Raw genomic sequence first — 55,338 nt, 5'->3', positions numbered from 1 at the left:
TGGCGGCGACGCAGGTTGACGGCACCACCGCCGACAACATCCTCGTCGGCTCCGGCCCCGGCGCCGAGAGCCTGGTGCGGGTCTACGGCACCACCCTGCCGGCGCCCGGTACCGCCCCGACCGTCTTCGCGAGCTTCAGCCCCTACCCGGGCACGGCTTCCGGCGTCAGCCTCGCCACCGGCTTCGTGGACTTCTCCACGGGCCGCAACAGCATCGTCACGGCTCCGGGGCCGGGTGTGCAGACAGAGGTCAAGGTCTTTGCCTTCCCGCTCCTCAGGCCGATCGCCGGCAGCGCGGCGGCGGGCCATGCCGCCACGCACGCCGCCGGCATCGACACGCCGGACGTCACCGCCCGCTTCCTGCCGTTCGGGCCCGCCTACAAGGACGGGGCCTCGCTCGCGACCGGGTGGCTCGCGGGCACGCTCGGGGGCGCGAAGCGCATCGTCGTCGGGCAACGCGCCGGGGACGGCACCGTCAAGGTGTTCTCCAGCGGCTCGGCGCTGGACGGGGGCCCGAGCATGTACCTGCACGGCCCGAACGAGCACGGACACGGCGCCCGCTTCCGCGAGATCGCCAGCTTCCGTCCTTTCGGCAGCGCCGGCGGCGTCCACGTCGCGACGACGAGCACGACCCTCGGAGCCCACCTGCTGGTGGGCGGCGCCGGCGGTCCGGGGACCGGCGCCCGCGTCCTCAAGTTCGATTTCACCCGCTCCGGCACCGAGGCCGGCAGGCTGGAGGCGCAGCCCCTCGGCGAGGCCGTCTCCCTCGTCGGAGCGCCCGCCACCGTCCTCGCCGGCGACTGATGGCGGGGCGTCATCGGGCGGGGCGGCCGATCAGCCGCGCATCAAGCGGGATCAGGCGCGGAGGCGGGAGATGTTCAGCCGCACGGCCGTGCGAACGAGCGCCCCGAAGGCCTCCTCGTCGATCCGCGCGCCTTCCGGAATGTCGATGGCGCGCCGGGTGTTGCCCTCGAGGCTGGCATTGAAGAGCCGCGCCGGGTCGTCGAGCGAGGCCCCTCTGGCGAAGGTCAGCTTCACGACCGTTCTGTAGGTCTCGCCGGTGCAGATGATTCCGGCATGGGACCATGTCGGAACGCCGCGCCACTTCCACTCCTCGACCACCTCGGGATCGGCCTGTCTGATCAGGCCGCGAAGGCGGGCGAGCACCTCGCCTCGCCAGTCGCGGAGCTCGACGAGCCGCTCGTCGATCAACCGGGACGGGGATTTCCCGTCCCGAGAGCCGCCCTCGTCCATGACATGCCTCAGGTTGAGCCAAGGTGGACCACGCGGCGTTCAGGTCGTCCGCCCGCGGGGCAGTCACCGGATGCCCGCGCGCCAGGCCCTGTCGACCGGCGTGCCCGGCTCGGTGCGGCGCTCGCCCGCGGGACGACAGGATGGTCGGATCAGACGTCGAGGTTGGCGACGCTCAGCGCGTTCTCCTGGATGAATTCGCGGCGGGGCTCCACCACGTCGCCCATCAGCTTCACGAAGAGGTCGTCCGCATCGGTCGTGTCCTTGACCTTGACCTGCAGGAGCGAGCGCACGTCCCGGTCGAGGGTGGTCTCCCAGAGCTGCTGGGCGGTCATCTCGCCGAGGCCCTTGTAGCGCTGGAGCTGCAGGCCCTTGCGGCCGAAGGCCATCACGGCCTCGAACAGGCCGACGGGGCCGTGCAGCACCGTCTCGTCGCCCTTGCGGGCGAGCGTGACGGACTCGCCGTAGATCTCCCGCAGGGCATCGGCCCGGTCGGCGAGGCGGCGTGCCTCCTGGGAGGCGATGAGCGAGGCATCGAGGGCCGAGACCTGCCGCACGCCGCGCAGGGTCCGGCTGAGGACGTAGCCGCCCTCCCGCGCCTCGCCCTCCCAGCCCTGCTCGATCTCGTCCGCGATCGTGTCGAGGCGCTTGGCCGTCATGGCGGCCAGGACCTCGGCCTCGCCGGGGTTCTCGGCCGCTTCCGGCCGCAGGGCGCCCGCGATCACGGCCTGCTCGACCACGGAGCGGTCGTAGCGGGTGTGCAGCCCGTGCAGGATGCCGCGGAAGACCCGGGCCTCGTCGACCAGCACCTTGAGCTGGTCCCCGGCGAATTCCGTGCCGGAGGCGAGCCGCAGGCTGGCGCCCTCGATGCCCTGGTCGATCAGGTAATCCTCGAGCGCCCGCTCGTCCTTGAGGTAGAGCTGCCTGCGGCCGCGCTCGGCCTTGTAGAGCGGCGGCTGGGCGATGTAGAGGTGCCCGCGCTCGATCAGCTCCGGCATCTGCCGGAAGAAGAAAGTCAGGAGCAGGGTGCGGATGTGCGAGCCGTCCACGTCCGCATCCGTCATGATGATGATGCGGTGGTAGCGCAGCTTTTCCGGGTTGAAGCCCTCGCGGTCCGTCGAGGAGCGCCCGATGCCGGCACCCAGCGCCGTGATCAGCGTCCCGATCTCCGCCGAGGACAGCATCCGGTCGGGTCGCACGCGCTCGACGTTGAGGATCTTCCCGCGCAGCGGCAGGACCGCCTGGAAGGTGCGGTCGCGGCCCTGCTTGGCCGAGCCGCCGGCGGAATCACCCTCCACCAGCAGGATCTCGCACTTCGTCGGATCGCGCTCCTGGCAATCGGCGAGCTTGCCGGGCAGCGAGGCGATGTCGAGGGCGCCCTTGCGGGTCACGGTCTCGCGGGCCTTGCGGGCCGCCTCGCGGGCCGAGGCGGCGAGCACCACCTTGGCGATGACCGCCCTCGCCTGCGCCGGGTTCTCCTCGAGCCAGTTCGAGAGGCCCTCGTTGAGGACGTTCTCGACGGCGGGGCGCACCTCGGAGGAGACCAGCTTGTCCTTCGTCTGCGAGGAGAATTTCGGGTCCGGCACCTGCACGGAGATCACCGCCGTCAGGCCCTCGCGGCAATCCTCGCCCGTGAGCGTGACCTTCTCGCGCTTGGCGATGCCGGAGGCTTCCGAATAGCCAGTGATCTGGCGCGTCAGGGCGGCGCGGAAGCCCGCCATGTGGGTGCCGCCGTCGCGCTGCGGGATGTTGTTGGTGAAGGGCAGCACGGTCTCGTTGAACGAGTCGTTCCACCAGAACGCCACCTCGACCCGGATGCCCTCCCGCTCGGCCCGCACCATCAGGGGCTTGGTCATGCCCTCGATCGGCTTGCGGGAGCGGTCGAGGTAGCGCACGAAGGCCTCGATGCCGCCCTCGTAGTAGAGCTCCTCGCGCTTGTGCTCGGCGTGGCGCGCGTCGGTGAGCACGATGCGCACGCCGGAGTTCAGGAAGGCAAGCTCGCGCAGGCGCTTCTCCAGCGTGGCGAAGTCGAACTCGATCATCGTGAAGGTGCCGGTCGAGGGCAGGAAGCTGACCTCGGTGCCGCGCCGGCCGTTGCCGGGGCCCAGCACGCGCAGGGGCGCCACGGCATCGCCGTGGCGGAACTCCATCACGTGCTCCTTGTCGTGGCGCCAGATGCGCAGGCGCAGCCACTGCGACAGGGCGTTGACGACGGAGACGCCGACCCCGTGCAGGCCGCCGGACACCTTGTAGGAGTTCTGGTCGAACTTACCGCCCGCGTGCAGCTGGGTCATGATGACCTCGGCCGCCGAGACGCCCTCCTCCTTGTGGATGTCGACCGGGATGCCGCGGCCGTTGTCGGAGACGGTGCAGGAGCCGTCGGCATTGAGGGTCACGGTGACGAGGTCCGCGTGACCCGCGAGCGCCTCGTCGATGGCGTTGTCCACCACCTCGTAGACCATGTGATGCAGGCCGGAGCCGTCGTCGGTGTCACCGATATACATGCCCGGCCGCTTGCGCACGGCGTCGAGCCCCTTAAGCACCCGGATCGATTCCGCGCCGTAGGCATCGGCGTGTTCAGTCTGCGGATTGTCGGCCATGAAGTTCCTCGGGCAGGCGGGTGTTCGCTTGAGCTGTTCGGGCCCGTCTCACGGGCCCCTGCGCCTGCGATTCGTTCGGTACGCCTGATATAGGGGTTCCGCCTTGAAATTACATCGTTTCCGGCGCTGTCGGAGCCGGCCCGGATCCCTCGTTCTGGAGCCTTCGCCTTAACGTCCCGTTAGGGGCGTCGGCCCGCGCGCCGCCCTCCGGCAGCGCGGGGGGCGGGATGCTCAATCCTGCAGGAACGGGTTCGTCAGGCGCTCCTCGCCGAGCGTGCTCGTCGGCCCGTGGCCGGGGATGAAGGCGATGTCGTCGCCGAGCGGCAGCACCTTCTCCTTGATGGCCCGGATCAGCTGGTCGTGGTTGCCGCCCGGCAGGTCGGTGCGGCCGACCGAGCCCTTGAACACCACGTCGCCCACGAGGGCGAAGCGGGCGTCGCGGCTGATGAACACCACGCTGCCCGGGGAATGGCCGGGGGCGTGCAGGATGTCGAAGGCGAGTTCACCGACGGTGACGGCGTCGCCCTCGTCGAGCCAGCGATCGGGCGTCACCGCGCGGGCCCCGGGCAGGCCGTAGCCGGCCCCGGTCTCGGGCAGGGAATCGAGGAGGAAGCGGTCGGCCTGGTGCGGCCCCTCGATCGGCACGGCGAGGCGCTCGCGCAGCTCGGCCGCGCCGCCCGCATGGTCGATATGGCCGTGGGTCAGCAGGATCTTCTCGATGGTGATGCCCTGCTCGCGAATCGCCGCCTCGATCCGATCGAGGTCGCCGCCGGGATCGACCACGGCGCCGACCTTGCTGGCCTCGTCCCAGATCAGGGTGCAGTTCTGCTGGAAGGGTGTGACCGGAATGATTCCGGCGCGGGGCGTGCCTGGCATCGGGGCTCTTTTCGGGCTCGGAGGCGCCCTGCCGGGCGCGGATCGGCCCTTCTAACGCGGGTTGCGGGCGCGTGCGAATCGCCCGGCTCACGTTCTCGCCCGAGTCCCGGCCCGGGTCCTGGCCCGCTCCCGTCCGCGGTCAGGTCGGGCTCCGCCGCAGCAGCGCGTCGAGGCCCCCGACCCGGTACCAATGGTAGCCGTAGCCCTCGAGGCAGATCGTGTGGCGCCCCTCCTCCGTCGCCTCGCTGCGGCTGCCCGTGACGAGGTCGATCAGGAGGTGGCCCTCCGGCGCGGCAATGCCGGTCCGGAGCGACACCTCGATCGGGCGCGCCGCGAGGTTGTGCACGCACAGGACCGCGTTGTTGCGCCAGTCGTAGCGCAGGGCCAGGACGGCGTTCTCCCCCGTGTCGATCGCGGTGATCTCGCCCCAGCCGATCTCCGGCGCTTCCTTGCGCAGGCGGATGATGCTCTGCATCCAGGTCAGCAGGGAATCCCGGTCGTGGCGCTGCTCGGCGACGTTGACGTGCGGGAAGCCGTAGGGCCCCTCGGCGATCACCGGCATCACCGGCCGCTCCGCCTTGGAGAAGCCGCCATTCACCTCGCCCGTCCACTGCATCGGCGTGCGGGCGCAGTCCCGTTCCTTCAGGCTCAGGTCGTCGCCCATGCCGATCTCGTCGCCGTAGCGCAGGACCGGCGTGCCCGGCAGGGTGAACATCAGCGAATAGGCGAGCCGGATCCGGCGCGGGTCCCCCTGCAGCATCGGGGCGAGGCGGCGGCGGATGCCCCTGTCGTAGAGTTGCATGTCCGCTTCGGGCCCGAATGCCGCGAACACCGCCCGCCGCTGCGCCTCGGTCAGGCGGCCGAGATCGAGCTCGTCGTGATTGCGCAGGAAGGTCGCCCACTGGGCGGTGGCCGGACGAGCCCAGGTCTTGCCGATCGCCTTGACCAGGGGGCGCCCGTCGCCCGCCGCCAGCGCGTAGAACGTCGCTTGGTTGACCTGGAAGTTGAACATCATGTGCATGCGGTCGCCGTCGTCCCCGAAATAGTCGAGGTCCTGGCGCGGCAGGATGTTGGCCTCGGCCAGGATGATGGCGTCGCCCTTGCGCCATTGCAGGAACTCGCGGAAGCCGCGCAGCAGGTCGAATTGTTCCACCGGCTCGCCCTTCACGTCGGCGCCCTTCCGGGCGATCACGAACGGCACCGCATCCATGCGGAAGCCCGAGACCCCGAGCTCGATCCAGAAGCCCATGATCTTCAGGATCTCGGCGATCACCGCCGGGTTGGCAGTGTTGAGGTCCGGCTGGAAATCGAAGAAGCGGTGGAAGTAATAGGCCTTGGCCTTGGCATCGTGGGTCCAGGTCGTCTTCTGCACGCCGGGGAACACCATCCCCTCGTCGGCATTGGCGGGTTTTTCCCGCGACCAGACGTACCAGTCCCGGTAGGGCGAGTCCGGGTCCGCCCGCGCCGAGCGGAACCAGCGGTGCTGGTCCGAGGTGTGATTCACCACGAGGTCGATGATCACCCGCAGGCCCCGCTGCTTGGCCGCGTGCGTGAAGGCGACGAAATCCCCGAGGCTGCCGTAATCCGGGTCGACTCCGTAGTAATCCGAGATGTCGTAGCCGCCGTCCTTCTTCGGCGAGGGCTGGAACGGCATCAGCCAGATCGCCGTGACCCCGAGGCCCTGCAGGTAGTCGAGACGCCGCTCGAGCCCGGCGAAGTCGCCGATCCCGTCGCCGTCCGAATCCATGAAGGTGCGCACCGACAGGCAGTAGATGACGGCGTTCTTGTACCAGAGGTCGGTGATCATCGGCTTCCCTGCGCGCTCCTCCGCCGGAATGGCTGCGCTTCCTAACGCGCAGGTTGCAAAACCGTCGCCTTTTCAGGCTCGGCCGGGCAGGGATCCGACTTTTTACGGGGTTCAGGCTTGCCTGGACCCGGTCCCGGCCGGAGACAGGATTGGTTTGCCCGTGCGGGGCGGCCGACCTCCGGCCGCGGCTGCCCGTCGGCGTCCGTCGCAGCCTGTTCGTCAGCCGGCGGGCCGAGGCTGAGCCGCCGGCCGCTCCGGCCGCCAGCACCTTAAAACAGCCGCGTTGTGCACCCCATTTGAGGGCACGGCCGTGATCCTCCCGGCCGCCTCGCGTTCCCGCGTCCCGCCCGGTGCCTCAAGCCGCTCGATGAACACCATCCTGATCAAGCTGTTCGCGACCGCCCTGACCCTCAGTCAGGTGACGACACGGCCGGACGCGGTGAAGACGCAGTTCGATCCCGTCGCCGACGCGCCCCTGGTCCTGCAGATCCTGCGCGACGGCTGCGCCCATATGCGCAAGGCTTTCGACATCGAGGACATCAACCTCGACGAGCTGATCTCGACCGCCATGGAGGATCCCAGCACGATGGCGGGGCCGTCCGCCCCCAAGCTCCTGCACGGGCTCGACATCGGCGAGCTGAACACGAGCTACCGGCAGTTCTGCAAGGGCGAGAATCCGAAGGATTCCCCCTTCGACGCCGCCGAGGTGATCGCCTTCTACAACAAGGCCGCGGCCGACCTGCCCGCCGCGGAGGCCCTGAAGGACCCGAAGCTCCCGGGCGCGAGCCTGATCCTCGACGGGGCCGGCAAGCCCTATTCGGAGACCTTCGAAGCCAACGGGCGCCGCCTCGTGGTGCCGATCGCCGAGGTGCCGCCCCTCGTCCAGAAGGCCTTCATCGCGGCCGAGGACAAGCGCTTCGAGAGCCATCACGGCATCGACGAGCGCGGCGTCATCCGAGCCTTCATCGGCAACCTCGCCTCGCCGGGGCGCCCGCAAGGCGGCTCCACCATCACCCAGCAGGTGGTCAAGAACCTCTCGGTCGGCGACGACGTCACCTACGAGCGCAAGATCCGGGAGATGATCGTGGCGGCGCGCCTCGAGCGCATCCTGACGAAGCCGCAGATCCTCGGCCTCTACCTCAACGGCATCTATCTCGGGCGCGGCGCCTACGGCATCGAGATGGCGGCCCGCAGCTATTTCGGGAAGTCCGTGGGGCAGCTCAGCCTGACCGAGGCGGCGCTTCTGGCGGGCATGCCCAAGGGCCCGAACTTCTACAGCCCCGACAAGTACCCCGACCGGGCCCGCGAGCGGCGCGCCTACGTGCTGGCGCGCCTCAAGGAGGAGGGCGCCATCACCGACGAGCAGATGGCGCAGGCGGTCAAGGCCGATCTCGGGCTCAAGCCGATCGAGACGGCGCGCCGGGATTCCGGGTTCTACATGGTCGATTTCCTCGCCCGCGAGGCCCGCACCTTCGGGGGGATCGAGTCCCTGACGAGCGCGTCCTACACGGTGCGCTCCACCGTCAATGCGGGGCTGCAGCGGGCGGTCGAGACCGCGCTTCAGGACGGGCTCGCCACCTACGAGCGCGGGACCGGGCGCCAGAGCTTCACCGGGCCCGAGTTCAACCTTGCCGACGGCGTGCGCAAGCTCGCGGCCGCGGCTCCCGCCCCCGAGGCCGCCCCGCAATCGGCCCCGACCATCACGGGGGTCGAGGCGAAGGCCGAGCCGCGGCCGGAGGCGAAGGGTCCGAAGGGCAAGGCGGCGCGAGGCGCCCCGAATCCGTCCGCTCCCGGGCCCGCCACCCCGAAGCCCGTCTGGCTCCGGGCGCTCGAGAGCGCGCGGCCGGTCCTCTACGACGTGCACTGGCCGCTGGCGGTGGTGCTCGAGGGCGGGCGCGGGCCCCTGAAGGTCGGACTCGCCGACGGGCGGATCGCCAGCCTCGATCCCGGCATCGCCCGGGGCAGGCTGCAGGCCTACGACGTCGTGCGGGTGAAGCTGCGCGAGGGCAAGGGCACGCCCCGCGCCGAGATCCGGGTGCGTCCGAGCGTGCAGGGGGCGGCCCTGGTGCTGGAGAACCGCACCGGGCGCATCCTCGCGATGGCGGGGGGATTCTCCTACCCGGTGAGTCAGCTGAACCGCGTCACCCAGGCGGTGCGTCAGCCCGGCTCGACCCTGAAGCCCCTCACCTATCTCGCCGCCCTCAATGCGGGGCTGCAGCCGAACACGCTCGTGATGGATTCGGCCATCACCCTGCCGCCCATCGGCGGCGTCGGCGATTCGTGGTCGCCCAAGAACTACGAGGGCGGCGGTTCCGGTGCCACGACCCTGCGCCGCGGCCTTGAATTCTCGAAGAATCTCGTCACCGCGCGCCTGCTGCAGGGCGGCATCGCCGACAAGGCGCCCGCGAGCCTCGGCCGCGTCTGCGACATCGCCCTCGAGGCCCAGATCTACGCCGAGTGCGAGCGCTACTACCCGTTCGTGCTCGGCGCGCAGCCCGTGCGCATGCTCGACCTCGCCGGCTTCTACGCCGCGGTGGCCAACGAGGGCGCGCGCCCGACGCCCTACGCCCTGGAGGCGATCGAGCGGGACGGGAAGCCCGTCTACGCCCGCGCCGCCCGCGAGCCGGCGCGGATCGCCTCTGCCGACCGGGTCGCCTTCTACCAGCTCAAGACCATGCTGCAGGGTGTGACGAGCCACGGCACCGCCGCGGCGCTCGCGCGCTTCGCCCCCTACATCGCGGGCAAGACCGGAACCTCGGAGAACGAGAACGACGCGTGGTTCGCGGGCTTCACCAACGAGATCACCATCGTGATCTGGGTCGGCTACGACAACGCGGACGGCACGCGGCGCACCCTCGGGCGCGGCCAGACCGGCGGCCACGTCTCCGTGCCGATCGCCGGACAGATCCTGCAGGCGGCCTGGGCCAACGGCATCGGCAAGACGCCGCTCGCCCCGCCTTCGCAGGAGGCCCGGCGCTTCCTGATCGACCTGCCGATCGATGCCCGCAGCGGCGAGCGCGTCGCGGGCGGCGGCTTCCTGGAGCATTTCCGCACGCAGGGGGACGGCCGCATGGCCGACACCCAGTTCCGCCTCGTGCCCCGCGAGACCCTCTACGCCATGCGGCCCGACGCCGGGGACGGCGATGCGGGCCTCGGCGCCGAGCAGGGCGCCGACGTGGCGGGCGACGTCTACGGCAACCGCGTGCCCGAGCCCGACCTCCTCGATCCCTTCGGCGAGCGGCGGCCGCAGGGGCAGCGCAGCCGCCGGGCCCAGGGCGACCTCGACGGCTACCAGCCGTGGCCGGGCCAGACCAGCCGCTCGCCCTTCGGCGACGACGAGTGGCCGCGGCCCCGCCGGCGCGACCCGGACTACCTGTTCGGCGACGATCCGCGCTACTGAGCCGCCGTCTCCCTTTCCCTTGCCCATCACTCCTGAGGCTCGAGACGTGCAAACGCAGCTTTCGGCGACCCTGGCCCTTGCGCTCGCGGCGGGCGTCCTGTCCGCGGCCCCGGTCCGCGCCCAGGCGCCGGCGCCCGGCATGGCGCAGCAGGCCGGGCCGGGCTCGGAGCGCATCCGCGAGGTCGCCTCCGTCGAGGGCGTGGATCCCGCGACCCTGAAGCCCGGCACGGTGCTGTTCACCGATCATCGCGACCAGCCGGCCGTGCCCGAGAACGGCCTCGTGCCCTATCTCGACTGGAGCCGCACCCGGCCGGGGGAGGCCGCCGCCCTCGCGCCCTATCCGGGCTACAAGGAGCCCGACTACACGGTCACGGTGAACGGCGTCGCGAAGGCCCGGCACGAGACCCTCAAGGTCTACGTCGCGGAGGGACGCTTCGTGGTGGCGCGGCCGCCGGAGGCGATCGACCTCTCGGCATTCGCCAATCTCGGCTTCGTCCAGGCGATGGATCCGGCGATCAAGCACAAGGCGCTGGCGCCCGCCGAGGCCACGCCGACCAAGGACCCGCAGGCAGCCTTCGCCAGGCGCCCCGACCGGCCCTGGTGCGGGCCGGCCGGCACCGTCTGCATCGAGTCGCGCTACGACCTCGAGGGCAAGCTGCCGCTCGGAGTGAAGCTCGCCAACAAGCTCGAGGAGGGGGGAGCCAAGAAGATCGCCGAGTTCGTCTCGTTCCAGAGCGAGATGCGCACGCTCGCGCCCGCCGAGGCGGCGGCGCTCTCCGGCCTCACCAGGATCGACACCACGGTGACGGGCGGGCTGGAGCAGACGATCTTCTGGGTCAACCAGATCCTGCGCTTCGGCAAGTTCCTGGCGGTGTTCCAGCCGATGCCGGGCGACCCGACCAAGACCGTGGTGACGACCTACATGGCGCTCGCCATCAAGGCCGACGTCCTCGACCGCAAGGCCGAATACGCCCGGGTGCCGGTCCTCAAGAACCTCCTGCCCGCGCAGGTTCTGATGGGCAATTCGAGCTTCAACACCGGCACCTCGATCAGCGCCGGCCTGCCGACCTATGCCCGCAACCGGATCATCGCCTTCGCGGACGCGCTGGCCAAGCGCTGAGGCGCTGGGTCGGGCGCGAGGCTTCGGGACGGCGTCGGCCTTTATGGCGCGTGGCCGGCCCCCTCCCCCGCTCAGTAGCCCCGGTTGGCGATCGAGGGCAGCGAGGGCTGCGTGTAGAGGCGGTTCACGTCGCGGCGGGTCTGGGTGCCGTTGGTGTCGTTCGAGCGGCGGTAATTGTCGGTGTTGAAGGTCTCGGACAGGCCGCTGCGGCTGTCGGGGCCATCGACGCTGCTGCAGGCGGCGAGCCCGCCGGACAGGGCCGAGGCGAGGAGAACGAGACGGAGGGGCTTGAGGCGCATCGCGGGCTTCCACTGTTCGGGTCGTTGCCACGGTGGTGGTGTCCCGGCCCGCACGCCGTCAAGCGCATGGTTCACGGTGGGTGGACCTTTCCGGACAGGGTGATGTCGGGCGGCCACGAAAAACACACCAATCCGCGTCGAAAGGGCCACGCAAACCCGGCAATCGTGTGGAGGAGCCGGCTCGAACGCTGGCGAATCCCCAAGCTTTTGGCGAAGACTGGCCCCGATGAGCAATGTCCTGCCCTTCCGCCAGCGCCAACCCGCTGCGCAACTCGCGCGCTGCGAGGTGGTCGCCGTCGCGGGTGATCTCCTCGACTTGCTGGAGCAGCTGGAGGATCTCAGCTCGCGCGCCGCCGCGATGGGGCGCCCTGCCCTCGAGGTCGAGCGCACGGTCCAGAACCTCCTCGACGCGGTGAGCGCCGTGGAGCGCGCCCTCGACTGCATCGGTGAGGGTGACGAGGCCGCGCCGAGCGGCAGTTCGAGCTAGGACGCTTTAATCTCCTGATTGTATCGGAACTGTCTCGATTAACCCTCCGTTGAAGGTGAGACGTCGCGCCGCAGGCGCGCGGATCCTTCCGGAGGGACCGATGCCAGCGACCTTGACCCGCCACGTGCCGCGCCGCGCCCTCGTGGTGCTGGCCTCGACCTGCCTGCTCGTCGGGACCGTCGCGAGCGTTCACGCGCAGGACGGAGGCGGGCTCGGCGGCCTGTTCCAGCAACTCTTCGGCGGTGGCCAGGCCGCGCAGCAGGCGCAGCAACCCGCCGAGGTGCAGATGCCCTCGCCCGAGCGCTATTACGGCCGGCGCCACGACCGGCGGTCCGAGGGCGCGCGGCTCCGGCCCAAGATCCGCTACGCCGCCCTGCCGAAGCCCGAGCCCCTGAAGGTGAGGATCACCGACCGGCAGACGCCCCTCGACATGAAGGCCGGCCCTGCGGCTGCTCTCATGCGGGACGAGACCCTGCGGCCGGGCGACATCGTGGTGCTCAAGGACGGGGCCCGGGTCTTCACCGGCAATCCCGACAAGCGCCACGCGATGCACGAGTTCGAGGCCGTCGACACGTCGTCCCGCGTCGACAAGAAGACGCGCCGCCTGCTCGCGGCCATGATCGCGCCGGTCGGCGCCCTCCCGGCCGACGAGGCGCGCAAAGTTCTGGCGCGCCTGCGCAAGGCCCCGCGTGACGCCGTTCCGGCGGCGCAACAGGCCGAGGTCGCCTCCATGCGGGTGATCAATCCCTGGAACGCCCGGCCCTGAACGAAGCGGGCAGCGCGACGCATCTGAACCGAGAGGGGCCGGACCGCGGCGCGGTCCGGCCCCTCTCGGTTTGTCTCACCATGCGGATGCCCGTCAGGCCGCCGCGACTCCGGTGAGGCTCGCCCAGACGGTGCCGAAATGGCAGGCCGTGGCCACCAGCACGAAGGCGTGCCAGATCGCATTCTGGAACGGCAGGTTGCGCCAGACGTGGAATATCACGCCGATCGAGTAGAGCAGGCCGCCGATGGCGAGCAGCCACAAGGCGGTGGGCTGCAGCACCGCGATCACGGATTCGTACGCGAAGAGGCCACTCCAGCCGAGCATCAGGTAGAGGGCGATCGAGAGGCGGTCGAAGCGGCCGGGCAGCAGGAGCTTCACGGCGATGCCGATGCCGGCGACGATCCAGATGAAGGCAAGGAGCGCGTAGGCCTTGGCGCCGGTGCCCACCAGCGCGACCAGGGGCGTGTAGGTGCCGGCGATCATCAGGTAGATCAGAGCGTGGTCGGCGCGACGCAGGAGCCACTTGCGAGGACTGACGGGATAAAGATTGTAGGTCGCCGAGACTGCAAGCATCGAGACCAGGGCCGCCGCGTAGACGATCACCGAGGCTCGAACACCCCATCCGATCTGGGTTGCGGCAGCTGTCGCAACCAGAGCGACAGATGCCGCAAGTCCGAACGCCACTCCGATACAATGAACCACACCGTCGGCGAACATCTCGCGCCGCGAGTAATTCCAAGTCAGGCCCGCCGGTCTTCCATCCTCCGCAAGGAACATCACTGCCTCCTGCATTCTGCGGAAGCTAAGCACGAACCCTCCAAGTCGTTCCCGCGGGTAACTACCGTGTGATCCTAATTCCCACAGAAATCACCCGAAATGGTGAAGATTTGTGCATTGCGAGACACTTCGCCGCGAAGCAAAGGCGCCTCAAGCACGCCGAACCGACATTGCTTCGTAGCCGAACGCCGTCTCCGGAACCCCCGTCCGGGCTTTCGCAACGACCGTGCCGCGGCTCAGCCGGGCCTGCACCACCGCCATGGTCAGCACTGCCATGGCGAAGACCTGATGGGCGAGCGCGGCCCAGAGCGGAACCGCGAGCAGGAGCGCGGTGATCCCTAAGGCCGCCTGCGCCAGGGTGAGGCCGGCGATGCCGACGGCGCGCCGGGCCGAGCCGGTGCCGGGCCGGCTCGTCGCGGCATCGAGGGCATGCAGGATCGCGACGACGACGAGCAGATAGGCCGTCATCCGGTGGTTGAACTGCACCAGGGTGACGTTGTCGACGAAGTTCTCGATCCAGGGGCTGACCACGAACAGGCCCTCGACCGGCGGGATCAGGTCGCCGTTCATGGTCGGCCAGGTGTTGTAGACGAGGCCCGCATGCGACCCGGCCACGAGGCCGCCGAGGAAGATCTGCACGAGGACGAGGGCCGGCAGGGCGTAGGCGCCCGCCCGCAGGCGCGCCGGGGCCGGGGTGATTGCCTCGTTCCGCTCGCCGGCGGCCAGCCAGACGAGGCCAGCCAGGATCAGGCTTGCGGTGGTGAGGTGGAGTGCGAGCTTGATCGGGGCCACCGCGGTCATGCCGGGCTGCAGGCCCGACGCGACCATGATCCAGCCGATGGCGCCCTGCAGGCCGCCGAGGATGCCGAGCCCGAGCAGTCCCAGTCCGAGGCGGCGGCTAAGATATCCGCGCCACCAGAACCAGGCCAGAGGCAGGAAGAAGGCCAGCCCGACGATGCGCCCGAGCAGGCGGTGGCCCCATTCCCAGCCGTAGAGAACCTTGAAGTCGGACAGGCCCATGCCCTGGTTGAGGATCCGGTATTGTGGCGTGTCCTTGTACTTCTCGAATTCCGCCGTCCAGGCCTCGGCGGAGAGAGGCGGCACCGCGCCGGTCACGGGCCGCCACTCGGTGATGGACAGGCCGGATCCCGTCAGGCGGGTCGCGCCGCCCACCGCCACCATCGCGACCACGAGGGCGGCCAGCAGATAGAGCCAGCTGCGGACAGCCCGGCTGCGGTTCGGTCCGTGGGCTCCGGTGGCGGTTGGCATCATGGCGGGGTCTCGTCTGTCGGTCGGCCGACGGGTCCGCCGCCGGGCGGCGGACCATCGCCGCAGGGTCCGGTGTCGGGTGGAACTCAGGATCGCGTGAGCGTGAGTTAGGCAAAGGCGACCCGGGGAGCAACGCCCGGCGGTGCCGCACCCGGGCCTGGCGGCGACCGGCGGCGGGCCGTCGCGCGGTCTGCGACCCCGTGGGGACGTTGCCTTCGGGGGCGCGGGCGATTAGCCCTGGCGCGCTCGGGGGATCACCGGATCGCACGGTCCGCCGAGGCCTGTTCACCCCAACGCCCGGCCGCGTCGTCCAAGGGCCGGGCCGCCGCGCCCGCGACCGGCGCGGACCATCCGACGAGGGACCCGATGCGCCGCCGCACCCGCAGCCTGATCGGCACGATCGGCATCCTGGCCTTCGTGATCCTCTACGCGCCGCTCGCCATGGCGATCGCCGACAGCCGGATCTCTCAGGCGCCGGCCTTGATCCAGACCGTGCTGTACTGCCTGCTCGGGATCGCCTGGATCTTCCCCCTGATGCCGGTGATCCGGTGGATGGAGCGGCCCGACCGGTGAGTTTCGGCGGTGGCGCCCGCGTTTTCGCCGCACTCCGGGCCGAGAAGCAGCCCTGCCTTCCTGGGAATTCCCGAAACCCTCCGCAAAGCCGATCCATGCCACGCCCGTTCCAGAGCCGCCTCGGCTTCGCCGGCCTCTTCTGCCTGATCCTGGTCCCGCCGGCCCTGGCGCAGGACACGCCCCGCTCGGTCAACGATTGCGAGCGTCTCAAGAACGATCTCGCCTACAATCAATGCCTCTCGATGTTCGGCCCCGCGGCCAAGAACATCGCGGGCGGCGACGGCGGCGCCGGGCCCGCGCCCGTCTCGACGGCGGCGGCGGCCATTCCGGTGGCCGAGGATCCGGCGCCCGAGGTCGGCCGGAGCCGGCGCGGGCGCTACCGGGCGCGGCGCGGCCGCCAGAGCGCGGTCTTCACGGCCGGCTCGGACGAGAGCCGCAGCTATCGCCGCCGCCGCCGGCGCTGAGGCGTTCCGGATTCAAGCGACGTTGAGGCGCCGGCCGCGGTTCCAGGCCAGGAACGGCACCCCCGAGAGCAGTCCCGCGAGGGCGGCCCGCGACTGATGCAGGCCGTTGACGGAGACCCGCGGCAGGGCGTGGAGATGCGCGCCGTGCTCGGCGAAGAGGTGGCCCGGCCGGGTCGTCACGGCGGTGGCGAAGCCGAGTTCGCGCGCCGTCGAAAATTCCCGCGCTCCCGCCGAGGTTCGATCCCCCACCGGGAAGGACAGGTGGCGGATCGGCCGCCCGAGTTCGGCTTCAATGCGGTCGCGCCCCTCCGCGATCTCGCGGCGCGCCGCGTCCGCCGGGTGCTTGGCCAGCATCGGGTGGGTGCGGGTATGAGTACCGATCGTCACCGCCGGATCGCCGCCGAGGTCGCGGATCTCGTCCCAAGTGAGGCAGAGTTCCCCCGCCACCCCACCTTCCGGAAAGCCCGCCTGCCGGCAAAGATCCGCGATGACGTCGAGGAGCCGCGATTCCGGGCCGCCCCGCAGGTGGCGATAGACGCCGTCGAACGCCGCCAGCTTCTCCTCAGGATCGCGCGCGGGCAGATCGAGGGGCGCGGCGCCCCCGATCCGGACCCGGTCGAGCCGGGCGATGGCCCGCTCCAGCTCGATCCACCACAGGCGCCCGCGCTGGTTCGCGAAATCGCTGGTGACGAACAGGGTCCAGGGCGCCCCGTGGCGGCGCAGGACCGGCAGGGCGTGCTCGACGTTGTCGCGATAGCCGTCGTCGAAGGTCAGGACCGCGAAGGGCGCCCCGGGCTCGGGGTTCGCCAGGCGCTCGGGCACCGCGTCAAGCCCGACGATGGCGAAGCCGCGGGCGCGCAGGCTCGTCAGGGTGAGGTCGAGGAAATCCGGCGAGATGCTGAGGATGTGGTTCGGCGCGAAGGCTGCGGGCGGCTCGGGCCTGACATGATGGAAGGTCAGAATCACCCCGAGGCCCCGCGCCGCCGGGGCGAGCCAGCGGTCCGCCCCGGTCGCCGAGATCACCTCGAAGCCGGCCTCGAGCAGACGGTGGCGGTTTCGCGAGGAGAGCATGGCGGCGGCCCGTAGGCGGGCCGGCTCGGACCCGTCGGCCGAGCCTTACGGCCGCAACCGACAAGGTTTCGTTACCCACGCCCCGAGATCGTTCCGGGCCGTACACGGCGGTTAAGGGCCCGAGGCCCTATTCCTTCGGCACATGTTGAGGGGACGACGGAAATGACAGTTCTCGTCCATGCTGTGGGGGGAACCCGCATGGCCAAGGAACGGATGCATGGCGGTCTGACGGCGGAGGTCTGGACCGACCTCGCCGCCGTCGAAGCCCTCTGGCGCAGCATCGAGGCGGGGCCGGACCGCCTCGGCACGCCCTACCAACGCTTCGACTGGGTCGCGCCCTTCCTGGCGGCAGACGCCTCCGAGGGCACGCTGCGGGTGATCGTCCTGCGGGAGGAAGGCGGCCGCCCGCGGCTCCTCCTGCCCCTGACGGTGACGCGCGAGCGCGGCGCGCGCGTCGCTCGCGTCGTGGGCGGGGACCACGCCAACTACCATCTGCCCCTGTTCGCCACTCGGGACGCCGCGGCGATCCGCGCGGAGGACCTGCGGGCGCTCCTCGTCGAGGTCGGCCGCGAGGCTGGAATCGACGTCTACGTCCTGGCTCACCAGCCCCGGACCTGGGACGGGACGGACAATCCGCTCGGCCTCGGCGGCACGGCCGCGCCGAGCGACGGCTACGGGCTCACGCTCGGTCCCGATCCCGAGGCGACGATGCGCCGCGTCTTCAGCGCGGATGCCCGGAAGAAGCTGCGCTCGAAGGAGAAGCGCCTCGTCGAGACGGTCGGCCCGCTGGAGTATCGCTGCGCAGCCTCGGAGTACGAGCTCTCGACCTTTCTCTCGGCCTTCTACGCCCAGAAATCCGCTCGCTTCGCGGGCCTCGGGATCCGCGATCCCTACGCGGAGGCGCCGATCCGCCGCTTCCTGAAGCGGGCGGCCCAGCCGGATGGCCAGGCGGGCCAACCGGCGGTCGAGATCCACGCCCTCGTCGCCCGCGACAGCGGACGCGTGCTCGCCACCTTCGGCGGCGCCGTGAACGCGGAGCGCTTCAGCGGCATGATGACGGCCTTCGACGCGGATCCGGAGATCGCTCGTTCGAGCCCCGGCGACCTGCTGCTCCATCATCTCGTGCGCGATCAGACGGCGCGCGGGCGGCGCAGCTTCGATCTCGGGGTCGGCGAGGCGCGCTACAAGGCGAGCATCTGCGACGAGACCATCGAGCTCGTCACCGTGACGATCCCGGTGACGATGCGCGGGCACATCCAGGGCCTCGCCGCGCGCGGGCTCAACCGCCTGAAGATGCGGATCAAGCGCGATCCGCGCCTGTGGGCCCTCGTCCTGAAGGCCCGCCGCCTGCGGGCCGGCTGAGGCTCCACAGGCGAAGGGCCGGCACTGCGCCGGCCCCGGTTGCTCCTCGCCGGGGCTGCGCCTCAGGCGGCCGAGAGGCGCAGCGGCATGTCCGCCGCGTCGAGGCTCTGCCGGTCCGGGCGCTCGTCGACCTGCTCCTGCACGACGTGGTCCTGCGCCACCAGCACCTGACCGGCCCCCGCATCCTCGGCGAGCCCGTAGAGGGCGACGAGGTCCGGATCGTCGGCCTCGGCATTCGAGGCGATCACGACGCCGTCCATGCGGGCGGCGACCGCCGCCAGGAGCGCGCGCGCGCCTTGGCCTGCCCGGAACCGCAGGCGACAGACCACCCAATCGTAGGCTTCGGCCATCGCGTCGAGGGAAATCGCCAGCGCCTGGGGCTCCTCGAGAAGGACCTCCGTCTCGACGAAGCCGCGCGCGATCCGATGCAGGCGGGAGCCCGGCATCGACTGGATCACGTCGAGGAAGGCCGCATCGCCGGCGACGAGATCGGTCAGGCCCGGAGCGTCGGGGCCGGAGGCCGGCCCGTTGAGATCGACGATGAGCGCGCGGGACCCGGGCGAGAGCGCCTCGGCGAGGCTCTCGGCGAGGCTTGCTCCACGGTTCCGCGCGGGACCGGGGCCGTTCTGCCGGCTCGTGCCGGTCTCGACCACGAGGACGCCGCGTCCACCGGCGATCGCCGGCGCGTCGCGCAGGCGGGCGATGAGCGGATCGAGATCGAAGGGCGCGGCCTCCGTGGCCGGCGCGTCCACCGGCGTGCGCTTGAGATCCGGCTTGGGCTTGAGATCCGGCTTCGGCGCCGGCGCAGGGACCGTCCGCTTGGCGACGGCCTCCCCCCGGTAACCCTGCTCGAAGGCGGCCAGACCCGGAACGACCGGCCAGGAGGACGGCGGCGCGGCTTCCGGGAAGCTGAACGGCGTAGGCTCGGCGCGGGCGGCGGCCTCGGGTGCCGCCTCCCCGGTCCTGTCCTGTCCGGCCGCCGAGGCCCCGCCGGCCGGGCTCGCCAGGAGATGCCGCGCGATCACGGCGCCGGCCGCGAACAGGAAGGCCAGCAGCGAGGCGAAGCCGATGATCGGCAGCTTCTTGGGGAAGGAGGGCGTCTCGGGCGTCACTGCCCGCGAGACGATGCGGGCATCGGCGGGCGTCGCGCTCTCGGCGTCGCGGGCGGCGGCCTCGCGGTAGCGGGAGAGGTAGGATTCCAACTGCTCGCGCTGGGCCTTGGCCTCGCGCTCGAGGGCGCGCAGCTGCACCTCGCTGGTGTTGCCCTTGGCGACGACGTCGCGCTGGCCGTCGACGGTGGCCTGCAGGCTATCGACGCGGGCGCCCGCGATCTTGGCGTCGTTCTCGAGGGTGCGCACCACGCGCTCGGCGGCGGCCTTGATCTGCTGGTCGAGGTCGGTGACCTGCGCGCTGAGTTCCTTGATGCGCGGGTGGGCCGGCAGCAGCGTGCGGGATTCCAGGGCGAGCTGCCCCCGCAGGGTGATGCGGCTCTCGACGACGCGCCGGATCAGCTCGTTGTTGGCGACGTCCGGGATCTCGAAGGCGCGCCCGTCCTTGATCATCTCCTTGATCAGCTTCACCCGGCCGGCGAGGTCCGCCTTCACGGTGCGGGCCTGGGAGAGCTGGCTCGACAATTCGCTGAGCTGCTGGCCGTTCAGGGGCTGGCCGGCGCTGCCGCCGGAGGCGATCAGGCCGTTCCTGGCGCGGAAGGCCTCGACCTTGGCCTCGGCCTCGGACACACGGCTGCGCAGGGCCTCGATGTTGCCGCCGAGCCAGGTCGAGGCGTAGCGGGCCGTGTCGACCTTCGCGGCCTCGAGCGAGGCGATGTAGAGTTCCGCGATGGTGTTGGCGGCCTGGGCTGCGAGGACCGGGTCCTTCGAGCGGAACTCGATCGTGAGGATGCGCGACTTGCCGGCCGGGAAGACGAGGAGCCGGTCGAAATAGGTGTCGAGGACGCGATCCTCGGGCGGACGCTCCAGCGGGTTCTTGGCCAGCCCGATCAGCATCAGGGTGCGCTGGATCGGGCCGACGCCGTCGACGGCGGGGTCGAATTCCGGGTTGCCGACGAGCTTGAGCCGCCGGATCGCCTCCCGGGCGAGATCGCGGGACATCACGACCTGGACCTGGCTCGCCACCGCCTGCTCGTCGATCGGGGCGGGCTGCTCGCCGCGCTCCTGCGCGGTGCGGGTGAAGGCGGTGTCGCGGCTCTCCAGCAGGATCTTGGCTTCGCCGGTGAAGCGGGGAGGCACCACCTGCACGAAGGCCACCGCCGCGATGCCGACGACGAGGGTCGGAACGGCGATCCAGGCCCAGGAGCGCCTGAGCAGGCCCGTCACCTGAGCGAGGGCCAAGCCCTCCTGCTGCGGCGCGGCGGGCTGAAGACGGGCGGAGGTAGCGCGGGGCATGGCACGATCTTCACGCAAGGCAAGTCGATCCGCAGCTCGGGAGCTGAATCGTTCACGATAAAAGCCTGTTAAGATTGCCTGACCGTTAAGATCCGCGTCCTGTCCGTCGAGCCCTTTCGGGACGTCAGCTTTCCTTAACCATATCGGCCGTAAACGGAGCCATCTCAGGCCCTACACAGCGGCAGTGGTGATGAACCGGCGCGGACTTCTTCTCGCTCTCACAACGAGTCTGGCGCTCGGCGGCTGCCTGCGCCCGGATTTCCGGACCGAGCAGCTCGACGCGACCGGGACCGGCTCGATCGGTGCGCGGTACACCCTCTCGGCGGGCGACCGGCTCCGGGTCATCGTGTTCGGCCAGGACAACCTCTCGAACATCTACGCGGTCGACGGCGCCGGACGCATCGCCATGCCGCTGATCGGCACGGTGGCGATCGGCGGCCAGACCACCGCGGCGGCCGCCCGCACCATCGAGGCCAAGCTCGCCTCGGGGTTCGTGCGCGAGCCGCACGTCACCGTCGAGGTCGACGCCTACCGTCCCTTCTACATCCTCGGCGAAGTGACGACCTCGGGCCAGTACCCTTACGTCAACGGCATGACGGTGGAGACCGCGGTGGCGATCGCGGCGGGCTTCGGCCCGCGCGCCGCCCGCGACTACGCGGTCCTGACCCGCGAGGGAACCGGCGGTCTCGTTTCCGGCATCGTGCCGATGACCTACCCGGTGCGCCCGGGCGATACGATCATGGTCAAGGAGCGGTTCTTCTGAGACCGATCGACTTGCGCGCGATCCGTTAGGTCCACCCTAACCCTCCGGCCAGAATGCCGGGGCCGGTGCGCGCAATTCCGCCTGTGAGCGCCGCGCCTTAACCCCTCGCCCACGATCCGGGTCCTAGCCTCCAGACCGGCCGAACGCCGCCTGGAGACGCTTCCCGTGGTCGCCCCATCTTCCAACCCCGCCGAGACCAGCACGCCGAACCGCATCCTCCACGTGTTCCGTGCGCCGGTCGGGGGATTGTTCCGGCACGTCGCCGACCTCGCGCGGCTCCAGGCTGCGGCGGGGCACCCTGTCGGGATCGTCTGCGACTCGAATACCGGGGGTGAGCGCGCCGAGCAGGCGCTGGCCGACCTCGCACCGAGCCTGCGCCTCGGCGTCACCCGCCTGCCGATGCGGCGTAACCCGCACCTCTCCGACCTCGCGGCCCTGCGCGCCGTCGCCCGCCGGGCCGAGGCCGTCGGGGCCACCATCCTGCACGGGCACGGCGCCAAGGGCGGCGTCTATGCGCGGCTCGCCCCCGTCTACGGGGCTCGCGTGATCCGCGCCTACACCCCCCACGGCGGCAGCTACAATTACCGGCCCGGCACGATGCTGCATCGGCTCTACATGGGCATCGAGGGGCTGCTCGCCCGCCGCACCGACGTGTTCCTGTTCGAGAGCGAGTACGTGGCCGGCCGCCACCGGAGCTATGTCGGGTCCACCGGCGGCCTCCGGCGCATCGTCCATAACGGCATCAGCGAGGCCGAGTTCGAGCCCCTGGCCCGGGCGGCCGATCCCTTCGACCTCCTCTATGTCGGCGAGCTGCGGGAGGCCAAGGGCCTGCCCTTCCTCCTCGACGCCCTCGCGCGCCTGCGCGCCGCGGGCCGACCGGTCCGGCTCCTGATGGTCGGGTCCGGCCCGGATGCCGAGATCCTGAAGGCCAAGGCTGCGGCCCTCGGCCTGAGCGAGGCGGTGGCCTTCGAGCCGGCCCAGGCGATCCGCCCCGTCCTCGCCCGCGGCCGGATCATGGTCGTGCCCTCGCTCGCCGAATCCCTGCCCTACGTCGTCCTCGAGGCCGCCGCCGCCGCGCAGCCGCTCGTGGCCACCAATGTCGGCGGGATCCCGGAGATCTTCGGCACGGCCGCCTCGGAGCTCGTGAGACCCAGCGATCCGCAGGCCCTGACGAGCGCGATCGCGCGGGTGCTCGACGAGGATCCGGAGATCTGCCGTGCGCGCTTCACCGCCCTCAGCGCCTCGGTGAAGCAGCGCTTCTCCATGCACCGGATGGGGAGCGACGTCCTCTCGGGCTACGCCGCCGCCCTGCGGGCACTGCCGCAGGTTGCGCAGGCGCGCCTCGAGCCCGCCCGAGCCGGAATAGCGGAATCCGTCTGACTTCCCGCTTTCCCGCACCGATCCCCGTCCGAAAACGCGTCAGCCCGGCCCGGTGCGCTCTTAAACATTCCGAGAGAACGACCTGCCACTGTTCGTTGATCGTCGCGCGGTGCGCGGCGGGCCGGCATCGGGACCGTTTTCCATGAGTGCGTTTGACGTCCGCGATCTTCTGAAGGCGGCTGAGCAACCCGGAGTTGTGACCGTCGAGCGAGCCGGCGCCGCGATGCCGCCGGCCGAAGCGCTCGCACCGCCCCTGCCGGGACCGCTGATCTCCCCCGTCGTGCTCGCCGGCTGCATCCGCGCGGCCGAGTTTGCCCTCGTGGTCGGCCTCGGCCTAGTCCTGCACCAGCTGATGCTGCGGGGCGTCGTGCGGCTCGGCCTACCCTACATCGGCGCGATCCTGGCGATCGGGGTGATCGCGGTCATGCTGTATCAGGTGAGCGGCACCTACCGGATCGCCGCGTTCCGCAGCTTCGTCAAATCCGCCGCCAAGATCGCGGCGGGCTGGAGCCTTGCCTTTCTGCTGGTCGCGACCGCGATGGTGCTCGCCAAGGTCGCCGACCATTATTCGCGCCTGTGGCTCGCGACCTTCTTCGCGAGCGGCCTCGGCCTTCTCCTGATGGGGCGTCTCGTCCTCGCCCAGGTGATCGGTGCCGAGATGCGCAAGGGCCGCTTCGACCGGCGCACCGCGGTGGTCGGCGGTGGGCCGGCGGCGGAGGAGCTGATCCGCGCTCTGGAGGCCCAGGGCGAGACGGGCATCCGCATCGTCGGCGTGTTCGACGACCGCAACGACGACCGCTCGACCGACGTGGTGGCGGGCTATCCGAAGCTCGGCAACGTCAGCGACCTCGTCGCCTATGCCCGGCACACGCGTCTCGACCTGATCATCTTCACGATCCCGATCTCGGCGGAGGCGCGCATCCTGCAGATGCTCGCCAAGCTCTGGGTGCTGCCGATCGACATCCGGCTCTCGGCGCACGCCACGAAGCTCCGGCTGCGCCCGCGCGCCTACTCGTATCTCGGCGCCGTCCCGGTCCTCGACGTGTTCGACAAGCCGATCGCCGATTGGGACGTGGTGGTGAAGGCCGTGTTCGACCGGATCGTCGGGCTCAGTCTCCTGGTCGCCCTGTCCCCCGTCATGCTGGCGGTGGCCCTCGCGGTGCGGTTCACCTCGCCGGGGCCGGTGCTGTTCCGGCAGAAGCGGCACGGCTTCAACAACGAGCTGATCGAGGTCTACAAGTTCCGCTCGATGTACGTGGATCAGTGCGACCTCGGCGCGGCCCGGCAGGTGACCCGCAGCGATCCGCGGGTGACGCCGGTCGGCCGCTTCATCCGCAAGACCTCCCTCGACGAGCTGCCCCAGCTCTTCAACGTCGTCCGGGGCAATCTCTCCCTCGTCGGGCCCCGCCCGCACGCGCTTCAGGCGAAGGCCGCCAACACCCTCTACGATCAGGTCGTCGATGGCTACTTCGCCCGGCACAAGGTCAAGCCCGGCATCACCGGCTGGGCGCAGGTGAACGGCTGGCGCGGCGAGACCGACACGAGCGAGAAGCTGCAGCGGCGCGTCGAGCACGACCTCTACTACATTGAGAACTGGTCCGTGCTGCTCGACCTCAAGATCCTGTTCACCACGCCCTTCGCGCTGTTCAAGACCGAGAACGCCTACTAGCCGGGCGACCGGCCCGCACAGGAAGGAGGCCGCCTCCCGACCTGGAGACGGCCTCTTGTCCGCATCCGCCTCCGACGGGCCTAGGGCAGGGCGCCGGCCTTCTCCTTCGCCCTCATGATCGTGTCGCGGCAGGCATCGGCGTTGCCGGCCTTGTCCTCGGCCCTGGCCTTCTGGACGAGGCCCTTGGCCTCCGTCACGCCGCCCGCGGTCGAGGTCACGCCCGGGTCGCTCGGCTTGCCGCCGGGCGGCTGCGCCAGGGCCTTGTCGGAGTTCGAAGACGTGGGACCGCCCTGCGGCTCCTTGCCCGTGACCTTCTCGGCGCCGGCGCTGTCGAGGCGCCGCTCGAGGGTCGTGATCTCGTCGGCGCAAGGGGTCGCCAGGGCCGGCCCCGCCGTGGCGAGAGCGATCAGGGCGGCCTGCAGCACGTAAGACATCCGCATCAAGCGTTTCTCCCAGACACCGTGCGGGCCACCGAGGGTCGGCGGCCCGGATCAGACGTGCGGAACAAAGGTATGACCGGGGCGAGAGTTCCGCCGCGAGGGGTCACGGCCCCCGCCCCGGTCTGCGGCCTTGGCGCGCAGGGCCGGCGCAGCGCCCGGACGGTATCGGCTGCGGCGTCGCGGCTCAGAGCCGCGCCTGGATCTTCCGAGCGATCTCGCCGAGGCGCTGCTCGAGGAGCTGCGGCACCTCGCAGACATAGGTCAGGGACTGGCTGCGTTCCTGGAAGATGCGGCGGTCCCAGGCGAACTTCGTCTCGAGCTCCGACTGCTCCTTGGGCAGCTCGCGGGCATCCTCGGCACTCGGCGCATCCTTGGTCTGGCTGATCTTGTCGGCCTCGTCGCGGATGCGCTCGGCCATGACGCGCTGGCCGCGGGCGTAGCGGCCGATGCCGCTCATCACCCGGTCGCGCTCGGCGTTGATCACCTCGAACACGCCCGCGAAGACGCGGGTCATGTGCTTGGATTTCTCGGTATCCTTGGCGTCTTGGAGCTTGGCCACGTAGGCGTCGAGGAGACCGTCGACCTCCGCCAGCTCCGTGCGGCGCGAGGCGAGCCTCTGGGCCAGGGCCGCCGCGTCGAAATCGTCGCCCCAGGGTCCGGCCGCCTCGATGTCCGGCCCCGTCCAGAGGGTGCCGGCGCTGAGGCTCGGCACCTTGCGCTGCACGCAGGGCCAGTCCGGGTCAGCCTTGGGCTGAGCGAGCGCGGGGCCGGCGAGGAGCGCGAGCGCTGCGAGGCACAGGAGGGGGCGGGCGTTCATGCGTTGTCTCCGGCGGGACCGCCGCGCCGGGCCATGATGCCGCGGCCGGGATCGTAGGCGATGACGGCGAGGGTGAAGAAGGCGAGCGTGGTGCCGATGACGACCGCGCAGGCGATGGGCTCGAATTGCCCGTAGAGGGCGAAGCGCACGAGCTGGACCGCGTGCGTGAAGGGGTTGCACTCGCAGATCCAGTAGAGCGTCTCGGAGGATTCCCGGATGCGCCACAGGGGATAGAGAGCCGAGGAGGCGAAGAACATCGGGAAGATGACGAAGTTCATCACGCTGGCGAAGTTCTCGAGCTGGCGCACCATCGAGGACAGGAGCAGCCCGATCGACCCGAGCATCAGCCCGGCGGCCACGAAGGCTGGCAGCGCCGCCAGGTAACCGATGGTCGGGATGTCGGTCTCCCAGAACCACGCGATGGCCAGGAAGGCATAGGCCTGCACCACCGAGACGGTGACCCCCGCGATCAGCTTGGCCAGCAGCAGCAGCCAGCGCGGATAGGGGCTCGTCAGCAGCACCTTCATGGAGCCGACCTCGCGGTCGTAGACCATCGAGAGCGAGGATTGCATGCCGTTGAAGAGCTGGATCATCACGGCGAGGCCCGGCACCACGTAGACCTCGTAGAGCACGTAGGTCTGGTAGGGCGGCTCGATCGAGACGCCGAGCGTGTTGCGGAACCCCGCCGCGAAGATGAACAGCCAGACGAGGGGGCGCACCAGGGCGGAGAAGAACCGCTCCTTCTGGTTGAAGAAGCGCAACAGTTCCCGTCGCACGATGCCGCCGAGGCAGATCAGGTAGCCGACCGCGTCGAGGCGGCCCTGATGCGCGACGGCGCCTTGCGCCCGCGCCGGGGCGCCCTCGATCGGTGGGTTCATCGCCGGTGTGCCGGTCGTCTGGGTCTTCATGCGGTCTGCCGCGCTCCGTCCTTGGGCTCGGCGACGAGGCGGCGGAAGGCGGCCTCGAGGGTTTCCTCGCTGCCCCCGATGGTGCCGGCCTGGCCCCGAGCCACGATGCGGCCCCGGTGCAGCACCACGGCGTCGTCGCCCGCCTCGATCTCCTCGAAGATATGGGTCGCCCAGAGCACCGACAGCCCCTCCTCCCGCACCAGCGCCCGCACGATTCCGACGATGTCGGCGCGCGATTCGAGGTCGAGGCCGACGGTGGGCTCATCGAGGAGCAGAAGGCTCGGCCCGTGAACGAGCGAGCGGGCGATCTCGATGCGGCGCGACTGGCCGCCGGACAGGGTGCGCACCTTGTCGTCGCGCCGCTCGGCGAGGCCGACCCGGTCGAGGAGCGCGGCGATGCGCGCCTTGGCAGCCTGGCGGGCGATGCCGTGCAGGCTCGCGTGGTAGAGGAGGTTCTGCGCCACCGTCAGGTCGGTATCGAGGGTGCGGGCCTGGAACACGACGCCGAGGCGCGCGAGCGCCCGCGAGGGCTCCCGATCGAGCCCGTGGCCGAAGATCGAGACCCGCCCCTCCTGGTTCGTGTAGAGCCGGGTGATCACCGAGAACAGGGTGGTCTTGCCCGCACCGTTCGGGCCGAGCAGCGCCATGAAGCGGCCGCGCTCGACCGTGATCGACACGTCCGACAGGGCCGCCCGCGCGCCGAAGCGGTGGCCCACACGGGCCACGTCGAGGGCCGGCGCGGCGCGCGGGTCGGCGCTCGCTGGCGTGGTGGTCACTGGCCCAGCGCCCGCTTGGCGTCGCCGACGGCGTCGAGGCACTCGTCGTACTCGCCCTCGCCCTGCTCGCGCTCGGCCACGCGCAGGGCCTTCTTGAGCTTCGGCAGGGCGGCCTCCGACGGAGGCTTGGCCAGCGCGTCCTTGATCATGGCGATGCCGTCCCGGCAGGCCGCCTTGTCGTCGGCGAGGACGGGACCGGCCAGGAGCAGGCCCGCGAGGGTGACGAGGGTGAGGCGCATCGGGGTCTCTCCTACTTCACCGTGATCGTGCCGGTCATGCCCTTGGCCTCGAGGCCGCGGGCTTCCCACTTGTACGCGCCCGGCTTGATGGCGACGAACTCGATGGCGATCTCGCCCGGGTCGTCGAACTCAAGGTGATCGGGCGGCCCGCCGCCGTGGATCTCCAGGTGATTGATCACGATCTGGTTGAACCAGATGTAGCGGAAGAACTCGGGCGCGTAGAACTTGTACTCCTGCCGGCCCTTGGCGACGATGCGCAGCCGGTAGGCCTTGCCGGATTCGAGCTCGATATCCTTGTTCTCGACGACGAAATCGTTGCCCTCCTCGTTGCCGAGGACGAGATCGGGCAGGTTCTGCCGCTTCTTCGTGAGGTCGAGGGCCGAGGCCGGCACGGCCGCCACGGCGCCCGCGATCGAGGCGGCCGCGAGGCTCAGGGCCGCCAGCCGAAACATGCGCGTCATTCCGGGTTTCTCCTCCCCGCGCCGCCGCGTCGCGGTCGCGATCCGTTCGGGCATTGTTCCGCCCGCCGCCTGGCAGGCTCCGGGCTGACCGGGCCTCGTGATGCCCCGGCACTGCCCTCTCATTGCGGCGAGACCGCAACACCCCAGGGCAGCAATCCCACCGGGATGCTCTTCACGACCTTGCCGGCCTCCACATCGACCACCGACACGTCGTTCGAGGTGCCGTTCGTCGAGAACAGGAGCTTCTGGTCGGGCGTGAAGGCCAGCTGCCAGACGCGCTGGCCGACGGGCAGGTACTTCTCGACCTCGTAGCTCCTGGCATCGATCACCGCGATGCGATTGGCCGGGCCGAGGGCCACGAAGGCCTTGGCGCCGTCCTTGGTGATGCGGATCCCGACGGGCTGGATCGCCTCGTCGTTCACGCCAGGGATCTTGAAGGAGATCTTCTTGACGACCCGGCGGGCCGCGACATCGATGATGCTGACGGTGCCGCCGACCTCGGCGGAGACCCAGAGCAACTTGCCGTCCGACGTGAACTCGGCGAAGCGCGGCCGCGCGTCGACCAGCACGTTGTCGATCACCTGGAAGGTCTTGGTGTCGATGAAGTGGGCCATGTTGGTGGTCTCGGAGGTGTTGACCAGCACCTTGCCGTCGGGGCTGAGGCCCATCCCCTCCGGCTCGACGCCGACCGGGACCTCGGCCAGCACCTTGTTCTTCTCGATGTCGATGACGGTGACCTGGCTGTCGTCCTCGTTCGCCACGTAGAGCGGATTGCCCTCCGGCCCGAGGATGAACTGCTCCGGATCGGGTCCGGAGCGCAGCGAGCGCAAGGTCTTGCCGCTCGACGTGTCGAGGACGTCGATGCGGTCGTCGTCACTCGCGCAGACGTAGAGTTCCTTGCCGTCGCGGCTCACCGTGATGCCGCGCGGGCGGCGTCCCACCTTCCAGGTCGCCGTGACCGCGAGCGTGCCGGCATCGATGACGCTGACCGAGTTGCCCTTCTCGTTCGAGACGTAGACCGTGTAGGCCCGTACCGGACCGGAGGCCGCGAGCAGGGCGGCGGCCATGGCGGCGGCGCTCAGGCCCGCCTTGATGCAGCGGCTCATGTGGTAACCTCCCCTGACGCTCGCCTTGCGGGCGATGCGATTGGCGCCGATTCTAGTGCGTTCCCGGCCGGTTGCGAGACTTTGCACCCAAACGGAAGCGTTCGTGATTGCCGCAGGACACCCGTTCCGGCGGTTATCCGCGATTATTTGAACTTGCAGGTGGTCTCGGGCAGGTCGACCCCCAGGGTGTCGAGGGGCGTGCGCTGGTGCAGGTAGCCCTGCTCGGGCGCGATCGACACCACGGCCTTCGGCTGCACCACGATCAAGGGCTGGCGCAGCTGGTGGTCCCAGGGGCGGAAGCTCAGGGAGACGCCCTTGTAGGCCGGCAGGCTGAAGGCCGGGTCCGCAAGGAAGGGTGCGATCACGGCGGGGTCGCTCGTCTTCTTCGTGGTCGCCGCATCGCCCACCGCCCGGACCGAGGCCCAGACCTGGTAATCGAGGGGGCGCATCAGGCGGCCGGCGAGGCGCCGGAAGCGGTTCTGCGCCTGGGCGGCGCCCCAGGTCTCCAGCGTCGGGTGCCAGGTGGTGGCGATCAGCCCCTGCGTCCCCGCCACGGGGCGCGGGTCGACGGTCCGGAAGGGCACGTAGTCGCCCCAATCCCCGGCCTCGTCGGCGACGATCGCCATGTCGTAATCGACGCCCCGGGTGAACACCATCGCTTCGGAGCGGGTCGGGGTGTCGCCGCGCGCCCTGGCCAGGGGCCCGAAGGTCCAGGGCTTCTCGGCCTGGATCTTGAGCGCGAACTTGCGGGCCGTGTTCTTCCAGGCCTCGGCGTAGAGCCTGTCGGCCTCGTTCGGGCCGACAATCAGGAAGATCTTGCGCCAGCGCATGAAGGTCAGGAACTGGGCAAGGGCGTCGGTCTGCATCGCCCGGCTCGGCACCACGTGGAACACGTTCCCGCGGCATTCGGGCCCGCGCAGGACGTCGTCCGGCGCGGCGGCGTTGAAGACCACGGCACCCTGCCCCTTCACCGCGTCGGCAACACTCAGGACCTCGGCGGCCGGCAGCGCCAGGACGAGGTACTTCACGCCCTTCTCGACGAGGCCCTTCGCGGCGTCGGCCGCCCGCGGGCCATCCTCGGCGAGCGCGACTTCGTCGAGGGCGTAGGTCTGCTTGGTGAAACGGCCCGTCGTGTTGTTGTCCTGAATGGCCATGCGGGCGCCCGCCACGCCCTCGTCCTCCGGCACCGCCTCGGCGTCGTAGGAGGCGGGGGCGGGCTGAGGCCGGTAGATCACGCCGATGCGTGTCTCGCTCGCGGGCGCTGCCGCCGGGGGCGGTACGGCCGGCTCCTGCGCCGCCACCGGCCGTCCGTTTGAGACGAGGCCGGCGAGTGCGAGCGCCAGGACGGGAAGTCGGGAGAGGGGGGAGCGGTGCATGCGGGCGGCACGCTAACAACATCTCGCGCATCCACTCAACGCCGGAAGCATAAGCGAAAAATAAGCGGATCGCGTCCCCGCTCGCGCTCTGCACGTTGCGCACACCGTCCCGTGATGCGAGACCGCTCGCCAGCTCCGAGGGCTCGAGGACCTGCATCCGGGGCCGTCGCGCGGGCCCGGCTGTTGCCAAAACCCGCTTCCGCCCGAGTTTTAGAGGCTGGGCGGGTCCGGTCGCGGCAACCGTGCGTCCCGCTTCCGCTTCGCGCCGCTCTCGACGTGAGACCCGCAAATCATGGCCAGACACGTCCCGGCAGAACGTCCCCGCACGGCGGGCCCTCTCCGCCCTGCCCTCCTGTCCCTCGCCCTGCTCGCCGCAGCATTGCCCGGCACGGCCTCGGCCGCGCCCGAGAAGGCTGCGATCTTCGCCGTGGAGCTCCTCGACCCGGGCGTCGTCGGCGGCCGCAAGGCCCGCCCGGACGAGAACCGCAAGCTCGCCCTCGTCACCGAGGAACTGCGCAAGGCGCTCGAGGCGAACGGCGCGGTCGAGCCCGTCGACGTCGCGCCCCAGGCGGCCGAGATCGCCAAGCAGGCGCCTCTCTACAAGTGCGACGGCTGCGCGGCTGGCATCGCCAAGACACTGGGTGCGGACCTCGCCGTGACCGGCTATGTGGAGAAAGGTTCGAACCAGATCTTCAACCTCAACGTCACGATCGCGGACGCGGCCACCGGCAGGATCGTGCGCGGCGGGCAGGTGGTGATCCGGGCCGACACCGACGACACCTGGGCCCACGCCATGCGTTGGGTCGTCAAGAACCGCCTCCTGGCCGAGCCCCTGCCGAACCGCTCCTGATCCTCCGAAATTCCTCATCGTCGAAGCGTCCCGTGTCCAAGATCACCCCCTCCGTGCCCGCCCTGCCCCGGCTCCTCGTCAGCGTTCGCGACGCGGCCGAGGCGGAAATCGCGGCCGCGTCCGGGGCCGACCTCGTCGACGCCAAGGATCCCGTGCGCGGCGCCCTCGGGGCCCTGGAGCCCGGGATCGTGCGGGCGATCGTCGCAGCGGTGCGCGGCCGGGCCGCGACGAGCGCGGTGGCGGGGGAGCCGGATGATGCGGAAACGCTCGCCCGGTGCGTAGCCGCGATGGCCGCGACGGGGGTGGATTACGTGAAGGTCGCGGTGTCGCCGACGCTCCGGGCCGAGCCCAAGACCCTCGCGGCCGCGGCGCGGGCCGCGCCGGAGCGCCTCATCGCCGTGCTGTTCGCCGAGGACGCGCTCCGCCCCGAGGATCCCGCGCGCCTCGCGGCCGCGGGCTTCATCGGCGCGATGATCGACACGGCGGGCAAGGATGGGCGGCGCCTGCCCGACCTCCTCGACGCCGGCCGGCGCGACGCCTTCACGGCCGCGTGCCGGGCCTGCGGGCTCGTCTCGGGGCTCGCAGGATCGCTTGGCATCGAGGATATCCCGGTGCTCGCCGGTCGCGGCTCGGGCGAGGGACCCGGATATCTCGGCTTCCGCGGCGGCCTCTGTCGCGGTGGCCGGCGCACGGAGCGCCTCGATCCGGCCCGGGTCGCGGCGGCGGTTGCGGACCTCCGCGCGCTTGCCCGCCGGACCGCCGCGTGACCGGGCGCGACCTCAGCGTGATCAAGGTCGGCGGCAGCCTGCTGGCCGACGGGCCGCGTCTGCGCGCAATGCTGGCCGACATCGCGGGAGCCCGACATGCCCCCTGCATCCTGGTTCCGGGTGGCGGCCCCTTCGCGGACGCCGTCCGGACGGCGCAGGCAGCGCTCGCGCTCGAGGACGTCTTCGCACACCGCCTCGCCCTCGACGCGATGGGGCGCATGGCCGAGGTGTTCTGCGCGGTCGAGCCGGGGCTCGTCCGCTGCGCCGATCTCGCCGCGCTCTCGCGCCTCGCCGGAGCCGGCCGGGTCCCGGTCTGGGATCCCGTGGCATTGCGGGCGGGCCACTCCGCAATCGCCGAGACCTGGGACGTCACCTCGGATTCGCTGGCCCTCTGGCTCGCGACCGAGGTCGGCGCGGCCCGCTGCATTCTGGTCAAGTCCGTTCCATCGGCGCACCTGTCTCCGCGCTCGGCCGATTGGTCCGCCCTCGCCGCGCGCGGGATCGTCGACGCCGCCTTCCCGGCATTCGCAGCGGCCTATCCCGGCGAGATCGTCATCCGCGGACCGCGCGGGGCAGAGCCGAGCGCCGGGAGAGACGCCGCGTGAGCGCTCCCGAACATCTCGTCTTCATCACCGGCCGCCTCGCGCGGGCGCGCCTCGAGAAGGTCGCCGCGACGCTGCCGCCGGAGCGGTTCGCCTGGAGCATCGCGGATGCGGGCGTGAAGGTCGCGGCCCTGATGACCGAGGAGATCATCCGACGCCGCGTGGAGATTCCGGAAGGCGCCACCCGCATCGTCCTGCCGGGCCGCTGCCGCGCCAACCCCGAGGCCCTGATGCGGCATTTCGGCGTGCCCGTCGAGCGCGGACCCGACGAGATCGTCGACCTGCCGGCCTATCTCGGCCTGGCCGGGCGCAAGGTCGACCTCTCCCGCCACGACCTGCGCATCTTCTCCGAGATCGTCGACGCCTCGAAGATGACCGCCGAGGCGATCCTGGAAAAGGGCCTCGACCTCGCGCGCCGGGGTGCCGACGTGATCGACCTCGGCGGCCTGCCCGACACCGACTTCCCGCATCTCGAGGAGAGCGTGTGCCTCCTGAAGGGCGCGGGGCTCCGGGTCAGCGTGGATTCGTTCTCGATCGACGAGTTGCGGCGGGGCGCCGAGGCCGGTGCCGACTACCTTCTCAGCCTCAACGAGGAGACCCTCGACCTCGCCTTCGAGACCGATGCGGTCCCGGTCCTCGTGCCGATGCGTCCGGACGACCTGCCCTCCCTCGACCGGGCGATCGAGCGGATGGAGCGCGCCGGCCGGCCCTACATGGCCGACCCGATCCTCGAACCGATCCATTTCGGCTTCGTCGACTCGATCACCCGCTATCACGAGGTTCGGCGCCGTCACCCGGGCATCGAGATGATGATGGGCACCGGCAACCTGACGGAGCTGACCGAGGCCGACAGCCTCGGCGTGACCGCCCTCCTCCTCGGGATGTGTTCGGAGCTCGCGATCCGCAACGTCCTGATCGTGCAGGTCTCCAACCACACCCGCCGCACCGTGGAGGAGCACGATGCGGCGCGGCGCGTGATGTACGCCGCCAAGGCCGATGCCGCCCTGCCCAAGGGCTACGGCCGGGACCTTCTGGCACTTCACGACAAGCGCCCCTTCGTGCAGACACCCGACGAGATCGCGAGCCTCGCCGCCGAGGTGCGCGACCCGAACTACCGGATCGCGGTCGCGGAGGATGGCATCCACGTCTACAACCGCGGCATCCACAAGGTCGGCACCGACGCGATGGCCTTCTTCCCCGATCTCGACGTCGCGAGCGATGGCGCCCACGCCTTCTATCTCGGCGCCGAGCTCGCCAAGGCCGAGACGGCGTGGCGCCTCGGCAAGCGCTACGTCCAGGACGAGCCCCTGCGCTGGGGCGCCGCGGCCGACGACGAGGCCGAGGACACCACCGCCTTCAAGAAGGCCGGCCATACCAAGCATTCGGGCCCGGGCACCCCGCCCCCGGCCACCCGCGACGCGACGCCGGCCGAGGCCGATGCGGCGGCCCCCGAGACCATCGAGCCCGACCAGGCCCGCGCGGAGGCCGCCTCCGTCGCGGCGACGGAATCCGGCCGGCCGATGCGGATCGTCTGCGGCAAGCTCGTGCCGGCCGAAGGGAACTGACCCGGTGCCCCTGATCCTCGAGACGATCGTGACGACGCTCTCGCCCGCGGGCGAACTGCATCTCGTGCCCTTCGGCCTGATCCAGGATGGGACGGACCTGATTCTGGCGCCGTTCCGGCCGTCGCCCACGATCCTCAACCTCGAGGCGAGCCCGTGCTTCGCCGCATCGAGCCCCCGCGACGTACGGGTGATCGCGGGCTGCGTCACCGGCCGCCGCGACTGGCCGGTGGTCCCCTGCCACAGGATCCGGGGCCGGCGGCTCGCCGACAGCTTCGCGCATGCGGAGTTCGAGGTCGTGGACGTCGAGGAGGATCCGGTCCGTCCGCGCTACCGCGGCCGCATGGTCCATGAGGCGAGCCACGCGCCCTTCCTCGGCTACAACCGCGCCCAGGGCGCGGTGCTGGAGGCCGCGATTCTCTCGACCCGCCTTCACATGCTGGAGCCGGAGAAGATCCTCTCCGAGATGCGCTACCTCGCCATCGCGATATCCAAGACAGCCGGGCCCCGCGAGCGCGAGGCCTGGGACTGGATCGAGGACAAGGTCGCCGCCGCCCTCGGGCGCGACGACAGGATCCTCGCAAACCCCGACGCCGCCTAGCAGGAGCGGCGGACAAGGAGACGAACGCTCATGAGAATTCTGGCTCTCACGACGGCTGCGGCGCTGGCCGCGGTGGTGGCATCCACCGCGCAGGCGCATGGGCCGACTCGTAAGAAGATCGAGGAAACCGTCCAGATCAACGCCGCGCCCGATAAAGTCTGGACGGTGATCGGTAATTTCCAGGACATGAGCTGGCTGCCGCCGGTCGAGAAGACCGAGGGGAAGGGCGGCAACGAAGTCAAGGCCACCCGCACGTTGAACCTCAAGGGCGGGGCGACAGTCGACGAAGAGCTGTACAAGTACTCTGCCGAGAAGATGAGCTACTCGTACCGGATCACGAAGGTCGATGTGAAGACCTTGCCGGTCAACGACTATTCGTCGACCATCAAGGTCGAACCGGACGGCGACGGCAAGTCCAAGGTGTCCTGGGACGGCGCCTTCTACCGCGGCTACATGAACAACGATCCGCCGCCCGAGCTGAACGACGAGGCCTCCCAGAAGGCCGTTCGCGGCCTCTACCGCACCGGTCTCGACGCCCTGAAGGCCAAGGTCGAGAAGGGTTCGTAGGCCGCGTGGCACCGCGCAACCCGACGGGAGGCCGGCGCCGCGCCGGCCTCCTCCTCGCGCTCTCGCTCTGGACGAGCGGGGCGGCCGTCGCCGCCGAGGCGATCGTCACCGCGCAGGGCGACGACCGGATCGACGTGGTCGATCTCGATTCCGGCAAGGTCCTGGCCGAGATTCCGGTCGCGGGCTCTCCCGCCGGCATCGCCCTCTCCCCCGACCGCCGCACCGCCTACGTCACCCGCCCCGACGGGCCCGGCCTCGCGGTGATCGACCTCGATCAACGCAAGGTGACGTCCCTGCCGGACCTGCCCGGTGGTCCCCTCGGCATCGGCGTCAACCCGAGGACCGGCGCCGTCTACGCGGCCGACTGGTACGCCAAGCGCGTCTTCGTTCTGGTCCCGCGGGACGACCGCCTCGCGCGCGACGGCGAGATCGCCACGGGGGCCTCGCCCTCCGGCATCGCCGTGACGCCGGACGGGCGGACGCTGCTGGTCGCGAATCGCGAGGGCAACTCGGTCTCGGTGATCGATGCGGAGACGCGTCGGCAGACGACGCTCATCCCGGTCGGCGAGCACCCCTTCGGCCTGACGCTCGATCCTGATGGGCGGCGCGCCTACACCGCGAACGTGGTCTCGAACGACGTCTCGGTGATCGATCTCGCGGAGGGGCGTGAGATCGCGCGGATTCCGGCGGGCGAGCGCCCCTACGTGGTGGCGCTGGCGGGCGGGCGCGGCTTCGTCACCAACCAATATGCCGGAACCGTCTCTGTCTTCGACCGCACGACACTGAAAGCCCTTGCGACGATCGATGTCGGCGACCATCCGGAGGGCATCGCCGCGAGCCGGGACGGGAGCCGCCTCTACGTGGCGAATTGGGGCTCGAACACGCTGAGCGTGATCGATGCGGCGACGCTCAAGGTCCTGCGCGAGATCAAGGTCGGCGACGGCCCGCGCGCCTTCGGCGACTTCCTGCGCTAGCGCGGACGCGCCTCAGGCCGCGTCTGGCGGTCCGCCCGCGACGGGCTCGGCCGGCGAATTGAGGATGTCGTCGAGCTCGTCCACCAGCATGTCGATCTGGTCGGCGGTGGCCAGCACCTTCAGGATCTCGCCGCGCTCGGTGGCGATGGCGAGTTCGACATCCTCTCCGACCCGCGTCGCCAGGATCCGGGCGAGTTTCTGTGTCGGCCTCATGGGGCTCCTCCTCGGTTGCGATCAGGGGAACGCGCGATGGACGGAAAGGTCCGCGCGGGGTTTCAGAGGGCGGACAGGAGCCCGACCGCGACGGCGGGACCGCAGGTCGAGGCCCAGTCCGGCTCACCCGCGATGTGCTCGGCGATCAGGTCCGTGAAGGCGCGGCAACGGCGTCCGAGCCGGCTTGCGAGGCGTTCCGCCAGGAAGCACCCGGCGCCGCACATCACCAACGGCGCCTCCGCGTCGAGATCCGGCCGCGACAGGAGCGTCGCGGCGGCGTCCTGCAGCGGGCGCATCTGCGCCTCGGCGAAATGTTCGGCGAGCGCCCGCCACGCCGGTCCGCCGGCCTCGCTGCGGTCGCGTCCGATCATGCGGGCGAGGCGGGTCTCGGACTCCGGGATCGACTTGCCCTTGAGATCGGCGCTGTGCTGCTGGTCGGCCCCCTCGGGCAGGTCGCCGGTCAGCCGGTAGATGTCGGCCGTCGTCGCGAAGGTCTCGGCCATCAGGCGGGTGCGCCGGCCGCGAAAGGGCGCGTGATCCGCGAGGGCGAGGAGCGGCGTGCGCACGACGCCCGAGTAGACGAGTTCCCCCGTCTCCAGGCGCTCGGCGTCGCTGTAGCCCGTCGCGGCCGGAAGCCCGGCGACGATCGGGATCAGGTCCGCGGTGGTCGACCCGATATCGACGAGGAGCGCATCGGTCACGCAGCGTCCTGCCAGGGCGGCGGTGGCGTGCCAATTGGCCGACGCGATGTCGAGCGCCCTCGCGACCGCCGCCTCGGGCGCGACGAAACCGGCGCGGCCCGCGTAGATCGAGACCGAGCCGGGGAGATTCGCCCGCGCCCAGCCCGAGATCGTCTCGACGCCGTCGGTGCGGTCCCGGAAGCAATCGGTCAGCTCGCCCGTCATGGTGACCGCGTGCCGGGCGTGACCGCGGGCCCAGTCCGGCAGCTCCGCCAGGGTCTTGTCGAGGGCCGCGGGGCCGCGCCAGAGGGCGCAGGGCGCCTGCACCACGGCGCGGACGCGACCCTCCGCGATCAGGGCGGCCTTGACGTGGACGCCGCCGAGGTCCCAGCCGATGACGGTGTCGGATGGCGCGGATTGCGAGGGGGCTCGGGTCAAGCGACGATCTCGGCAGCGAGGGAGGAAACCAGATGGGAACGGCGTTCGAGGTCATCCCGGTGCTCGACCTGCGCCGCGGGCAGGTGGTCCGGGCACGCATGGGCGAGCGGCACTCCTATGCCCCGATCGACACGCCCTTGGCAAAGGGATCGGAACCCGGGGCGGTGGCGCGGGGGCTCCTCGATACGGTCCCGGCGCGCACGCTCTACGTCGCCGACCTCGACGCCATCATGGACGGGACGCCGCCGGACCGCACCGCACTGGAGCGGATCGCCGCGGCCTGCCCCGGGACGCGGCTCTGGGTCGATGCGGGATTTGCCGACGAGGCCGGCGTCGAGGCATTCCTCGCCGGTGGCCTCGGTCTCCCGGTGATCGGCAGCGAGAGCCAGACCGCGCCGGATCTGGTGCGGCGTCTCGGCGACCGGGCGGTGCTCTCCCTCGACAGCCGGGGGACGGAGCGGCTGGGGCCGGCCGCCCTGCACGACGAGCCCGGCCTCTGGCCGCGGGACGTGATCGTGATGGCGCTCGCCCGGGTCGGCGCGGCGGGAGGGCCGGATCTGCCGGGGATCGCGGCGGCGCGGGCTCTCGGGAGGCAGAGGCGCATCTATGCCGCGGGCGGCGTGCGCGGTCCGGAGGACCTGAGGGCGCTGCGCGCCGCGGGGGCGGCCGGCGTCCTCGTCGCCTCGGCGATCCATGACGGCCGGCTTCGGGCGGAGGATCTGTCGGAGTGAGCGATGCGCGCGGCGGAGCATGAAAAAAGGTGGGACGGCATCTGCCGTCCCACCGTCGGACCTATCGGCCTAGGAAGATTGAAGCCAGTCGCTGGAGCAGGCCCCGCGGTGCGGGCGGAGGCTCGCTCTGCCCAGGACTGCCCCCGATCTACGCGTTGGCGGCGAAGGGGTGCTGGGCCGAGTTGCGCTGCTCGGTCACCGTGGAGGCCTTCGGCTCGCCGTTCACGGCGCGCTGGATCGACAGCTTGGTGGCCTCGTAGTTGTACTTCTGGATCTTGGCGTCGTCCGCGGCTTCCCAATGGATGAACACGCCGACCAGGATGTACAGGTCGTCGGCCTCGTCGGCCGGGATGATGCCTTCGGCGACCGCATCCTGCACCGCCTTGGCGACACCGTGCTGAGCCGGGCCGAACATCTGGACGGCCTGACGGGCGTCGTTGATGGTGACCTTGTTGAACATCAGGGTGTTGGGCTTGCACGGCAGGTTCGGCGCGATCACCGCGAGCAGGCTGGTGAAGCCGTGCTTGTTGTTCACGAGGCCGTTGCAGAAGGCGGACTCGGCCGGCGAACCGCGCGGTCCGATGATGAGATCGATGTGGGCGACCTCGTTGCCGTCACCGACGAGAGCCTCGCCGACCTGCACCTTGTTGATCTTTGCCATTCGGGGTCTCTCCCTGCAAAACGAAACGTACGGCCGCCCCCGGAGCAGGCGCGGCCAAGGGCCATCCTTGTTTGCGGACGTTCGGCAAGGCGCCGAACCGGTTAGCCCGGATAGCGGCGCGGACCCTACAGCGGGCCCTGCCCCGGAACAACCCTGCTCAAAGCCCTGAAAACGGTAAATTATCGGGTCAGGGCTTCTGTCCAATCGGGAACCCTTCAGGGTTTGGCGCGTGCCCCCGCGAGGGGGGCGCCCGCGGTCGCGAGGGCGTCGTGGAACAGGGTCGCGACGGTGAAATCCGCGCTGGTGCCGGGGTTGAGGCCGGAACTCTTCATGAACGAATCCTGCGCCAGGAGCGCCGCGACGGGCCGGGTCGCGAGGTCGAGGCCCTGAAGCGCCCGCGCGGCCTCGGCCCGCGCCGCCTCCGCCCGCGCGGCGCCGTGCTTGCGGGCGATGTGGCTGTCGGGAACCCGGGTCAGGTAGGCGAGGTGGATCGCGGTCGTGGTCCAGGGCGGGGCGAGGCCGGCGGCGCGGGCGGAGGCGAGGGCCGGGAGCCCGATCGCCCGGAGTTCGGCGAACCCGGTGACGTAGGCGCGCGCGATGGCGTCGCGCGGGGCGGCCTCCGCCATGGCGTCGAGGAGGGGGGGCGCCGGGCCGCCGGCGGCGACGTCGTGGCGCGCGGCCCGGCCGAGGCCGCCGGGATTGGCCGCCCGGATCGCCGCGAAGACGCCCTCGGCGTCCCCCGCGTCGAGCCCGCCGAGGACCGCGCCGAGGCGCGTGCCGCGCTCGGCCGCGACCGCGAGCGGGGCGCAGAGCAGCAGGATGCCCAGATTGGTGTTCTGGCCGACCGCCGCCAGGGTGGCCTCCATGGCGGCGGCGACCCGGGTCCCGACCCCGGCGCCCGCGCGGGCGAGGTGGGGGGCCGAGACGTCGGCGCTCGTCACGAAATCGGCGACCTCCATGCGGTGGCCGGCCGCGAAGGCGTGGACGTTGCCGGGCTTGAGGGCGTCGAGCTCGGCGAGGCAGGCGGCGCGGTAGAGCGAGGCGATCAGGCTCGGCGCGAGGCCCGTCATGGCGTCAGCCCTGCGCGGCGAGGCGCGGCGCCGGCGAGGCCGGGGCGGGGGGCGCCGGCACCAGCCGCGGGGGCCGCGCCGCCCGGACCGCGTTGAGGAAGCCCCGGGCGACGGCGCCCGCGATATCGACCTCCGTGACCCTCTGCAGGCCGGACCAAGCCGGCATGCTGTTGACCTCGAGCACGAGGTAGCCCCCCTGCCCGTCCTCCAGCAGGTCGATGCCCGTGTAGTCGACCCCGATCGCGGCGGCGGCGGCCTCGGCCAGCGCGGCCGCGGCCCGCGGCATGGTCCAGGGCAGCGGGCGCCCGCCCGCATGGACGTTGGTGATCCAGCCGTCGCCCTCGCGGATCATGCCCGCGATGGCCCGGCCCTCGCAGACGAAGACCCGGTAGTCGCGCCAGAGGCCGTCGGCGCGGGGGATGTAGCGCTGCAGGTAGTAGACCCGGTTCACCGCGGCCTCCGGCGGCAGGTCCTCCGGCCGCTCGATCAGCCGCAGCCCCTCCCCCTGCGAGCCGAACAGGGGCTTGAGGACGATCGGCCGGCCGGGCCGCGCCTCGCGGGCGACGAGGTCGGCCGCCGCCGCGCGGCTGGAGAACACGAAGGTGTCGGGCGTCGGCAGGCCGGCGCGGGCGACAAGGAGGCTGGTGGCCGCCTTGTCGACGGAGCGCTCGATGGCGGCCGGGCTGTTCCAGACCGTGACCCCGGAGGCGACGAGGGCGTGCAGCACGCCGAGGCGCAGGGTCGTGGCCTCGAAGGTGCCTCCCGCGATCGTCCGGAGCAGCACGCCGTCGGGCAGGTTTCCGGGCAGGTTTCCGGGCAGGTTTCCGGGCAGGTTTCCGGGCCGGTCGCCGGGGAAGCCCGGCATCCGCAGGGGCTCGCCGCCCCCCGTCACCACGGCGACGTCGGCGAGGGAGAACAGCACCGGCTCGACCCCGAGCGCCCGCAGGGCGGCGAGGAGCCGCCCCTTGTGCCAATTGCCGTTATCGGCCGCGAGCCCGATGCGCATCGTCCTGGGGTTCCCGATCGTCCTGGGGTTCCCGGGGGGACCCGGGGATGTGAGATCCGTGCCGCGCCCGCGCGGCGTCCCGGGGGACAGCGGGCGGCAGCCCCCCGGGACGCGGGTCGGTCGGGCGGGAGCGGCCCTTACGCGAAGGAGGCTTCCACCAGCTCCGGCATCAGGCGGCCGCCGCGGAAGCTCTTGCCGGTGGTGACCGAGGTCACGATGACCTCGGCGGGGCTGAACAGGGCGCCGTCGATCTTGTAGAAGTCGCCGTTCACCCGGCCGAAGATCTCCGCGAAGGGCGCGCCGTGGTCGCTCGAGGTGGTCGAGGGAAGCTGCTCGGCGAGCTGCCGGGCGTCGGCCTCGTCGGCCTCCACGAAGAGCTGCACCCGACCGCCGTAGATGATGGCGTCGTTGGTGCGGCCCATGGCCTGGATGAAGTCGGGATGCTGGGGCGAGAGCGGCGCCGAGCCGATGCCGTCCACGATTCTGTGCAGGTCGAAGCCGACCGTGTGCGCCTTGTGGAGCGCCACCTCGAGCACCCGGGCGACGACCTGGGTGGAGCCCGCGAGCGACTGGGTCGGCGCGAAGAGGAAGGTCACGTCCTCGGGGCGCAGGCCCGCGGCCTCCGCCACCTTGGCGACCACCGAGGCCGGCGGCCCGCCGGCGGCCTCGAGCACGAGGACGGTCTTCGTGGCGGAATCCCGGTAGCCGAGCTCCCGGTAGAGGTCCTCCACCACCGCGACGGCGCGCCCGGGGCCGGAGCCGAGGGCGAAGAAGCCCGAATCCCCGGTCTCGTCGGCGAGGCTCCAGCCCGCGTACTGGCTGCCGAGGCAGGCGATCACCGGGTCGGTGGCGTGGACCACCACCGAGTAGGGCCAGGACGAGACCGGCCCGGAGGGGCTGATCGTGACGGTGCCGAGGCCGCCCAGGCAGATCTCGGCCATGCGCCGGCCGGCCTCGATCGAGCCGCGGACGCCGGCGCCGGCATCGACCATGCGGGCGCCGCCGGGCTCCTGGGTCACGGCGAGGCGCAGGACCTCCGCGTCAGCCACCAGGCGCTCCACCAGGGGCGCCGTCAGCGCGTTGACGCTGGGATACTTCACGGTCGTGCTCATCGGTGTCCTCCTGGGCGAGGAGGGCCTGCAGCTGCGCTGCCCTCTCCCGCAGATTGCGTCTCACCGCGCCCGCATCCGCCCCCGTCGCGAGCAGCGTGCAGAGCGGCGCGTCCCGGGCCACGCGCGTGCCGGCGCGGGGCCGGTCCCGCGCGTGATCGGGCCAAGCGAGCCGCGGCATCGGGCGATAGTCCCGGGCCCCGTAACAGATCTCGGCGCCGGCTGCATCCACCGGTGGTGGCCCGGTCGGGACGAGGCGGCCCGCGCTCGCCGCGACATGCGCGGCGAGCAGGCTCGTCTCCCGCCGGTCGAGGACGTCGAGGGTGGCGCCGGGGCGCGGGTTGACCTCGGTGAGCCACCACCGGGTCCCGTCCGAGAGCAGGTCGGCGCTGGCGAGGCCGCGCAGCCCGGTCTCGGCCGCGAGGCGCGCGACGGCCGCCACGATCGCCGCGACGAGGGCGGGCGGCAGGGCGGGCGCGGCGCCCCGCCCCGGCGCGATCGCCCCGGCATACCGGAAGGGGCGCAGGCGCGAGGGCGCGCTCCACTGCTCGGTCAGGGCCAGGACCGCGATGTCGCGGCCGTCCGCCAGGAGGTTGAGCGCGAAGGCCGCGCCGGGCACGCGGGCCTGGAAATAGTGGCCCGGCGGGGCCCGCCCCGGGGTCGCCGCCCGGACATGGCTGCCGCCCGAGCCGCCGGCGCGCTTGAGGAGATGCAGGCCCGGATCCGCCACCGCCTCGGAGGTGACCGCCGGGTGCGGGATCGCGAGGCGGGCGCAGAGCCGGGCGAGACCGAACGGGTCCTTCAGCCGCGCCACGGCCTCGGGGGCGGCGCCGAGGAGGCGATGGCGGGCGCCGATCCGGGCCATCAGGTCGGGCGCCCCCTCGAAGCCGCTGCCGAGGACGACGCCGAGGGGCCGGCCGCCGGCATTCTGCGCCAGGGCGTCGAGCTGTGCGAGGACATCCTCGGCCCCGAGCCGGGTCGCGCCGAAGCGGCCCCGCAGGGGCCGGTGCGCCTCGGCCAGCGCCAGCGTATCGGCGTCGCCGAACAGGTCCGCCACGTAGGGGCGCAGCCCGGCGCGCCGGGCCGCCTCCGCGAGGGCGCGTCCGGACTGGGCCGCGATCAGGATCGCGTCGCCCGCCACCGCCGGACCCGCCGCGGCGGGACGCGCCCCCGGATCAGCCCGCGACCTCGACCGCGAGCGCGAAGGCGTCGCGGAAATCGAGGCAGAGGGGCTGGTCGGAATCGAGCATCCGCCGGAACAGCCGGCACTGGGTCTGGTACTTCACGTTGCCGACCGCGAGGGCCCCGATGCCGAAGCCCTTGCCGGTGGGCAGAGCGACGTCGACGGCGTTGACGTCGATCCCCGCGATGCCGGCCGGGGGCACCGCGTTCACGTCGGAGGCGACCATCAGGTTCGGGGCGGATTCGAGATCCTCGGCCGACAGGATCGGGATGCCGGCGGGCCCGGCCGAGAGGATCACCTCGGCGTCCCGGATGGCCGCGCGGCGGGCTTCCGGGGTCGAGCCGTCGACCGCCCCGACCTCGATGCCGAAGCGCCACTTCATGGTGAAGGCGATCTTCGAGACCCGCTCCTCGCCGTCGTGGCCGACCAGCACCGGCCTGGCGCCCTCGAGCGCCCCGATCACCGCCGCCACGTAGGCGACGACGCCCGCCCCCCCGAAGATGACGATGCGCTTGCCCTTGAGGTCGGTGTCGAACTTCGCACGCAGGGTGCGCGCCACCTCCGCCACCATGGCGGCGCCGGTGGTGAAGGAGCCGGCCGGGTCGGCGAAGACGTGGTTGGCGAAGGGCGGCACGAACGCCTTCTTGGCCCGGTCCACCATGTCGAGGGCGTCCTCGGCGTTCTTGCCGCCGATGAAGAGGCCGGTGCGGGTGCCGTCCTGGGGGGCACGGGAGAAGATCGAATCCTGGGTCAGCGAGACCACGTCGGCGAGGTCGACCCCCGTATAGGTCACGATGGTCTCGAACCCGGCATCGATGGCCATGTTCACGTCGAAGGGGCTCATGTGCTTGAGGGGCGTGAGCATGTGCAGGATCGAGCGGGCCATGGTCGGTCTTCCTTCCCCAGTCGTCGCGAGTCTTGGCGCCTCAACAGCTTGGCGTCTCAACAGCTTGGCGCCTCGACACCTTGGCGTCTTAACACCTTGGCGCCTCGCGCGCCGTGAGCGTCCCCTGTCCAAAGCCGGTTGCGGCCCCCGCGGTCAAGCGCCGGATCGCGGGGCGGGCCTGCGCGGCCGGACTGGATCGGCGCCGCGCCGTCCCCGGCTCAGTCCGCGCGGATCACCGCCCCGGTGTTGCGCCCGCGGGCGATCAGGAAGCGCAGGGGGCCGGGACGCGCGAGCGCGGCCACGAGGGCGCGGGCCTCGGCCTCCGAGGGCAGGAGCGCGAAGCCGGTGGGCCCCCAGGAGCTCTGGCCGTAGCCGGCGATGCCCAGGGCCGCGATCGCCGCGAGGGCCTCGGCCACCGCGGGGCTGGCGTAGCGACCGCCCTGGTGGGGAGCGAAGTGGTCGCCGACGCGGCGCTGGATCGTCGTGATGCCGGCCCCGAAGGCCTCCGCGTCGGCCACGACCGCGGCGGGCATGACCTGCATCAGCACGGTCCGGCAGATCTCGGCCGCCTGCTCGGCGGGGAAGCGCGGCAGGTCGCGGAAGGCCTCGACCTCGCGGCTGCCGTGCACGCCGGTCATGCCGGTGTCGAGGATCAGCACGACGCGCCAGGCCTCCGGGTAGGGCAGCCGGGCGATGACCGGGGGCGGGGCGCCCCCGGCGTCGCGCCCGCCATCGACGATGAGGCCGCCCTCCGTGAAGGCCGCGAGCCCGACGCCCGAGCGGTTGCCGCGGTCGAGGGCGTCGGCGAAATCCTCCGGCGCGAAGGGCCGGCCGGCGAGGCGCGCCAGGGCGGCGGCCACCGCCAGGGCGAGCTGCGTGCCCGAGCCGAAGCCCGCATGGGGCGGGATCGCCGCCTCGACCCGGAGGGCGGCGGCCTCCGGGATGCCGAGATGGGCGGCGGCGGCCCGGGCATAGCCCCGGACGCGCTCGGCTTCCGGGCCCTCGGCGGTGAGGCGCGCCGCCGGGGCCGCCGCGATCTCGACCGCCGGGGCGTCGACCGCGAGGCCGATGCTGCCGAAGCGCCGGCCGAGGCCGCCATGCAGGTCGAGGAAGCCGAAATGCAGCCGGGCGGGGGCCCGCACGCGGACCGAGCGCACCGGGCCGCCGGATCCGTGGCCCGGCCCTTGCCCCTGCTCCGGCTCCTGCCCCGGGCCTTGCCCCGGCGCGTCCTCCACCCCCTCGCTCCGATCCGGGACCTCAGCCACGACGATCCCTCTCGCTCCGTTCCGATGACGCGGGGTTCCCGACGGCGCCGGCCCCGCGGGCGGAGATCCGGGGGCCGTGCGGGGCTTTCCCGCGCAGCCGGCTTCTCCCACGGAGGACCGGTGCGGAGCAACCGCCGATCCCGCGCCGACGCTCCTGAGAAAGTCGGAAAACCGTCACCGGGCCTTGCTTGGCGCCGTTGACCGATGCAAACGTGCGCCCCCGTGCATCGGCCGACGGGGGCCCTGGAAAGGGTCCCGACCGGTCGCGCAGGCCCTCGCCGGGCTGCGCCGACCCCGCGGTGCTCCAACAACGCATGCAAGGTGAGGGTGGATGGCAGCCTGGGTGAAGGGTGGGGCGACGGATGCGGAGACCGCCATCGCGGCCGCCGCCGCGCTGCTCGCCGCCGCGCACGCGCCGGTGGTGACCGGCCTCTGCGCCGAGCTCGCCGCGGTGCGCGCGGCCTTCCACCTCGCGGGCACCCTGGGCGCCTCCCTCGACACCGCCGGCGCCGCCGGCACCTATGCCGAGCTCGGCTCCCTCAGCCGCACCGGCGCCATGACGACGACCCCCGCCGAGGCCGCCGGCCGGGCCGACGCGGTCCTGGTCCTCGGGGCCGCGCCCTGGGACGCGCCGATCCTCCGGGACATCGCCGCCGGGGCGCCGAGCCGCGGGCGCGCGGCGGGCGCGGAGCGCACCATCCTGTCCATCGGCGGCCCGGGCAACGGGGCGACGCGCCACGTCGCCTACCCGGCGGAGGCCGGCGGCCTCGCCCTCTCGGTCGCGCATCTGCGCGCCTTCGCCAAGGGCCACCTCGCGGGCGAGGCGGCCTATGCGGACCTCGCCCGGCGGCTGTTCGGGGCCCGGTACGGCGTCGCGGTCTACGACCCGGCCGAGCTCGGCGCTCTCGGGATCGAGATGCTGCAGGGCCTCGTCAAGGACCTGAACGAGAGCACCCGCTTCTTCACCCTGTCCCTCTCGGGACCGGGCCAGGACCGGGCCGTCGTCCCGCTCGCGGCCTGGACCACGGGCCAGGCCCCCCGGGTCGGCTTCGGCCGGGGCGTGCCCGAGCACGATCCCTGGCGCTTCGACAGCGCCCGCCAGGTCCGGGCCGGCGAGGCCGACGCCGCCCTCTGGCTCGCCTCCCTGCCGAGCCCCCGCCCCGACTGGCTCGGCACCGTGCCCTCCGTCGCCATCGTGGGCGCGGGCGGCCCCGACGCGGTGGCGGAGGCCGCCGAGATCGTGATCGCGGTCGGCGTGCCGGGGGAGAGCACCGGCGGCGCCCTCTGGAACGAGGGCCGCGCCACGGTAACCTACCGCCCCGCCACCGGCGCCCCCGCCGCCCTCACCGCCGCCGACGTGCTCGGCCGCATCCGCGACCGCCTCACCGAGAAGAAAGGCGCCTGATGCTGACCCGGATCAGTGGCGGACGGGTCGTCGACCCGACCGCGGGACGCGACGCCGTCGGCGATGTCTGGATCGAGGACGGGCGCGTGGCCGCCCCCTCCCCGCGCGCCCCCGACCGGGTCGTCGACGCCACCGGCTGCGTCGTGATGGCGGGCGGCGTCGAGGTGCATTCGCACGTCGCGGGCGGCAACGTGGTGCTGTCGCGGCTCCTCCTGCCCGACCTCTACGTCAGCGAGGCGGCCCCCGAGGGCCATCCCTTCGCGCATGCGGGGGGCTCGGCCGCCTGGATCGGCGCGAACTACGCCCGGATGGGCTACACCACCGCGGTCGAGCCCGCGATGCCGCCCGCGAGCGCGCTCGCGACCCAGCTCGAGCTCGCCGACATCCCGCTCCTCGACCGGGGCGCGCTCTGCGTCCTCGGCAACGACGACCACCTGCTCCAGCTCCTGCGCGGGCGCGCGGGGGCGGCGGCCGTGCGCGACCTCGTGGCCCTGAACGTCGCGACCGCGCGGGCGCTCGGGGTCAAGTGCATCAACGCGGGCGGCGCCTCCGCCTTCAAGGACGGGGCGCTCAACCTCAGCCTCGACGACGAGATCCCGACCTACGGCCTCTCGACGCGCAAGATCATGACCGCCCTCCTCGACGCGGTGGAGGAGATCGGCGTGCCGCACCCGCTGCACGTCCACTGCAACAACCTCGGTTTGCCCGGCGCCGACAACGCCTTCGTGGCGACCCTGGAGGCGGCGGAGGGGCGGCGCATCCACTTCGCCCACGCCCAGTTCTACGCCTACGGCGTCGTCGACCCCGAGAACCCGATGACCGGGGGCTTCCGCTCGGCCGCCGCCCGCATCACCGAGGCCATGGAGGCGCACCCGAACGCGACCCTCGACGTCGGCCAGGTGGTGTTCGGCCAGACGGTCACGATCTCCCTCGACATCCTGCGCCAGTTCGCCGGCCGCAAGGGCGCCAACCCCAAGAAGTGGATCCTCACGGCGGGCGACGCGGAGGGCGGCGGCGTGGTGCCGTTCCTCTACCGGCCGCGCGGGCCCACGAGCTCCCTGCAATGGGCGATCGGCCTCGAGCTGATGCTCCTGTCCCGGGACCCCGAGCGCACCATCCTGACCACCGACCACCCGAATGGCGGCCCGTTCACCGAGTACCCGCGCATCATCCACCTCCTGATGGACAAGGAGGCCCGCGACCGCGAGATCGCGACGCTCCCGGCGGTGGTGGGCGCGCGCTCCTCCCTCCCGGGGATCGAGCGCGAGTACACCCTGTCGGAGATCGCGCAGCTGACGCGCTCGGGCCCGGCCAAGCTCCTCGGCCTCGACGACCGCGGCCACCTGCGCGCCGGCGCCCGGGCCGACGTCGCGGTCTACCGCGACGACCGCGACCGCACCGCCATGTTCTCCCGGGCGAAGCTCGTCCTCAAGGACGGCGTGCCGATCGTGGAGGACGGCGAGGTGGTGGCGTGGCGCGCCGGCCGCACCCTCGCCCTGTCGGTGGAATCCGACAAGGCGATGGCGCGGCGCACCGACGCCTACCTGCAGGACCGCTTCGGCCAGGGGCTCGACAGCTTCGCGGTGCCGGACGCGGCCTTCCCGGTCGCGGATGTGTTCGAGGAGGTGGCATGCCGGGCGTGAATGCGGAGCGGGTGCGGCGCGTGGGGACCGGTGGCTGAGATGGCGCAACTCACCCTCAACGGCATTCCGGTGGAGGATACCTTCGCGGAGGCCTTCGACGTCGCGGGCACCGCGATCGTCGTCACGAACGACACGCCGAAATGGGCGATGATCGCCGCGACCGTGATGACGGGCTTCGCGACCTCGGTCATCGGCTGCGGCGCCGAGGCCGGCATCGACGCCGAGCTCGCCCCCGACGAGACCCCGGACGGGCGCCCGGGCGTGCGCATCCTGCTGTTCGGCTTCGAGCCGAACGGGCTCAAGGAGCAGCTCCTCAAGCGCGTCGGCCAGTGCATCCTCACCTGCCCGGGCACCGCCTGCTACGCGGGCGTCGAGGGGCCGACGAAGATCAAGCTCGGCGGCGCCATCCGCTACTTCGGCGACGGCTTCGCGGTGGCCAAGCGCCTCACCGGCCCCGACGGCAAGGTCCGGCGCTACTGGCGCATCCCGGTCATGGACGGCGAGTTCCTGTGCGAGGATTCGACCCGGGCGGTCGAGGGCGCGGTCGGCGGCGGCAACCTCCTGTTCCTCGGCCGCAGGCACGCCGACACCCTCAAGGTGGCGGAGATCGCGGTCGAGGCCGCGAGATCCGTGCCCGGCGCGATCCTGCCCTTCCCGGGCGGCATCGTGCGCTCGGGCTCGAAGGTCGGCGGGCGCACCAAGGGCATGATGGCCTCGACCAACGACGCCTATTGCCCGACGCTCAAGGGCCGGGCCGGCTCCGCCCTGCCGGCCGAGTGCGGCGTGGTGCTGGAGATCGTCATCGACGCGCTGACCTCGGACGGCGTCTCCGCCTCGATGCGCGCGGCGCTCCACGCCGCCACCGAGATCGGGGCGGCGCACGGCCTCGTCGGCGTCACCGCGGGCAATTACGGCGGCAATCTCGGCCGCCACCACTACCATCTCCGGGACCTCCTCTCGAAACCGGGTGCAGCATGAGCGTCCTCACCTTGCGCGAGGCGCCCCCCGAGCGCCTCGACCTCCTCGACATCACGCCGCTTGCCCTCTCGGGCCTCTCGGAGGCCGAGGCCGCGCGGATCCCGGTCGGCACCACGCGCCGGGGGCTGACCCTCGGCGATTGCTTCACGGTGCGCCTCGACCGCTCCGACACCCTGGTGATCGAGGGCGGCTCCGGGCGCCTCGACCGGGTCGGCGCGGCGCTCTCCGAGGGCACCATCCGGGTCTCGGGCGATGTCGGCCAGCGCCTCGGCGAGGGCATGGCGGGGGGCAGCCTGCACGTCGAGGGCGCGGCCGGTCCCTTCGCGGGCACCGGCGCCACCGGCGGCCTGATCACCATCGGGGGCGATGCGGGCGACCACGCGGGCGGGGCGGTCTACGCCGCCAAGGCGGGGCTCGACGGTGCCACGCTGGTGATCCGGGGCCGGGCCGGCGACCATCTCGGCGACCGGATGCGGCGGGGCCTCATCGTGGCGGGCGAGGCCGGGGACTTCGCGGGCTCGCGCATGATCGCCGGGACCCTCGCGGCCCTCGGCGTCGGCGACCATCCGGGCTTCGGCATGCGGCGCGGCACGATGCTGCTCGGCCGGCACGGGGCGATGAGCCCGACCTTCGTCGCCACGGGTGCGCACGACCTCGTGTTCCTGCGCCTCCTCGCCCGGTCCCTGCGGGCCCTCAGCCCGGCCCATGCCGACCTCGCGGCCGGCGCGCTCACGCGCTACTCGGGCGACCTCGCCACCCTCGGCAAGGGCGAGATCTGGGCCGCGGCCGCCTGACGCCCTGGCCGTCGCGGGCGGCTGCCGCATATGACGCCCGGTCGGCCGGGCCCGCATCCCCTCGGGGGGCCGGCCCCGCCGGCCCCCGTCCTGCAACGAGGCGTGGCCCCATGATGATCCTGCTCTCGATCTGCCTCCTGTCGCAGCCGACCACCTGCCGCGAGGACCGGATCACCCTGTCCTACGAGGCCTCGAGCCCGTTCATCTGCCTGCGCAACGGCCAGAGCGCCATCGCCACCTGGCAGGCCGCCCACCCCGAATGGCACGTCGAGCGCTGGCGCTGCGCGGCGCGCGGCAGCGAGCCGAGGAACCTCTAGGGCCGCCATCGGGCTCCGGATGGCGGCGCGCCCCACCCCTCCCTCAGGCCCGGGAGCGGTGCGACCTTTCCGGAGAAGTCGCACCCCTCACCCCGGCCCGCTCCGCGGGCAAACCTCTCCCGGACGGGAGAGGGAGTGCGTCGCGCCGCCCGCGCCGGGTCCGATACCCGGTCGCCTCCGTCCAATCCGCCGGCCAGCGCGTCGTGCCGCCCGCGCCGGCAAGGCGCCACGGAGCGATCGCGGGTGTTGACGGCGGGGCGCGGGGGCCCGGCGCGGCTCTTGGCCTGGCCGCCCCGCGGTGACACTCTCGGGCCCGCCCGCGCCAGGCGCCCGGGCCGGATAGGGGACGATGCGCTCGCTCAAGGTTCGTTTCGCGCTGCTGCTCGGCAGCACGGCGTTTCTCGTCGTCCTGGCGGCGGCCGGGGTGCTGTGGTCGATCGCCGCCGCCGAGAGCACGATCGACCGGACGCTGGCGGCGCAGCGCCGGCTCGAGCTCCTGGCCGAGCTCTCCGGCCGGCTGACCCAGTTCGGCCTCGCCGCGGTCGAGACCGTGGGCAATCCGGACGGCCAGCCGGAGGCGCTGGCGATCGCCCGCACCAATGTCGACCGGGCCCTGACCACCGTCGACGAGGCCCTGGCGGCCACGATCCTGGCCACCAACGACCCCCTCGACCGGACCCAGTACGCCGCCCGCACCCGGCCGATGTCGCAGATCCGGGCCGCCCGCGTCATCCTCGACCGGCAGGTCTCGCAGATCGAGCGCCGGACCGACCCCGAGAGCCGCAAGAACGCGATCCAGGGGGCCCTCAACGGCTTCGGCGCCATGACGGGCCAGCCCCTCTCCTTCCTGATCGAGGCGGAGCGGCGCACCATGGTGCTGGGCTCCGAGCAGGCCGGCGCGCTGTCCCGGCGGCTGCGCGTCGCCGCGGGCCTCGCGGTGCTCCTCGCCCTCGGCATCGTGCTGGTGCTCTACCGCAGCGTGACCCGCCCGACGCTGGCGCGGATCGAGGCCATGCGGAAGGCCGCGGGCGCCATCGGGGGCGGCGAGCTCGACACCCGCCTGTCGGTGGCGACCCGCGACGAGCTCGGCCTGCTCGTGGCGAACTTCAACCGCATGGCCGCCCGCCTCTCCCGGCGCGAGGGCCGGCTCGCCGCCGACCGGGCCGCCCTCGAGGACACGGTGGCGGCCCGCACCGCCGACCTGCGCGCCGCCAACGAGCGCCTGGAGGCCGTCGACCGCTCCCGGCGGCGCTTCTTCGCCGATGTCAGCCACGAGCTGCGCACGCCGCTGACCGTCATCCTCGGCGAGTGCGACCTCGCCACCCGGCCGAGCGCGCGGGGCGTCGAATACGGCCCGGTCTTCGCGACGATCCGCAAGCGGGCCCAGCGCCTGAAGCTGCGGGTCGAGGACCTGCTGCGGGTCGCCCGCTCCGAATCCGGGCAGATCGAGCTGGAGCGCCGCCCCGTCAGCGCCGTGGCGATCCTGGCGGAGGCTCTGGAGAATGCGGGCTCCGAGGCCGCGCGCCGCCGGGTCGCCCTGACCCTCGAGCCCGGCGACAGCGACATCGAGATCCTGGCCGACCCCGAATGGCTGCGCCAGGTGGTGGAGAGCCTGATCGACAACGCCCTGCGCCACGCCGCCGGCCTGACCCGGGTGACGGTGGCGCTGACGAGCGCCGGGGGCCCGAACGGCGCCCGCGCCAACGTGACGATCAGCGATGACGGGCCCGGCTTCGCCGAGGCGGAGGAGACCCTGTTCGAGCGCTTCCGGCGCGGGGAGTTCCCCGGCGAGGGCGGATTCGGCATAGGCTTGGCACTGGCGCGCTGGGTGATTGAGCATCATGATGGCGCCATCCGCCTCGGGCGGGGCGAGAACGGCCGGGGCGCGCGGGTAACCCTCGACCTGCCGGTCCTCGACCCCGCCGGACAACAGAACAAGGGGCGCGAGACACGGGAGAGTGCCGCATGACGCGGGTTTTGATCGTCGAGGACGACAGCGACATCCGCGCCATGCTGGCCCGGGGCCTCGAGGCCGAGGGCTTCTCGGTGGGCATGGCGGGGTGCGTCGGCGACGCGCTGACCGCCGCCCGGGACGAGGCGCCGGAGGCCGTCGTCCTCGACATCACCCTCCCGGACGGGTCCGGCCACGACGTCTGCCGCTCCCTGCGCGAGGGCGGCTATCCGGGTCCGATCCTGTTCCTCAGCGCCCGCGACGAGGTGCGCGACCGGGCCGAGGGGCTGGCCCTCGGGGCCGACGACTACATCGTGAAGCCCTTCGTGTTCGACGAGCTCGTGGCGCGGCTGCGCACGCACCTGCTGCGCCGCAGGGAATCGGACGAGCCCCGCACCATCGTGACGGCGGGGCGCCTGACCCTCGATCTCAATGTCCGGCAGGTCAGCTTCGGGGATGCGACAGCACGCCTCACGCCGCGGGAGGCGGAGCTCCTGGCCATGCTGATGGACCAGGCCAACAGGCCGGTCTCGCGGGGCGACATCTTCGACAAGCTCTGGGCGAGCCAAGGCGGCCTCTCGCTGAATGTCGTCGATGTTTACGTAGGTTATCTCCGGACCAAGATGTCCGACTTCGTCCGCCTCGGCGGCCCGATCCTCACCACCGTCCGCGGCCGGGGCTTCATGCTGGACCTGCGCGGGCAGGATTTCCGGCACTGAGGCCCGCATTTCCCCACCGGGATCTGGGAGCATCTGGCAATTTAGCGCTTGAAGAGTCCGGCGGAATTGCCGATATAGCTCCCGCGACAGAAACCACTGCGCCGTCAGCATCTTAGGATCTTCTTAGGGAGGTTGCCAGGATGGTTCTGACGATCGAAGAATGAGGAGAAACACCATGAAGTGGGCAGCCCCCGTCGTTTCCGAGATCTGCGTCGGCATGGAAGTCACGAGCTACGAGTCGGCTGAGATCGACACCTTCCACTAAGGTGCGAGCCGGACCGGGGATGGCCGGCTGCGTGAGTTGAAACCATGCGTGTCGTGATCCTCGGTTCGGCGGCCGGCGGCGGCCTTCCCCAGTGGAATTGCCGCTGCCCCAACTGCACCCTCGCCCGGACCGAGCCGTCCCGGGTCAGGCCCCGCACCCAGTCGAGCATCGCGGTCTCCCCCGACGGGGAGCGCTGGCTCCTGGTGAACGCCTCGCCGGACATCCGGCAGCAACTCTTCGACAACCCGGTGCTGCACCCCCGCGAGGGCCTGCGCCACTCGCCGATCCACGCGGTGCTGCTGACGAACGGCGACGTCGACCACGTCGCCGGCCTCCTGACCCTGCGCGAGGGCCAGCCCTACACCCTCTACGCGACCCCCGGCATCCTCGGCTCCGTCAACGACAACCGCGTCTTTGACGTGATGGCGGCCGGCGTGGTGAGCCGGGAGGCGATCAGCCTGGAGCAGCGCTTCGAGCCGGTGCCGGGGCTGTCCGTCACCCTGTTCGCGGTGCCCGGCAAGGTGCCGCTCTGGCTCGAGGACGCCTCGATGCAGATCGGCGCCGAGACCGAGACCACGGTCGGCGCCCTGATCGAGGCCGGCGGCCGGCGCCTCGCCTACATTCCGGGCTGCGCCCGCGTTACCGACGGCCTGCGCGCGCGCGTCACAGGCGTCGACGCGCTCCTGTTCGACGGCACGGTGCTGTACGACGACGACATGATCCGGGCGGGCGTCGGCACCAAGACGGGCTGGCGCATGGGGCACGTGCCGATGCGGGGCGAGGGCGGCTCCGTGGCGGCCCTGCGCGACGTGGCCATCGGCCGGCGCATCTTCGTGCACATCAACAACACCAACCCGGTCCTGGTGGAGGGCTCGGAGGCCCGCGCCGAGGTCGAGGCCGCGGGCTGGACCGTGGCGCATGACGGGCTCGGCCTGAACCTCTAGGGACCCGACGGGACGGCCGATTGGCATTCGCGTGCCGGCGGCATTATCTCTTGCACGATCCAATCGCGTGGGTGCGGCGTTGGTCAGGCGCCTCCGCCGCCCCATCTAAGAATCGTTCCAGGAAACGCATCTCGAGACGGACGCTTGGACACGCCATGACCGCAGCCTTCCCCACCCCCGCCGCCGACGAGACCCAGCGGCTCCTCAGCCCCGAGGACCTGGAGGCGGCGCTCCGCGACATCGGCGCCCGGCGCTACCACAACCTGCACCCGTTCCATCGCCTCCTCCACGACGGAAAGTTGAACAAGGACCAGGTCCGGGCCTGGGCGCTCAACCGCTACTATTACCAGGCGATGATCCCCGTGAAGGACGCGGCCGTGCTCGCGCGCATGACCGACGCCGCGTTGCGCCGGGTCTGGCGCCAGCGCATCGTCGACCATGACGGCGACCATCCGGGCGACGGCGGCATCGAGCGCTGGCTCAAGCTCGCCGAGGGCGTCGGCTTCGCGCGCGACTACGTGCTCTCGACGAAGGGCATCCTCTCGGCGACCCGCTTCTCGGTCGACGCCTACGTGCACTTCGTCTCCGAGCGCTCGCTCCTCGAGGCGATCGCCTCCTCGCTCACCGAGATGTTCTCGCCGACCATCATCTCCGAGCGCGTCGCCGGGATGCTGAAGAACTACGACTTCATCACCC

55 protein-coding genes (2 of these 55 cut by a window edge) are annotated in these 55,338 nt (G+C 71.7%); 29 read left to right on the top strand and 26 right to left on the bottom strand.

The window, feature by feature from the left end; translation table 11 throughout:
• Positions 1-803, top strand: the 3' end of a protein-coding gene (locus F6X51_RS18005; RefSeq protein WP_150965049.1) for a multicopper oxidase family protein. Its footprint begins 2,380 nt before the window's first position; the window shows 803 of its 3,183 coding nt (coding positions 2,381-3,183); its start codon lies off the left edge, out of view; its stop codon occupies positions 801-803.
• A 51-nt stretch (positions 804-854) separates the two neighbouring features.
• Here F6X51_RS18005 and F6X51_RS18000 read toward each other — a convergent pair whose 3' ends face one another.
• The 4 genes from F6X51_RS18000 to F6X51_RS17985 all read right to left on the bottom strand — a co-directional run bounded on the left by F6X51_RS18000 (position 855) and on the right by F6X51_RS17985 (position 6,533).
• On the bottom strand, positions 855-1,253 hold the full coding sequence (locus tag F6X51_RS18000) for a DUF1801 domain-containing protein (protein ID WP_150965048.1): 399 nt from the start codon (positions 1,251-1,253) through the stop codon (positions 855-857).
• Positions 1,254-1,402: 149 nt separating this feature from the next.
• The gene (gene gyrB / locus F6X51_RS17995) at positions 1,403-3,850 is read right to left on the bottom strand and encodes a DNA topoisomerase (ATP-hydrolyzing) subunit B (protein WP_150965047.1); all 2,448 of its coding nucleotides are present in this window, start codon (positions 3,848-3,850) and stop codon (positions 1,403-1,405) included.
• A gap of 231 nt (positions 3,851-4,081) precedes the next feature.
• Positions 4,082-4,726, bottom strand: a complete 645-nt coding sequence (locus F6X51_RS17990; RefSeq protein ID WP_150965046.1) for an MBL fold metallo-hydrolase — start codon at positions 4,724-4,726, stop codon at positions 4,082-4,084.
• 139 nt (positions 4,727-4,865) lie between these two features.
• A complete protein-coding gene (locus F6X51_RS17985) occupies positions 4,866-6,533 on the bottom strand; it encodes an alpha-amylase family protein (protein WP_150965045.1) in 1,668 nt (555 codons plus the stop codon).
• Between the two features lie 367 nt (positions 6,534-6,900).
• Between F6X51_RS17985 and F6X51_RS17980 the strand changes: the two genes are divergently transcribed.
• Both F6X51_RS17980 and F6X51_RS17975 read left to right on the top strand, forming a co-directional pair.
• Complete coding sequence (locus F6X51_RS17980; RefSeq protein WP_150965044.1) at positions 6,901-9,933, top strand: penicillin-binding protein 1A; 3,033 nt, start codon at positions 6,901-6,903, stop codon at positions 9,931-9,933.
• A 46-nt stretch (positions 9,934-9,979) separates the two neighbouring features.
• Positions 9,980-11,053: a hypothetical protein gene (locus F6X51_RS17975; RefSeq protein WP_150965043.1), complete on the top strand. Its 1,074-nt coding sequence runs from the start codon at positions 9,980-9,982 to the stop codon at positions 11,051-11,053.
• A 71-nt stretch (positions 11,054-11,124) separates the two neighbouring features.
• Here the strand turns inward: F6X51_RS17975 and F6X51_RS17970 are convergent, their stop codons facing one another.
• A complete protein-coding gene (locus F6X51_RS17970; RefSeq protein WP_150965042.1) occupies positions 11,125-11,352 on the bottom strand; it encodes a hypothetical protein in 228 nt (75 codons plus the stop codon).
• A gap of 226 nt (positions 11,353-11,578) precedes the next feature.
• Here F6X51_RS17970 and F6X51_RS17965 point away from each other — a divergent pair, with 226 nt between their 5' ends.
• Positions 11,579-11,839: a hypothetical protein gene (locus F6X51_RS17965; RefSeq protein WP_150965041.1), complete on the top strand. Its 261-nt coding sequence runs from the start codon at positions 11,579-11,581 to the stop codon at positions 11,837-11,839.
• Positions 11,840-11,939: 100 nt separating this feature from the next.
• Positions 11,940-12,605, top strand: a complete 666-nt coding sequence (locus tag F6X51_RS17960; RefSeq protein WP_150965040.1) for a hypothetical protein — start codon at positions 11,940-11,942, stop codon at positions 12,603-12,605.
• Positions 12,606-12,698: 93 nt separating this feature from the next.
• Here the strand turns inward: F6X51_RS17960 and trhA are convergent, their stop codons facing one another.
• Positions 12,699-13,382 (bottom strand): PAQR family membrane homeostasis protein TrhA, encoded by a 684-nt coding sequence (trhA, locus tag F6X51_RS17955; RefSeq protein WP_150965039.1) that lies wholly within the window; start codon positions 13,380-13,382, stop codon positions 12,699-12,701.
• 150 nt (positions 13,383-13,532) lie between these two features.
• Complete coding sequence (locus tag F6X51_RS17950) at positions 13,533-14,654, bottom strand: COX15/CtaA family protein (protein ID WP_150965038.1); 1,122 nt, start codon at positions 14,652-14,654, stop codon at positions 13,533-13,535.
• Between the two features lie 363 nt (positions 14,655-15,017).
• On the opposite strand from F6X51_RS17950, the gene F6X51_RS17945 reads away from it, so the two are divergent.
• Together F6X51_RS17945 and F6X51_RS17940 are read left to right on the top strand one after the other, a co-directional pair.
• Positions 15,018-15,224, top strand: coding sequence for a DUF2842 domain-containing protein (locus F6X51_RS17945; protein ID WP_150965037.1), 207 nt, complete (start codon positions 15,018-15,020; stop codon positions 15,222-15,224).
• 95 nt (positions 15,225-15,319) lie between these two features.
• Entirely contained in the window at positions 15,320-15,688 is a 369-nt protein-coding gene (locus F6X51_RS17940; RefSeq protein ID WP_246696872.1) for a hypothetical protein, read from the top strand.
• Positions 15,689-15,700: 12 nt separating this feature from the next.
• Here F6X51_RS17940 and F6X51_RS17935 read toward each other — a convergent pair whose 3' ends face one another.
• Positions 15,701-16,759, bottom strand: coding sequence for a polysaccharide deacetylase family protein (locus tag F6X51_RS17935; RefSeq protein ID WP_150965036.1), 1,059 nt, complete (start codon positions 16,757-16,759; stop codon positions 15,701-15,703).
• A gap of 162 nt (positions 16,760-16,921) precedes the next feature.
• Between F6X51_RS17935 and F6X51_RS17930 the strand changes: the two genes are divergently transcribed.
• Positions 16,922-18,121: a GNAT family N-acetyltransferase gene (locus F6X51_RS17930; RefSeq protein ID WP_150965035.1), complete on the top strand. Its 1,200-nt coding sequence runs from the start codon at positions 16,922-16,924 to the stop codon at positions 18,119-18,121.
• Positions 18,122-18,183: 62 nt separating this feature from the next.
• Here F6X51_RS17930 and F6X51_RS17925 read toward each other — a convergent pair whose 3' ends face one another.
• Positions 18,184-20,526, bottom strand: a complete 2,343-nt coding sequence (locus tag F6X51_RS17925) for a GumC family protein (protein ID WP_150965034.1) — start codon at positions 20,524-20,526, stop codon at positions 18,184-18,186.
• A gap of 190 nt (positions 20,527-20,716) precedes the next feature.
• On the opposite strand from F6X51_RS17925, the gene F6X51_RS17920 reads away from it, so the two are divergent.
• From F6X51_RS17920 to F6X51_RS17910, 3 genes are all read left to right on the top strand, one after another.
• A complete protein-coding gene (locus F6X51_RS17920) occupies positions 20,717-21,289 on the top strand; it encodes a polysaccharide biosynthesis/export family protein (RefSeq protein ID WP_150965033.1) in 573 nt (190 codons plus the stop codon).
• 165 nt (positions 21,290-21,454) lie between these two features.
• Positions 21,455-22,669, top strand: coding sequence for a glycosyltransferase family 4 protein (locus F6X51_RS17915; RefSeq protein ID WP_246696870.1), 1,215 nt, complete (start codon positions 21,455-21,457; stop codon positions 22,667-22,669).
• 142 nt (positions 22,670-22,811) lie between these two features.
• Positions 22,812-24,338, top strand: a complete 1,527-nt coding sequence (locus F6X51_RS17910) for an undecaprenyl-phosphate glucose phosphotransferase (protein ID WP_150965031.1) — start codon at positions 22,812-22,814, stop codon at positions 24,336-24,338.
• Positions 24,339-24,418: 80 nt separating this feature from the next.
• Here F6X51_RS17910 and F6X51_RS17905 read toward each other — a convergent pair whose 3' ends face one another.
• The 8 genes from F6X51_RS17905 to F6X51_RS17870 all read right to left on the bottom strand — a co-directional run bounded on the left by F6X51_RS17905 (position 24,419) and on the right by F6X51_RS17870 (position 30,461).
• Positions 24,419-24,778 carry a hypothetical protein gene (locus F6X51_RS17905; protein ID WP_150965030.1) on the bottom strand — a complete coding sequence of 120 codons (360 nt, stop codon included), beginning with the start codon at positions 24,776-24,778 and terminating at the stop codon, positions 24,419-24,421.
• A gap of 184 nt (positions 24,779-24,962) precedes the next feature.
• Positions 24,963-25,595 carry a hypothetical protein gene (locus F6X51_RS17900; RefSeq protein ID WP_150965029.1) on the bottom strand — a complete coding sequence of 211 codons (633 nt, stop codon included), beginning with the start codon at positions 25,593-25,595 and terminating at the stop codon, positions 24,963-24,965.
• Entirely contained in the window at positions 25,592-26,473 is an 882-nt protein-coding gene (locus tag F6X51_RS17895) for an ABC transporter permease (protein WP_150965068.1), read from the bottom strand. Before F6X51_RS17895 ends, F6X51_RS17900 begins: the two co-directional genes overlap by 4 nt.
• A gap of 26 nt (positions 26,474-26,499) precedes the next feature.
• Positions 26,500-27,279: an ABC transporter ATP-binding protein gene (locus tag F6X51_RS17890; protein ID WP_150965028.1), complete on the bottom strand. Its 780-nt coding sequence runs from the start codon at positions 27,277-27,279 to the stop codon at positions 26,500-26,502.
• Positions 27,276-27,518 carry a hypothetical protein gene (locus F6X51_RS17885; RefSeq protein WP_150965027.1) on the bottom strand — a complete coding sequence of 81 codons (243 nt, stop codon included), beginning with the start codon at positions 27,516-27,518 and terminating at the stop codon, positions 27,276-27,278. Before F6X51_RS17885 ends, F6X51_RS17890 begins: the two co-directional genes overlap by 4 nt.
• 11 nt (positions 27,519-27,529) lie before the next feature.
• Positions 27,530-27,979 carry a cupredoxin domain-containing protein gene (locus F6X51_RS17880; RefSeq protein WP_150965026.1) on the bottom strand — a complete coding sequence of 150 codons (450 nt, stop codon included), beginning with the start codon at positions 27,977-27,979 and terminating at the stop codon, positions 27,530-27,532.
• A gap of 119 nt (positions 27,980-28,098) precedes the next feature.
• Positions 28,099-29,085 carry a YVTN family beta-propeller repeat protein gene (locus F6X51_RS17875; protein WP_150965025.1) on the bottom strand — a complete coding sequence of 329 codons (987 nt, stop codon included), beginning with the start codon at positions 29,083-29,085 and terminating at the stop codon, positions 28,099-28,101.
• A gap of 143 nt (positions 29,086-29,228) precedes the next feature.
• Entirely contained in the window at positions 29,229-30,461 is a 1,233-nt protein-coding gene (locus F6X51_RS17870; protein ID WP_150965024.1) for an ABC transporter substrate-binding protein, read from the bottom strand.
• A 292-nt stretch (positions 30,462-30,753) separates the two neighbouring features.
• On the opposite strand from F6X51_RS17870, the gene F6X51_RS17865 reads away from it, so the two are divergent.
• From F6X51_RS17865 to F6X51_RS17835, 7 genes are read left to right on the top strand one after another with little or no spacing between them, the layout of a single operon-like run.
• Complete coding sequence (locus F6X51_RS17865) at positions 30,754-31,311, top strand: DUF3280 domain-containing protein (protein WP_150965023.1); 558 nt, start codon at positions 30,754-30,756, stop codon at positions 31,309-31,311.
• 32 nt (positions 31,312-31,343) lie between these two features.
• Positions 31,344-32,078, top strand: a complete 735-nt coding sequence (locus tag F6X51_RS17860; protein WP_407658609.1) for a (5-formylfuran-3-yl)methyl phosphate synthase — start codon at positions 31,344-31,346, stop codon at positions 32,076-32,078.
• Positions 32,075-32,683: an amino acid kinase family protein gene (locus F6X51_RS17855; RefSeq protein WP_150965022.1), complete on the top strand. Its 609-nt coding sequence runs from the start codon at positions 32,075-32,077 to the stop codon at positions 32,681-32,683. Before F6X51_RS17860 ends, F6X51_RS17855 begins: the two co-directional genes overlap by 4 nt.
• The gene (locus tag F6X51_RS17850) at positions 32,680-34,245 is read left to right on the top strand and encodes a DUF6513 domain-containing protein (RefSeq protein WP_150965021.1); all 1,566 of its coding nucleotides are present in this window, start codon (positions 32,680-32,682) and stop codon (positions 34,243-34,245) included. The genes F6X51_RS17855 and F6X51_RS17850 overlap by 4 nt, the downstream gene beginning before the upstream one ends.
• 4 nt (positions 34,246-34,249) lie before the next feature.
• The gene (locus F6X51_RS17845; protein WP_150965020.1) at positions 34,250-34,843 is read left to right on the top strand and encodes a DUF447 domain-containing protein; all 594 of its coding nucleotides are present in this window, start codon (positions 34,250-34,252) and stop codon (positions 34,841-34,843) included.
• A 30-nt stretch (positions 34,844-34,873) separates the two neighbouring features.
• On the top strand, positions 34,874-35,410 hold the full coding sequence (locus F6X51_RS17840) for an SRPBCC family protein (protein ID WP_150965019.1): 537 nt from the start codon (positions 34,874-34,876) through the stop codon (positions 35,408-35,410).
• A 5-nt stretch (positions 35,411-35,415) separates the two neighbouring features.
• A complete protein-coding gene (locus F6X51_RS17835) occupies positions 35,416-36,384 on the top strand; it encodes a YVTN family beta-propeller repeat protein (protein ID WP_150965018.1) in 969 nt (322 codons plus the stop codon).
• A gap of 12 nt (positions 36,385-36,396) precedes the next feature.
• On the opposite strand, the gene F6X51_RS17830 is transcribed toward F6X51_RS17835, so the two are convergent.
• Together F6X51_RS17830 and F6X51_RS17825 are read right to left on the bottom strand one after the other, a co-directional pair.
• Positions 36,397-36,597, bottom strand: a complete 201-nt coding sequence (locus F6X51_RS17830) for a hypothetical protein (protein ID WP_150965017.1) — start codon at positions 36,595-36,597, stop codon at positions 36,397-36,399.
• Between the two features lie 62 nt (positions 36,598-36,659).
• Positions 36,660-37,715 carry a hydantoinase/oxoprolinase family protein gene (locus F6X51_RS17825; protein ID WP_150965016.1) on the bottom strand — a complete coding sequence of 352 codons (1,056 nt, stop codon included), beginning with the start codon at positions 37,713-37,715 and terminating at the stop codon, positions 36,660-36,662.
• A 32-nt stretch (positions 37,716-37,747) separates the two neighbouring features.
• Between F6X51_RS17825 and F6X51_RS17820 the strand changes: the two genes are divergently transcribed.
• A complete protein-coding gene (locus F6X51_RS17820; RefSeq protein WP_150965015.1) occupies positions 37,748-38,446 on the top strand; it encodes a HisA/HisF-related TIM barrel protein in 699 nt (232 codons plus the stop codon).
• 148 nt (positions 38,447-38,594) lie between these two features.
• On the opposite strand, the gene fae is transcribed toward F6X51_RS17820, so the two are convergent.
• The 7 genes from fae to F6X51_RS17785 all read right to left on the bottom strand — a co-directional run bounded on the left by fae (position 38,595) and on the right by F6X51_RS17785 (position 45,518).
• Positions 38,595-39,107 carry a 5,6,7,8-tetrahydromethanopterin hydro-lyase gene (fae, locus tag F6X51_RS17815; RefSeq protein WP_150965014.1) on the bottom strand — a complete coding sequence of 171 codons (513 nt, stop codon included), beginning with the start codon at positions 39,105-39,107 and terminating at the stop codon, positions 38,595-38,597.
• Positions 39,108-39,322: 215 nt separating this feature from the next.
• On the bottom strand, positions 39,323-40,177 hold the full coding sequence (locus tag F6X51_RS17810; protein WP_150965013.1) for a triphosphoribosyl-dephospho-CoA synthase: 855 nt from the start codon (positions 40,175-40,177) through the stop codon (positions 39,323-39,325).
• Positions 40,178-40,181: 4 nt separating this feature from the next.
• Positions 40,182-41,183 carry an ATP-grasp domain-containing protein gene (locus F6X51_RS17805; protein ID WP_150965012.1) on the bottom strand — a complete coding sequence of 334 codons (1,002 nt, stop codon included), beginning with the start codon at positions 41,181-41,183 and terminating at the stop codon, positions 40,182-40,184.
• 137 nt (positions 41,184-41,320) lie between these two features.
• Positions 41,321-42,295, bottom strand: coding sequence for a methenyltetrahydromethanopterin cyclohydrolase (gene mch / locus F6X51_RS17800; RefSeq protein ID WP_150965011.1), 975 nt, complete (start codon positions 42,293-42,295; stop codon positions 41,321-41,323).
• A complete protein-coding gene (locus F6X51_RS17795) occupies positions 42,225-43,433 on the bottom strand; it encodes an ATP-grasp domain-containing protein (protein ID WP_246696869.1) in 1,209 nt (402 codons plus the stop codon). Before F6X51_RS17795 ends, mch begins: the two co-directional genes overlap by 71 nt.
• Before the next feature lie 34 nt (positions 43,434-43,467).
• Entirely contained in the window at positions 43,468-44,361 is an 894-nt protein-coding gene (locus F6X51_RS17790) for an NAD(P)-dependent methylenetetrahydromethanopterin dehydrogenase (RefSeq protein WP_150965010.1), read from the bottom strand.
• A gap of 218 nt (positions 44,362-44,579) precedes the next feature.
• Positions 44,580-45,518: a beta-ribofuranosylaminobenzene 5'-phosphate synthase family protein gene (locus F6X51_RS17785; protein ID WP_191970163.1), complete on the bottom strand. Its 939-nt coding sequence runs from the start codon at positions 45,516-45,518 to the stop codon at positions 44,580-44,582.
• Positions 45,519-45,957: 439 nt separating this feature from the next.
• On the opposite strand from F6X51_RS17785, the gene F6X51_RS17780 reads away from it, so the two are divergent.
• The 10 genes from F6X51_RS17780 to pqqC form a co-directional block, all read left to right on the top strand.
• A complete protein-coding gene (locus F6X51_RS17780) occupies positions 45,958-47,031 on the top strand; it encodes a molybdopterin-binding domain-containing protein (RefSeq protein ID WP_150965009.1) in 1,074 nt (357 codons plus the stop codon).
• Positions 47,031-48,674, top strand: a complete 1,644-nt coding sequence (locus F6X51_RS17775) for a formylmethanofuran dehydrogenase subunit A (RefSeq protein WP_150965008.1) — start codon at positions 47,031-47,033, stop codon at positions 48,672-48,674. Before F6X51_RS17780 ends, F6X51_RS17775 begins: the two co-directional genes overlap by 1 nt.
• A 39-nt stretch (positions 48,675-48,713) precedes the next feature.
• Positions 48,714-49,652 carry a formylmethanofuran--tetrahydromethanopterin N-formyltransferase gene (gene fhcD, locus F6X51_RS17770; RefSeq protein ID WP_150965007.1) on the top strand — a complete coding sequence of 313 codons (939 nt, stop codon included), beginning with the start codon at positions 48,714-48,716 and terminating at the stop codon, positions 49,650-49,652.
• Positions 49,649-50,446: a formylmethanofuran dehydrogenase subunit C gene (locus F6X51_RS17765; RefSeq protein WP_150965006.1), complete on the top strand. Its 798-nt coding sequence runs from the start codon at positions 49,649-49,651 to the stop codon at positions 50,444-50,446. The genes fhcD and F6X51_RS17765 overlap by 4 nt, the downstream gene beginning before the upstream one ends.
• Positions 50,447-50,556: 110 nt before the next feature.
• Positions 50,557-50,763 carry a hypothetical protein gene (locus tag F6X51_RS17760; protein WP_150965005.1) on the top strand — a complete coding sequence of 69 codons (207 nt, stop codon included), beginning with the start codon at positions 50,557-50,559 and terminating at the stop codon, positions 50,761-50,763.
• 349 nt (positions 50,764-51,112) lie between these two features.
• Positions 51,113-52,732: a sensor histidine kinase gene (locus F6X51_RS17755; RefSeq protein WP_150965004.1), complete on the top strand. Its 1,620-nt coding sequence runs from the start codon at positions 51,113-51,115 to the stop codon at positions 52,730-52,732.
• On the top strand, positions 52,729-53,433 hold the full coding sequence (locus F6X51_RS17750; RefSeq protein WP_150965003.1) for a response regulator transcription factor: 705 nt from the start codon (positions 52,729-52,731) through the stop codon (positions 53,431-53,433). Before F6X51_RS17755 ends, F6X51_RS17750 begins: the two co-directional genes overlap by 4 nt.
• Positions 53,434-53,608: 175 nt before the next feature.
• Positions 53,609-53,698 (top strand): pyrroloquinoline quinone precursor peptide PqqA, encoded by a 90-nt coding sequence (gene pqqA, locus F6X51_RS17745; RefSeq protein ID WP_109896664.1) that lies wholly within the window; start codon positions 53,609-53,611, stop codon positions 53,696-53,698.
• A gap of 44 nt (positions 53,699-53,742) precedes the next feature.
• A complete protein-coding gene (gene pqqB, locus F6X51_RS17740) occupies positions 53,743-54,642 on the top strand; it encodes a pyrroloquinoline quinone biosynthesis protein PqqB (protein ID WP_150965002.1) in 900 nt (299 codons plus the stop codon).
• A gap of 155 nt (positions 54,643-54,797) precedes the next feature.
• Positions 54,798-55,338, top strand: partial view of a pyrroloquinoline-quinone synthase PqqC gene (gene pqqC / locus F6X51_RS17735; protein WP_150965001.1) — the 5' end (the start) only. The gene runs 545 nt beyond the window's last position; 541 of the gene's 1,086 nt are visible here — the first part of the coding sequence; the start codon lies at positions 54,798-54,800; its stop codon lies off the right edge, out of view.

The organism is Methylobacterium planeticum (genome assembly GCF_008806345.1).
GTDB lineage: Bacteria > Pseudomonadota > Alphaproteobacteria > Rhizobiales > Beijerinckiaceae > Methylobacterium > Methylobacterium planeticum.
The sequence above is the reverse complement of the archived record's forward strand: the minus strand, read 5'-3'. Positions and strand labels throughout refer to the sequence as shown.

Bases quoted from the DNA above. Each gene is read 5' to 3' on its own strand.
- F6X51_RS18000 (WP_150965048.1), bottom strand. From the start codon at position 1,253: ATGGACGAGGGCGGCTCTCGGGACGGGAAATCCCCGTCCCGGTTGATC.
- gyrB (WP_150965047.1), bottom strand. From the start codon at position 3,850: ATGGCCGACAATCCGCAGACTGAACACGCCGATGCCTACGGCGCGGAA.
- F6X51_RS17990 (WP_150965046.1), bottom strand. From the start codon at position 4,726: ATGCCAGGCACGCCCCGCGCCGGAATCATTCCGGTCACACCCTTCCAG.
- F6X51_RS17985 (WP_150965045.1), bottom strand. From the start codon at position 6,533: ATGATCACCGACCTCTGGTACAAGAACGCCGTCATCTACTGCCTGTCG.
- F6X51_RS17980 (WP_150965044.1), top strand. From the start codon at position 6,901: ATGAACACCATCCTGATCAAGCTGTTCGCGACCGCCCTGACCCTCAGT.
- F6X51_RS17970 (WP_150965042.1), bottom strand. From the start codon at position 11,352: ATGCGCCTCAAGCCCCTCCGTCTCGTTCTCCTCGCCTCGGCCCTGTCC.
- F6X51_RS17965 (WP_150965041.1), top strand. From the start codon at position 11,579: ATGAGCAATGTCCTGCCCTTCCGCCAGCGCCAACCCGCTGCGCAACTC.
- F6X51_RS17960 (WP_150965040.1), top strand. From the start codon at position 11,940: ATGCCAGCGACCTTGACCCGCCACGTGCCGCGCCGCGCCCTCGTGGTG.
- trhA (WP_150965039.1), bottom strand. From the start codon at position 13,382: ATGTTCCTTGCGGAGGATGGAAGACCGGCGGGCCTGACTTGGAATTAC.
- F6X51_RS17950 (WP_150965038.1), bottom strand. From the start codon at position 14,654: ATGATGCCAACCGCCACCGGAGCCCACGGACCGAACCGCAGCCGGGCT.
- F6X51_RS17945 (WP_150965037.1), top strand. From the start codon at position 15,018: ATGCGCCGCCGCACCCGCAGCCTGATCGGCACGATCGGCATCCTGGCC.
- F6X51_RS17940 (WP_246696872.1), top strand. From the start codon at position 15,320: ATGCCACGCCCGTTCCAGAGCCGCCTCGGCTTCGCCGGCCTCTTCTGC.
- F6X51_RS17935 (WP_150965036.1), bottom strand. From the start codon at position 16,759: ATGCTCTCCTCGCGAAACCGCCACCGTCTGCTCGAGGCCGGCTTCGAG.
- F6X51_RS17930 (WP_150965035.1), top strand. From the start codon at position 16,922: ATGACAGTTCTCGTCCATGCTGTGGGGGGAACCCGCATGGCCAAGGAA.
- F6X51_RS17925 (WP_150965034.1), bottom strand. From the start codon at position 20,526: ATGCCCCGCGCTACCTCCGCCCGTCTTCAGCCCGCCGCGCCGCAGCAG.
- F6X51_RS17920 (WP_150965033.1), top strand. From the start codon at position 20,717: ATGAACCGGCGCGGACTTCTTCTCGCTCTCACAACGAGTCTGGCGCTC.
- F6X51_RS17910 (WP_150965031.1), top strand. From the start codon at position 22,812: ATGAGTGCGTTTGACGTCCGCGATCTTCTGAAGGCGGCTGAGCAACCC.
- F6X51_RS17905 (WP_150965030.1), bottom strand. From the start codon at position 24,778: ATGCGGATGTCTTACGTGCTGCAGGCCGCCCTGATCGCTCTCGCCACG.
- F6X51_RS17900 (WP_150965029.1), bottom strand. From the start codon at position 25,595: ATGAACGCCCGCCCCCTCCTGTGCCTCGCAGCGCTCGCGCTCCTCGCC.
- F6X51_RS17895 (WP_150965068.1), bottom strand. From the start codon at position 26,473: ATGAACCCACCGATCGAGGGCGCCCCGGCGCGGGCGCAAGGCGCCGTC.
- F6X51_RS17885 (WP_150965027.1), bottom strand. From the start codon at position 27,518: ATGCGCCTCACCCTCGTCACCCTCGCGGGCCTGCTCCTGGCCGGTCCC.
- F6X51_RS17880 (WP_150965026.1), bottom strand. From the start codon at position 27,979: ATGACGCGCATGTTTCGGCTGGCGGCCCTGAGCCTCGCGGCCGCCTCG.
- F6X51_RS17875 (WP_150965025.1), bottom strand. From the start codon at position 29,085: ATGAGCCGCTGCATCAAGGCGGGCCTGAGCGCCGCCGCCATGGCCGCC.
- F6X51_RS17870 (WP_150965024.1), bottom strand. From the start codon at position 30,461: ATGCACCGCTCCCCCCTCTCCCGACTTCCCGTCCTGGCGCTCGCACTC.
- F6X51_RS17865 (WP_150965023.1), top strand. From the start codon at position 30,754: ATGGCCAGACACGTCCCGGCAGAACGTCCCCGCACGGCGGGCCCTCTC.
- F6X51_RS17840 (WP_150965019.1), top strand. From the start codon at position 34,874: ATGAGAATTCTGGCTCTCACGACGGCTGCGGCGCTGGCCGCGGTGGTG.
- F6X51_RS17830 (WP_150965017.1), bottom strand. From the start codon at position 36,597: ATGAGGCCGACACAGAAACTCGCCCGGATCCTGGCGACGCGGGTCGGA.
- F6X51_RS17820 (WP_150965015.1), top strand. From the start codon at position 37,748: ATGGGAACGGCGTTCGAGGTCATCCCGGTGCTCGACCTGCGCCGCGGG.
- fae (WP_150965014.1), bottom strand. From the start codon at position 39,107: ATGGCAAAGATCAACAAGGTGCAGGTCGGCGAGGCTCTCGTCGGTGAC.
- F6X51_RS17810 (WP_150965013.1), bottom strand. From the start codon at position 40,177: ATGACGGGCCTCGCGCCGAGCCTGATCGCCTCGCTCTACCGCGCCGCC.
- F6X51_RS17805 (WP_150965012.1), bottom strand. From the start codon at position 41,183: ATGCGCATCGGGCTCGCGGCCGATAACGGCAATTGGCACAAGGGGCGG.
- mch (WP_150965011.1), bottom strand. From the start codon at position 42,295: ATGAGCACGACCGTGAAGTATCCCAGCGTCAACGCGCTGACGGCGCCC.
- F6X51_RS17790 (WP_150965010.1), bottom strand. From the start codon at position 44,361: ATGGCCCGCTCGATCCTGCACATGCTCACGCCCCTCAAGCACATGAGC.
- F6X51_RS17780 (WP_150965009.1), top strand. From the start codon at position 45,958: ATGGCAGCCTGGGTGAAGGGTGGGGCGACGGATGCGGAGACCGCCATC.
- F6X51_RS17775 (WP_150965008.1), top strand. From the start codon at position 47,031: ATGCTGACCCGGATCAGTGGCGGACGGGTCGTCGACCCGACCGCGGGA.
- fhcD (WP_150965007.1), top strand. From the start codon at position 48,714: ATGGCGCAACTCACCCTCAACGGCATTCCGGTGGAGGATACCTTCGCG.
- F6X51_RS17765 (WP_150965006.1), top strand. From the start codon at position 49,649: ATGAGCGTCCTCACCTTGCGCGAGGCGCCCCCCGAGCGCCTCGACCTC.
- F6X51_RS17760 (WP_150965005.1), top strand. From the start codon at position 50,557: ATGATGATCCTGCTCTCGATCTGCCTCCTGTCGCAGCCGACCACCTGC.
- F6X51_RS17755 (WP_150965004.1), top strand. From the start codon at position 51,113: ATGCGCTCGCTCAAGGTTCGTTTCGCGCTGCTGCTCGGCAGCACGGCG.
- F6X51_RS17750 (WP_150965003.1), top strand. From the start codon at position 52,729: ATGACGCGGGTTTTGATCGTCGAGGACGACAGCGACATCCGCGCCATG.
- pqqA (WP_109896664.1), top strand. From the start codon at position 53,609: ATGAAGTGGGCAGCCCCCGTCGTTTCCGAGATCTGCGTCGGCATGGAA.
- pqqB (WP_150965002.1), top strand. From the start codon at position 53,743: ATGCGTGTCGTGATCCTCGGTTCGGCGGCCGGCGGCGGCCTTCCCCAG.